At 44.1% G+C, this 57,671-nt stretch carries 53 protein-coding genes, 1 tRNA gene and 3 pseudogenes; 39 read left to right on the top strand and 18 right to left on the bottom strand.

Annotated features, from left to right (window positions below):
- Window positions 1–16 precede the first annotated feature (16 nt).
- From mlaF to R7040_RS19805, 8 genes are all read left to right on the top strand, one after another.
- Window positions 17–820: a phospholipid ABC transporter ATP-binding protein MlaF gene (gene mlaF, locus R7040_RS19840; RefSeq protein WP_005388422.1), complete on the top strand. Its 804-nt coding sequence runs from the start codon at window positions 17–19 to the stop codon at window positions 818–820.
- Entirely contained in the window at window positions 810–1,601 is a 792-nt protein-coding gene (mlaE, locus tag R7040_RS19835; protein WP_025767616.1) for a lipid asymmetry maintenance ABC transporter permease subunit MlaE, read from the top strand. Before mlaF ends, mlaE begins: the two co-directional genes overlap by 11 nt.
- 2 nt (window positions 1,602–1,603) lie before the next feature.
- Window positions 1,604–2,092: an outer membrane lipid asymmetry maintenance protein MlaD gene (gene mlaD, locus R7040_RS19830; protein ID WP_005381099.1), complete on the top strand. Its 489-nt coding sequence runs from the start codon at window positions 1,604–1,606 to the stop codon at window positions 2,090–2,092.
- A 2-nt stretch (window positions 2,093–2,094) separates the two neighbouring features.
- Complete coding sequence (mlaC, locus tag R7040_RS19825) at window positions 2,095–2,733, top strand: phospholipid-binding protein MlaC (protein ID WP_318081488.1); 639 nt, start codon at window positions 2,095–2,097, stop codon at window positions 2,731–2,733.
- A complete protein-coding gene (locus tag R7040_RS19820; RefSeq protein WP_005381093.1) occupies window positions 2,733–3,053 on the top strand; it encodes a lipid asymmetry maintenance protein MlaB in 321 nt (106 codons plus the stop codon). Before mlaC ends, R7040_RS19820 begins: the two co-directional genes overlap by 1 nt.
- 3 nt (window positions 3,054–3,056) lie before the next feature.
- Complete coding sequence (gene ibaG / locus R7040_RS19815; protein WP_005381092.1) at window positions 3,057–3,311, top strand: BolA family iron metabolism protein IbaG; 255 nt, start codon at window positions 3,057–3,059, stop codon at window positions 3,309–3,311.
- 9 nt (window positions 3,312–3,320) lie between these two features.
- Window positions 3,321–4,577 carry a UDP-N-acetylglucosamine 1-carboxyvinyltransferase gene (murA, locus tag R7040_RS19810; protein WP_005388419.1) on the top strand — a complete coding sequence of 419 codons (1,257 nt, stop codon included), beginning with the start codon at window positions 3,321–3,323 and terminating at the stop codon, window positions 4,575–4,577.
- A 155-nt stretch (window positions 4,578–4,732) separates the two neighbouring features.
- Window positions 4,733–5,458, top strand: coding sequence for a 1-acylglycerol-3-phosphate O-acyltransferase (locus R7040_RS19805; protein ID WP_005381088.1), 726 nt, complete (start codon window positions 4,733–4,735; stop codon window positions 5,456–5,458).
- Window positions 5,459–5,543: 85 nt separating this feature from the next.
- Here the strand turns inward: R7040_RS19805 and R7040_RS19800 are convergent, their stop codons facing one another.
- The 6 genes from R7040_RS19800 to arcA all read right to left on the bottom strand — a co-directional run bounded on the left by R7040_RS19800 (window position 5,544) and on the right by arcA (window position 10,133).
- Complete coding sequence (locus tag R7040_RS19800) at window positions 5,544–5,933, bottom strand: RidA family protein (protein WP_005381087.1); 390 nt, start codon at window positions 5,931–5,933, stop codon at window positions 5,544–5,546.
- Between the two features lie 130 nt (window positions 5,934–6,063).
- Complete coding sequence (gene pyrI, locus R7040_RS19795) at window positions 6,064–6,525, bottom strand: aspartate carbamoyltransferase regulatory subunit (RefSeq protein WP_005381086.1); 462 nt, start codon at window positions 6,523–6,525, stop codon at window positions 6,064–6,066.
- A 15-nt stretch (window positions 6,526–6,540) separates the two neighbouring features.
- The gene (pyrB, locus tag R7040_RS19790) at window positions 6,541–7,470 is read right to left on the bottom strand and encodes an aspartate carbamoyltransferase (RefSeq protein ID WP_005381085.1); all 930 of its coding nucleotides are present in this window, start codon (window positions 7,468–7,470) and stop codon (window positions 6,541–6,543) included.
- A gap of 86 nt (window positions 7,471–7,556) precedes the next feature.
- On the bottom strand, window positions 7,557–7,652 hold the full coding sequence (locus R7040_RS19785) for a hypothetical protein (protein ID WP_005381084.1): 96 nt from the start codon (window positions 7,650–7,652) through the stop codon (window positions 7,557–7,559).
- Window positions 7,653–7,751: 99 nt separating this feature from the next.
- Window positions 7,752–8,756, bottom strand: coding sequence for an ornithine carbamoyltransferase (locus R7040_RS19780; RefSeq protein ID WP_136976376.1), 1,005 nt, complete (start codon window positions 8,754–8,756; stop codon window positions 7,752–7,754).
- A gap of 156 nt (window positions 8,757–8,912) precedes the next feature.
- On the bottom strand, window positions 8,913–10,133 hold the full coding sequence (arcA, locus tag R7040_RS19775; RefSeq protein WP_005381082.1) for an arginine deiminase: 1,221 nt from the start codon (window positions 10,131–10,133) through the stop codon (window positions 8,913–8,915).
- Window positions 10,134–10,716: 583 nt separating this feature from the next.
- Between arcA and rraB the strand changes: the two genes are divergently transcribed.
- Together rraB and R7040_RS19765 are read left to right on the top strand one after the other, a co-directional pair.
- Window positions 10,717–11,130, top strand: a complete 414-nt coding sequence (rraB, locus tag R7040_RS19770) for a ribonuclease E inhibitor RraB (RefSeq protein ID WP_005381081.1) — start codon at window positions 10,717–10,719, stop codon at window positions 11,128–11,130.
- A 154-nt stretch (window positions 11,131–11,284) separates the two neighbouring features.
- Window positions 11,285–12,085 carry a glycosyl hydrolase 2 galactose-binding domain-containing protein gene (locus R7040_RS19765; protein WP_005381080.1) on the top strand — a complete coding sequence of 267 codons (801 nt, stop codon included), beginning with the start codon at window positions 11,285–11,287 and terminating at the stop codon, window positions 12,083–12,085.
- A 19-nt stretch (window positions 12,086–12,104) separates the two neighbouring features.
- Here R7040_RS19765 and R7040_RS19760 read toward each other — a convergent pair whose 3' ends face one another.
- The 5 genes from R7040_RS19760 to pepA all read right to left on the bottom strand — a co-directional run bounded on the left by R7040_RS19760 (window position 12,105) and on the right by pepA (window position 18,761).
- Window positions 12,105–13,010, bottom strand: coding sequence for a bifunctional helix-turn-helix transcriptional regulator/GNAT family N-acetyltransferase (locus tag R7040_RS19760; RefSeq protein WP_186584636.1), 906 nt, complete (start codon window positions 13,008–13,010; stop codon window positions 12,105–12,107).
- Between the two features lie 115 nt (window positions 13,011–13,125).
- Window positions 13,126–13,530, bottom strand: coding sequence for a DUF2061 domain-containing protein (locus R7040_RS19755; protein ID WP_005381078.1), 405 nt, complete (start codon window positions 13,528–13,530; stop codon window positions 13,126–13,128).
- Window positions 13,531–13,732: 202 nt separating this feature from the next.
- Entirely contained in the window at window positions 13,733–16,591 is a 2,859-nt protein-coding gene (locus R7040_RS19750; RefSeq protein WP_186584637.1) for a valine--tRNA ligase, read from the bottom strand.
- A 96-nt stretch (window positions 16,592–16,687) separates the two neighbouring features.
- A complete protein-coding gene (locus tag R7040_RS19745; RefSeq protein WP_031777270.1) occupies window positions 16,688–17,137 on the bottom strand; it encodes a DNA polymerase III subunit chi in 450 nt (149 codons plus the stop codon).
- Window positions 17,138–17,252: 115 nt separating this feature from the next.
- A complete protein-coding gene (gene pepA, locus R7040_RS19740) occupies window positions 17,253–18,761 on the bottom strand; it encodes a leucyl aminopeptidase (RefSeq protein WP_005381073.1) in 1,509 nt (502 codons plus the stop codon).
- Between the two features lie 200 nt (window positions 18,762–18,961).
- Here pepA and lptF point away from each other — a divergent pair, with 200 nt between their 5' ends.
- On the top strand, window positions 18,962–20,062 hold the full coding sequence (lptF, locus tag R7040_RS19735; protein ID WP_318096935.1) for an LPS export ABC transporter permease LptF: 1,101 nt from the start codon (window positions 18,962–18,964) through the stop codon (window positions 20,060–20,062).
- A 3-nt stretch (window positions 20,063–20,065) separates the two neighbouring features.
- A complete protein-coding gene (lptG, locus tag R7040_RS19730) occupies window positions 20,066–21,136 on the top strand; it encodes an LPS export ABC transporter permease LptG (protein WP_005381071.1) in 1,071 nt (356 codons plus the stop codon).
- 87 nt (window positions 21,137–21,223) lie between these two features.
- Here the strand turns inward: lptG and R7040_RS19725 are convergent, their stop codons facing one another.
- Window positions 21,224–21,703: an RDD family protein gene (locus R7040_RS19725; RefSeq protein WP_005381070.1), complete on the bottom strand. Its 480-nt coding sequence runs from the start codon at window positions 21,701–21,703 to the stop codon at window positions 21,224–21,226.
- A gap of 184 nt (window positions 21,704–21,887) precedes the next feature.
- Window positions 21,888–23,156 (bottom strand): DUF2254 domain-containing protein, encoded by a 1,269-nt coding sequence (locus tag R7040_RS19720; protein ID WP_053303445.1) that lies wholly within the window; start codon window positions 23,154–23,156, stop codon window positions 21,888–21,890.
- 227 nt (window positions 23,157–23,383) lie between these two features.
- Between R7040_RS19720 and R7040_RS19715 the strand changes: the two genes are divergently transcribed.
- The 7 genes from R7040_RS19715 to R7040_RS19685 all read left to right on the top strand — a co-directional run bounded on the left by R7040_RS19715 (window position 23,384) and on the right by R7040_RS19685 (window position 28,905).
- Entirely contained in the window at window positions 23,384–24,049 is a 666-nt protein-coding gene (locus tag R7040_RS19715) for an SDR family NAD(P)-dependent oxidoreductase (RefSeq protein ID WP_136976379.1), read from the top strand.
- A gap of 190 nt (window positions 24,050–24,239) precedes the next feature.
- Window positions 24,240–24,324: transfer RNA gene (locus tag R7040_RS19710), tRNA-Leu, on the top strand.
- 925 nt (window positions 24,325–25,249) lie between these two features.
- Entirely contained in the window at window positions 25,250–25,969 is a 720-nt protein-coding gene (locus R7040_RS19705; protein WP_025628448.1) for a hypothetical protein, read from the top strand.
- Between the two features lie 134 nt (window positions 25,970–26,103).
- Window positions 26,104–27,342, top strand: coding sequence for an integrase family protein (locus tag R7040_RS19700; RefSeq protein ID WP_213913921.1), 1,239 nt, complete (start codon window positions 26,104–26,106; stop codon window positions 27,340–27,342).
- A gap of 101 nt (window positions 27,343–27,443) precedes the next feature.
- The gene (locus tag R7040_RS19695) at window positions 27,444–27,827 is read left to right on the top strand and encodes a hypothetical protein (RefSeq protein WP_262647455.1); all 384 of its coding nucleotides are present in this window, start codon (window positions 27,444–27,446) and stop codon (window positions 27,825–27,827) included.
- 44 nt (window positions 27,828–27,871) lie between these two features.
- On the top strand, window positions 27,872–28,372 hold the full coding sequence (locus tag R7040_RS19690) for a hypothetical protein (protein WP_262647456.1): 501 nt from the start codon (window positions 27,872–27,874) through the stop codon (window positions 28,370–28,372).
- 101 nt (window positions 28,373–28,473) lie between these two features.
- Window positions 28,474–28,905, top strand: a complete 432-nt coding sequence (locus tag R7040_RS19685; RefSeq protein WP_025629828.1) for a DUF2787 domain-containing protein — start codon at window positions 28,474–28,476, stop codon at window positions 28,903–28,905.
- A gap of 581 nt (window positions 28,906–29,486) precedes the next feature.
- Here the strand turns inward: R7040_RS19685 and R7040_RS19680 are convergent.
- A complete protein-coding gene (locus tag R7040_RS19680; protein WP_256900693.1) occupies window positions 29,487–29,612 on the bottom strand; it encodes a hypothetical protein in 126 nt (41 codons plus the stop codon).
- A 295-nt stretch (window positions 29,613–29,907) separates the two neighbouring features.
- Window positions 29,908–30,708 (bottom strand): helix-turn-helix transcriptional regulator, encoded by an 801-nt coding sequence (locus R7040_RS19675; protein ID WP_411978185.1) that lies wholly within the window; start codon window positions 30,706–30,708, stop codon window positions 29,908–29,910.
- Window positions 30,709–30,991: 283 nt separating this feature from the next.
- Here R7040_RS19675 and R7040_RS19670 point away from each other — a divergent pair, with 283 nt between their 5' ends.
- The 3 genes from R7040_RS19670 to R7040_RS19660 all read left to right on the top strand — a co-directional run bounded on the left by R7040_RS19670 (window position 30,992) and on the right by R7040_RS19660 (window position 31,549).
- Window positions 30,992–31,114, top strand: a complete 123-nt coding sequence (locus tag R7040_RS19670; RefSeq protein WP_254901957.1) for a hypothetical protein — start codon at window positions 30,992–30,994, stop codon at window positions 31,112–31,114.
- A 15-nt stretch (window positions 31,115–31,129) separates the two neighbouring features.
- Window positions 31,130–31,267, top strand: a complete 138-nt coding sequence (locus R7040_RS19665) for a hypothetical protein (RefSeq protein ID WP_023585706.1) — start codon at window positions 31,130–31,132, stop codon at window positions 31,265–31,267.
- A gap of 84 nt (window positions 31,268–31,351) precedes the next feature.
- On the top strand, window positions 31,352–31,549 hold the full coding sequence (locus tag R7040_RS19660) for a glycine zipper domain-containing protein (protein WP_023585707.1): 198 nt from the start codon (window positions 31,352–31,354) through the stop codon (window positions 31,547–31,549).
- Window positions 31,550–31,649: 100 nt separating this feature from the next.
- On the opposite strand, the gene R7040_RS19655 is transcribed toward R7040_RS19660, so the two are convergent.
- Window positions 31,650–32,957, bottom strand: coding sequence for a hypothetical protein (locus R7040_RS19655; protein WP_262647458.1), 1,308 nt, complete (start codon window positions 32,955–32,957; stop codon window positions 31,650–31,652).
- Window positions 32,958–33,140: 183 nt separating this feature from the next.
- Here R7040_RS19655 and R7040_RS19650 point away from each other — a divergent pair, with 183 nt between their 5' ends.
- From R7040_RS19650 to tnpA, 10 genes and pseudogenes are all read left to right on the top strand, one after another.
- Window positions 33,141–34,298, top strand: a complete 1,158-nt coding sequence (locus R7040_RS19650; RefSeq protein WP_262647459.1) for a tyrosine-type recombinase/integrase — start codon at window positions 33,141–33,143, stop codon at window positions 34,296–34,298.
- A 10-nt stretch (window positions 34,299–34,308) separates the two neighbouring features.
- Window positions 34,309–34,488, top strand: coding sequence for a helix-turn-helix domain-containing protein (locus tag R7040_RS19645; protein WP_005484891.1), 180 nt, complete (start codon window positions 34,309–34,311; stop codon window positions 34,486–34,488).
- 374 nt (window positions 34,489–34,862) lie between these two features.
- Entirely contained in the window at window positions 34,863–35,291 is a 429-nt protein-coding gene (locus tag R7040_RS19640; protein ID WP_262647460.1) for a hypothetical protein, read from the top strand.
- Window positions 35,292–35,357: 66 nt separating this feature from the next.
- Window positions 35,358–38,048: a hypothetical protein gene (locus tag R7040_RS19635; RefSeq protein WP_270049925.1), complete on the top strand. Its 2,691-nt coding sequence runs from the start codon at window positions 35,358–35,360 to the stop codon at window positions 38,046–38,048.
- A gap of 170 nt (window positions 38,049–38,218) precedes the next feature.
- Window positions 38,219–38,899, top strand: a complete 681-nt coding sequence (locus R7040_RS19630) for a hypothetical protein (protein ID WP_318096932.1) — start codon at window positions 38,219–38,221, stop codon at window positions 38,897–38,899.
- Window positions 38,900–38,995: 96 nt separating this feature from the next.
- Window positions 38,996–39,616, top strand: coding sequence for a hypothetical protein (locus R7040_RS19625; protein WP_262647464.1), 621 nt, complete (start codon window positions 38,996–38,998; stop codon window positions 39,614–39,616).
- Between the two features lie 776 nt (window positions 39,617–40,392).
- Window positions 40,393–41,280 (top strand): annotated as a pseudogene (tnpC, locus tag R7040_RS19620) (IS66 family transposase); the annotation flags it as partial.
- Window positions 41,281–41,540: 260 nt separating this feature from the next.
- Complete coding sequence (locus R7040_RS19615) at window positions 41,541–42,200, top strand: tetratricopeptide repeat protein (protein ID WP_262647466.1); 660 nt, start codon at window positions 41,541–41,543, stop codon at window positions 42,198–42,200.
- An 11-nt stretch (window positions 42,201–42,211) separates the two neighbouring features.
- Window positions 42,212–46,459 (top strand): choice-of-anchor U domain-containing protein, encoded by a 4,248-nt coding sequence (locus R7040_RS19610; protein ID WP_262647467.1) that lies wholly within the window; start codon window positions 42,212–42,214, stop codon window positions 46,457–46,459.
- 331 nt (window positions 46,460–46,790) lie between these two features.
- A pseudogene (tnpA, locus tag R7040_RS19605) lies at window positions 46,791–46,991 on the top strand (IS66 family insertion sequence element accessory protein TnpA); the annotation flags it as partial.
- Window positions 46,992–47,397: 406 nt separating this feature from the next.
- Here tnpA and R7040_RS19600 read toward each other — a convergent pair.
- Together R7040_RS19600 and R7040_RS19595 are read right to left on the bottom strand one after the other, a co-directional pair.
- Window positions 47,398–48,413, bottom strand: a pseudogene (locus tag R7040_RS19600) (IS110 family transposase).
- Between the two features lie 516 nt (window positions 48,414–48,929).
- Window positions 48,930–50,213 carry a carbohydrate-binding protein gene (locus R7040_RS19595; protein WP_154205015.1) on the bottom strand — a complete coding sequence of 428 codons (1,284 nt, stop codon included), beginning with the start codon at window positions 50,211–50,213 and terminating at the stop codon, window positions 48,930–48,932.
- Window positions 50,214–50,460: 247 nt separating this feature from the next.
- Here R7040_RS19595 and R7040_RS19590 point away from each other — a divergent pair, with 247 nt between their 5' ends.
- The 7 genes from R7040_RS19590 to R7040_RS19560 all read left to right on the top strand — a co-directional run bounded on the left by R7040_RS19590 (window position 50,461) and on the right by R7040_RS19560 (window position 57,147).
- Window positions 50,461–50,766, top strand: a complete 306-nt coding sequence (locus tag R7040_RS19590; protein ID WP_025767645.1) for a PTS sugar transporter subunit IIB — start codon at window positions 50,461–50,463, stop codon at window positions 50,764–50,766.
- A gap of 87 nt (window positions 50,767–50,853) precedes the next feature.
- A complete protein-coding gene (locus R7040_RS19585) occupies window positions 50,854–52,188 on the top strand; it encodes a PTS sugar transporter subunit IIC (RefSeq protein ID WP_005381064.1) in 1,335 nt (444 codons plus the stop codon).
- A 51-nt stretch (window positions 52,189–52,239) separates the two neighbouring features.
- On the top strand, window positions 52,240–52,551 hold the full coding sequence (locus tag R7040_RS19580) for a PTS lactose/cellobiose transporter subunit IIA (protein WP_031777269.1): 312 nt from the start codon (window positions 52,240–52,242) through the stop codon (window positions 52,549–52,551).
- A gap of 12 nt (window positions 52,552–52,563) precedes the next feature.
- Window positions 52,564–53,886, top strand: coding sequence for a 6-phospho-beta-glucosidase (locus R7040_RS19575; RefSeq protein WP_005381048.1), 1,323 nt, complete (start codon window positions 52,564–52,566; stop codon window positions 53,884–53,886).
- Window positions 53,887–53,904: 18 nt separating this feature from the next.
- Window positions 53,905–54,660 (top strand): chitin disaccharide deacetylase, encoded by a 756-nt coding sequence (chbG, locus tag R7040_RS19570; RefSeq protein ID WP_213896571.1) that lies wholly within the window; start codon window positions 53,905–53,907, stop codon window positions 54,658–54,660.
- Between the two features lie 104 nt (window positions 54,661–54,764).
- On the top strand, window positions 54,765–55,763 hold the full coding sequence (locus R7040_RS19565) for a LacI family DNA-binding transcriptional regulator (RefSeq protein WP_005381031.1): 999 nt from the start codon (window positions 54,765–54,767) through the stop codon (window positions 55,761–55,763).
- Between the two features lie 130 nt (window positions 55,764–55,893).
- Window positions 55,894–57,147, top strand: a complete 1,254-nt coding sequence (locus tag R7040_RS19560) for an HD-GYP domain-containing protein (RefSeq protein WP_213967888.1) — start codon at window positions 55,894–55,896, stop codon at window positions 57,145–57,147.
- Window positions 57,148–57,671 lie beyond the last annotated feature (524 nt).

Below are 57,671 nucleotides of genomic sequence, written 5' to 3'. Positions count from 1 at the left end.
CAGTAGAAGAGATGATATGTCGAACAACGATTTAGTCACCGTGAACAACCTCACTTTTTCACGGGGAGAACGCATGATCTTTGATGATATTGATCTGCATGTTCCTGAGGGCAAAGTGACGGCCATTATGGGACCATCGGGAATTGGTAAAACAACACTGCTGCGTTTGATTGGTGGTCAGTTGTATCCCGAGCAAGGAGAGATCTGGTTTGATGGCGACAATATTCCCTCTCTCTCGCGTAAAAAACTCTACCATGCTCGAAAGAAAATGAGCATGTTGTTCCAGTCAGGGGCTTTATTCACTGATTTGAATGTTTTTGATAATGTCGCCTTTCCATTGAGAGAGCATACCGATTTATCGGAAGATTTGATTCGCACCATGGTGTTACTCAAGCTCGAAGCTGTCGGTCTACGCGGCGCGGCGCAATTAATGCCGAGTGAGCTTTCAGGTGGTATGGCAAGACGCGCTGCTTTGGCTCGTGCAATCGCACTTGACCCTGACCTGATCATGTACGATGAGCCGTTTGTGGGGCAAGACCCAATCACTATGGGCGTTTTGGTTGAGCTAATTAGCAATCTAAACCAAGCGTTAGGTTTGACCTCTATTGTGGTTTCTCACGACGTACCTGAAGTCATGAGTATTGCTGACTGGGTATACCTGATGGCCGATGGAAAAATCATCGCCTATGGTACGCCAGAAGAGCTGACTCAAAACTCTGATCCTCGTGTCCAGCAGTTCTTACAAGGTGATGCCGACGGTCCTGTACCGTTTCGTTTCCCTTCTCAAAGTATCGAAAAGGACTTATTTGATGGTCGATAACTTCATTCACTTTGTCGCCTCGCTGGGTCGACGCACGCTTTCTATTTGCGGAGCATTTGGTCGTGCGACTTTCATGTTGATTGGGGCGCTATTTTCTAAGCCACAACCGATCAAAAGCTTTCCTCTGCTTGTTAAGCAACTTTATTCTGTAGGTGTTCAGTCGCTAGCGATCATCGTCGTATCTGGTCTGTTTATTGGAATGGTTTTGAGTCTACAAGGCTATGTTGTGTTGGTGGATTACGGCGCAGAAGGCAGTTTGGGGCAAATGGTAGCGCTTTCGTTACTCCGTGAATTAGGACCTGTTGTTACTGCACTTTTGTTTGCTGGTCGTGCCGGTTCTGCGTTAACCGCAGAGATAGGTCTAATGAAAGCAACGGAACAACTGTCTAGCCTTGAAATGATGGCGGTAGACCCATTGAAACGAGTGATTGCACCACGGTTTTGGGCTGGGGTTATCTCAATGCCTTTACTGGCTATGATTTTCATGGCTGTGGGAATTTGGGGCGCTCAGCTTGTTGGTGTTGACTGGAAAGGCGTTGATCACGGCAGTTTTTGGTCAGCGATGCAGTCCTCTGTTGAGCTAGGACAAGACATTGGTAACAGTATGATCAAATGTTTTGCGTTTGCAATTACGGTTACTTGGGTCGCTCTATTTAACGGTTATGATGCTATTCCAACATCGGAAGGGATCAGCCGAGCAACTACGCGCACTGTTGTGCATTCTTCTTTAGCAGTACTAGGATTAGACTTTGTACTGACCGCATTGATGTTTGGGAATTAATCATGCAACAAACACGTAAAACTGAATTATGGGTTGGCAGCTTTGTATTAGCGGGAATTTGCGCGATTCTTGTGATGATTTTTCAAGTTGCTGACGTAAAAAGCATTGGCTCTGGTGATACTTATACCCTCAAAGCCGAGTTCGATAATATTGGCAGTTTAAAAGTTCGTTCGCCCGTAAAAGTGGGGGGCGTTGTGATTGGTCGAGTAAGTAGTATTTCGCTTAACCCAGACAACTTATTGCCAGTTGTAACACTATCTATCAATAGTAAATACAATCAGTTCCCAGAAACGTCGAGCGTACAAATTTTGACATCTGGCCTGATTGGTGAGCAATACATTGGTTTAGTACCTGGCTTCGTTTTTGATGATGAAGTCATGCTGGTGGATGGTGATACCATCGAAGACACCAAATCGGCGCTTGTGCTTGAAGACTTAATTGGTCAAGTACTATACAGCGTAGGTGGTTCAGACGACTCAAGTAAGGAATAACTATGTTAGCGAGATTACTACTTTCAGTTTGTGCTGTGTTTAGCGTCTTTGGAGCAACAGCAGCAGAGGTGGATAAAACTGAACCTTATAAGATGATGAAGCAGGTAGCTGAAGTCACGTTCGAAAGATTGAAAGCCGAACAGCCGAAAATCAAACAAGATCCAAATTTACTTAAAGTGATCGTTGAAGAAGAGCTAATGCCTTACGTCAACTACCGCTATGCAGGGTTAAAACTTCTTGGTCCAAACTTAAAAGGTGCTAAGCGTGAAGATGTACTTGAGTTTATCGATGCATTTCGTGTGTACCTGATTGCGTCTTATGCACAAGTGTTGACGCAATACTCTGACCAAAAAATTGAGTTTGGTCCTGAGCCTAGCATTGATGACTCTAAGCGTATTACAAGCATTAAAGTTGATATCATCGATACTCCGCGTCCAAACATCAAACTTGAGTTTAAACTGCGTAAAGACAACCAGTCTGGTGAGTGGGAAGCATTCGATATGATTGCAGAGGGCATTAGTTTGCTTTCTAGTAAACAATCCGAATGGAACAGTAAAATTCGTCAAGAAGGTATTCTATCTGTTGCTAAAGACCTAGAAAAATTGGCCGCAGAACCGATCCGCTTCGAGGCGAAGAAATAATGGCCCAGACTCCCGCTCAGTGGCAATTGGATCAAAACATTCTTAAGCTAACAGGGGCACTTGATAGAGATACAGTGCCTTCATTGTGGGCGTATGCACAGCAATGGCAACCTGCTCAATCGGAGCTGGAATGCTCGCTAAAAGAGATAGAGCGCGTCGACTCTGCAGGAATGGTGATGTTAATCCACTTATTAGAGCATGCAAAAAAGCAAAACTGTCATATAATGCTCAGTTTCGTGCCGGCGCAACTGCGCACTTTGTTTCAACTGAGCAATGTTGAATCTTTAGTGGCCAAACACATACAGAATTATCAGGGGTAAATTGTGGATAGCGCAAAAGTACAACAGTTATTAGAAGAAGCACTAAACCTTCAAGAAGTGCATGTGAAAGGTGAAGGTAGCCACTATGAAGTGGTTGCTGTTGATGCTTGTTTCGATGGAATGAGCCGCGTTAAGAAGCAGCAGCTAATTTATGCTCCTCTGATGGAATACATCCAGCGTAACGACATTCACGCATTATCAATCAAAGCGTTCACACCAGAAGAGTGGGCTCGTGATAAGAAATTGATGTCGCTTTAAGGTTTATTGATGGAAAAGTTTCGAGTTATTGGGTCAGATAAACCACTAGTTGGTGAAGTGACCATTTCAGGTGCAAAAAACGCAGCACTGCCGATTTTATTTGCGTCTATCTTGGCGGAAGAGCCAGTAGAAGTGGCAAACGTACCACACCTTCGTGATATCGATACAACCATGGAATTGCTTAAGCGTTTAGGCGCGAAAGTAAGCCGCAATGGCTCTGTTCATGTTGATCCAAGCAGTATTACAGAATACTGCGCGCCTTATGATTTGGTGAAAACCATGCGTGCTTCTATTTGGGCTTTGGGTCCTTTGGTGGCGCGCTTTGGTCAAGGTCAGGTTTCTTTACCAGGCGGTTGTGCTATTGGCGCTCGTCCTGTGGATCTGCATATTTCTGGTTTAGAGCAGCTTGGCGCAACCATTACATTAGAAGATGGTTATGTGAAAGCAGAAGTGGATGGTCGTCTAAAAGGCGCGCACATCGTGATGGATAAAGTCAGCGTAGGCGCGACGATCACCATCATGTGTGCCGCAGCGCTGGCGGAAGGCACAACAACACTAGATAACGCTGCGCGTGAGCCTGAAATCGTCGATACCGCTGATTTCCTAAATAAGCTTGGCGCAAAAATCTCTGGCGCTGGCACAGATACCATTACGATTGAAGGTGTTGAGCGCCTAGGCGGTTGTAAACACAACGTGGTTGCTGACCGTATTGAGACGGGAACATTCCTTGTCGCAGCAGCAGTATCTGGCGGTAAAGTGGTATGTCGCAACACTAATGCTCATTTGCTTGAAGCGGTTCTCGCCAAGCTGGAAGAAGCTGGCGCGCTTGTCGAAACGGGTGAAGATTGGATCTCGGTTGATATGACCGACCGCGAGCTAAAAGCGGTAAGTGTACGTACTGCGCCACATCCTGGTTTCCCGACGGATATGCAAGCTCAATTTACGCTTCTGAACATGATGGCGAAAGGTGGCGGCGTGATCACAGAGACTATCTTTGAAAACCGCTTTATGCACGTACCAGAACTCATGCGTATGGGCGCTAAAGCTGAGATCGAAGGCAATACGGTTATCTGTGGTGATGTTGAGTCACTCAGCGGTGCGCAAGTGATGGCAACCGATCTACGAGCTTCGGCTAGTTTGGTTATTGCAGGTTGCATTGCTAAAGGCGAAACCGTCGTTGATCGTATTTACCATATCGACCGTGGTTACGACAAAATCGAAAATAAACTGGCTGCACTTGGCGCAAATATTGAGCGAGTGAGCTAGGCAAGTTAAACTGCACCGCAGGTAACTTGGATATCAAGAGAGCCGAAACCTGAGTTTCGGCTTTTTTATATCACTCTCATGACCATATTTTCCCTTTATGGAAAGAGAGATATTAATAGCTGTATCTGGCAAAAGCCGGTTCCTGGAGAACAAGAATGATTGCACTGTTACGTGTATTTGCTGTCGCTATCTTTGCGATTGTTATGTTTATTGGTGGTTGTGGTTACTGCCTATTAAGCCCTAGAAACCCTAAGCACGTTTTCACTTTTGGCCGTTTGTTTGCCAAGATGTCTCGTGTGTTTGGGATTAAGTTAGAGTTACGTATCCCTGAAGATGCGTATTCACGCGGCCAACATGTTTACATTGCTAACCACCAGAACAACTGGGACATGTTTACTGTTTCTGCGGCTGTGACTCCGAAAGTTGTGACAGTAGGTAAAAAGAGCTTGGCTTGGATGCCACTGTTTGGTCAGCTTTACTGGCTTACGGGTAACATTCTGATTGACCGAGCGAATCGTTCTAAAGCAAAAGGTACTATCGATCAGGTCGTGAGCAGCATGAAAGAAAGTGATGTTTCGGTGTGGATGTTCCCAGAAGGCACGCGTTCTCGTGGGCGTGGTTTGCTGCCATTCAAAACAGGTGCTTTTCATGCGGCAATTGGTGCAGGTGTGCCAATCATTCCTATCGTATGTAGCTCGACGAATAAAATTAAGCTGAACCGTTGGAACAATGGTCATGTGATTGTTGAAATGCTACCTCCAATCAGCACTGAAGGCTATGGTAAAGAGGGCATTCGCGAGTTAGCGAATATCTGTCGTGAACAGATGAAAGAGAAGCTTGAATCGTTAGATGAAGAAGTCAAACAGCGCAACGCTGCTTAAGTTTTACTGCGATATCATCACGAAAAGACAATAAAAAACGGGTAGCCTGAGCTACCCGTTTTTTTATGTTTGTCAGCAAGTGCAATTATTTGCGAACAGCGATTGCTTCAATCTCGATGCCAACATCTTTTGGTAGGCGAGCCACTTCTACACAAGAGCGTGCAGGGTAGTTTGCTACGCCGTGCTCATCAAAGAACTTGCCGTAAACTTCGTTCACTGTGCCAAAGTCATTTAGGTCTTTAACAAAAACCGTTAGCTTTACAATATCAGATACTTTAAGACCTGAAGATTCAACTACAGCCTTTACGTTTTCTAGAGACTGACGAGCTTGTTCTGCGATATCAGCAGACACTTCACCTGTCGCTGGGTTTACTGGGATTTGGCCTGAAGTAAGAACCATGTTACCTAGATCTACGCCTTGAACGTAAGGACCGATTGCTGCTGGTGCAGACTCAGTGTGAAGTACTTTCGTCATTTGATTTTTTCCATCAGTTGTAGGGAATAAAGATTCTCAGTTTGCCTCTAAACCCTCGGTAGGTAAAGAGCAAAATACCCTGACATTGCAGGGTATTTTAAACGTATCACAGCCTAGTCGTGCGGCGTGTTTATCGCTCGGTTACGATCTCGCGTGAGAACACTTTCTCGCAGTATTTACACTTTAGGCGGATTTCTTGTTTCTTCTCGAACACGCTAAAGCTGCTTTCTACTGGTTCATTATGAGAAATACAGTTTGAATTCGGGCATTCAAATACATCATTGATGCGCTCAGGAAGCTCTAACGCGAGCTTTTTCACCACTTCATAATTCTCGATTTGATTCACGGTCGCGTGAGGAGCATACAACGCTAGCTTGCTCGCTTGCTCTTCATTGATAAACACATTTTCGATTTTGAGTAGATCTTTATGACCGAGTGCTGATGATGGCAAGTTCAGTCCAATCGTTACGCGTTGTGATGAATTGTGCATATCGAACAGTCTTAATACTTTGATGCCGATTTGCGCAGGGATGTGGTCGATGACCGTACCATTTTTGATTGCTTCTACCTGCAATTGAGTTTCTTTAGCCATGATTTTTCCCCTCGATTACAGTGTTTCGTTTAGAACAAGCGCCAGCAGTGCTTGGCGAGCATACACGCCATTTTGAGCTTGCTGGAAGAAGTAAGCATGAGGCGTTTTATCAACATCAGTTGTAATTTCATCCACACGTGGTAGTGGGTGCAGCACTTTCAAGTTCTCACGCGCGCCTTCTAGTAGTGCCGCCGTTAGGATGTAAGCCGACTTAATATGTGCGTATTCCGATTCGTCAAAACGTTCTTTCTGTACGCGTGTCATGTACAGAATATCCAGTTCAGGAATCACACTTTCCATGTCTGTGTGTAGGCTATATTGAATGCCAGCTTCATCTAGTTCTTCGCAGATGTAATCTGGCATTGCCAGCGCATCTGGTGCAACAAAGAAGAAGCGGATGTTGTTAAACTTTGCTAAGGCTTGAGTTAGTGAGTGCACTGTGCGGCCATATTTTAGGTCACCTACGAATGCGACGTTCAGGTTGTCTAGACGCCCTTGTGTTTCCGCTATGGTGTATAGGTCGAGTAGCGTTTGAGTTGGGTGTTGGTTTGCACCGTCGCCCGCGTTGATCACTGGCACGCCATTTGAAAATTCAGAGGCCAAGCGAGCGGCGCCTTCTTGTGGATGACGCATCACAAAGGCATCGACGTAAGAAGAGATGACTTGTACTGAATCTGCGAGTGTTTCGCCTTTTTTCGCCAGAGAGGTATTACCATCATTATCAAAGCCAATCACGTCACCACCAATGCGCTGAATCGCTGTTTCAAACGATAAACGTGTACGTGTTGATGGTTCAAAGAAACAACTTGCAACGACTTTGTTTTTAATCAGTTCTGGTCGAGGTGCTTTTTTAAGGCTACCTGCTGTTTCTACGATAAGTTCCAGTTCTTCGCGTGAAAGCTCTGGAATAGAGATGATGTGCTTCTGGTAAAGCGAGTTCGCCATGATCTTCTTCCCTATAACATTGATGACTACATCCAAATAACCGAAAGGAATTTTGGACATAAAAAAACCTCCCCAATGGGGAGGTTTTAAAATTCAATAGAATTAACGAAAATAACACCACGTAAGCGTAGTCGCTTAGCGAGAGCAAATCGCGTTTTTACGTCAGCAATCAGCGTGGTCATTTCTTAATCCTCAGACAAATTGCCGAGCATTATACGCTTAACTTTCGTGAGCGCAAGCGATTACATCATGGTTTTTATCGGCTGTTTTTGCGCACTGGTTTAGCTTCCTAGCGTCGCAACCATCACGGCTTTGATGGTATGCATACGGTTTTCAGCTTCGTCGAATACGATGGAGTATTCCGATTCAAATACCTCTTCTGTTACTTCAAGGCCTTTCATACCGTATTTTTCAGCGACTTCTTTGCCGACGGTGGTTTCATCATTGTGGAAAGCTGGAAGGCAGTGCATGAATTTCACATGTGGATTACCCGTTTGCTCAATCACGTCCATATTGATTTGATAAGGCGTCATTAACGCTACACGCTCATCCCATGCCTCGGCAGACTCACCCATAGACACCCAAACGTCGGTGTATAGGAAGTCACAACCTTTCACACCTTCCTCAACGCTTTCTGTTAACGTGATTTTTGCACCGGTTTGTTGCGCGATAGTTTGACAAGTTGCCACGAGCTCCTCTTCAGGCCAGAACGCTTTTGGCGCGACAAGGCGAATATCCATGCCCATTTTCGCTGCGCCCACCATAAGTGAGTTACCCATATTGTTGCGCGCATCACCTAGGTAAGCGAAGGTTACTTCATGTAGCTGTTTACCACGGCCGTGCTCTTGCATGGTCAGGAAGTCAGCAAGGATCTGGGTCGGGTGGAACTCATCCGTTAAACCATTCCAAACTGGAACACCAGCATAAGTACCAAGCTCTTCAACAATGGATTGGCCAAAGCCTCGGTATTCAATCCCGTCGTACATACGACCAAGAACACGAGCGGTGTCTTTCATCGATTCCTTATGACCGATCTGCGAGCCAGAAGGGCCGATGTAAGAGACTTGAGCACCTTGGTCAAAGGCAGCGACTTCAAACGCACATCGGGTACGAGTCGAAGATTTCTCAAAGATTAGTGCGATGTTTTTACCTTGAAGTTTCTTCTGCTCTGTTCCTGCATATTTAGCTTTTTTCAGCTCTGCAGACAGTTCGAGCAAAAACTGGATTTCTTTGGTTGAGAAGTCCAATAGCTTCAAAAAGTTGCGGTTACGTAAATTGAAAGCCATAGCTCGTCCCTTAGTACATGTGATTAGATTAATAGAATTTATTAAAACATATAAATGCTTTTATTGTGAATAATTATTTTTAATTAAAGCTAAAAAAGGTTGATGTATTCACATCAACCTTAGTTTTGATTCACCTAATGTAAAGGGACGAGTAAGTTATATATCGTCTCGTTCTATTGGACAGCTCATACAGCGAGCGCCACCGCGACCACGACCAAGCTCGTTACCAGGTACTGTCAGTACTTTGATGCCAGCTTTATCGTATTTTTCGTTGGTGTATACGTTGCGTTCGTAACCAATTACTACGCCCGGTTTTACAGTTAGAACGTTATTGGCGTCATTCCATTGTTCGCGTTCCGCTTCATAGCTATCGCCACCAGTGGTGATGATTTTCAGCTGATCTAAGCCAAGAGCGGACTCAATCGCGTGCAGATAGTTATGTGAGGCTTCAACATGCATTTCACCGTTGCCTTTTGGTGTTAAGCGCCATGTGTCGAGATCTTTGCGCATGATCTCTGGGTAGACAGAGAAAGTATCTACATCCATATGGGTCATCACAGTGTCTAAATGCATACATGAGCGGTGTTTAGGCAGATCAATTGCAATCACCTCGGTAGCTTGGCCTGCTTTAAATAGGCTCGCTGCAAGGTTCTCTACACCTTGCGCAGTCGTACGCTCAGACATACCGATAAGAACTGCACCTTTACCAATAACCAACACATCACCGCCTTCGACATTCGCGTTATCATAATGCAGATCATCGTCACCGAAGTATTTGATAAAATCTTGGCCAGCAAAAATTGGGTGCCAACGATAAATCGCACGTAGGTGGTTTGTTTCACGTTGACGTGCAGGCATCATCATCGGGTTAAGAGAAACGCCGCCATAAACCCAACACGAGGTATCACGAGTGAATAGGTGATTAGGCAGTGGCTCAATAACAAAGTCGAGAGGACGCTTCATTTTTGGCAGCATAGAAGATGAGGAGATCGGTAGCTCTGAGTAAGCTAAGCCACCTAAAAAGATGCAGGCAAGATGTTCATCATCCATTTCTGAAAAGTATTGGCGTAGGTCTCGCGCAAATGTTGGCCCGTAGCGAAAGTCAGAAATCTGAGTGTTCAGCAGCCATTGTTTTGCTTCTGGAACGGCGAGGGTTTCGACCAGTAAATCGTGGAGGAGAAGCACTTCAACGTCTTGCTCGCGCAGCGTACGTGCGAATGCATCGTGCTCTTCACCTGCCGCTTCTACAGCAAGAACGTCATCAAATAGCAACTCATGACAGTTTGACGGAGTTAAGTGGGTTAGGGCGCGTTCAGGGCGATTTAATAGAACTCGTCGAAGTTGACCAACTTCTGATCCAACGTACAGCTTGCTCATTTTGTATCCTTACAAATTTTCCAGCCATTAGTTATGACAAGCTTCCTAGAAAGATGCAAGTTATCAAGCTTTGTTTATATTCTGGTGTTTATGAATTTGAGAGTTTTTTATTTTTATTTTTATTTTTATTAAATTTATTATTAGATGTAAATGCTATTTTACTAAAATTAGAGTGCGTGCGTTTTTATTCTAATTTTCCCGTTGAGAAAGAATACATGCACAGTGCATAAAATGTGCATTTTTATTCTAAATTATGCATTATTGAAGTGAATTTATTCGTTATGCTTCTTCGTTTTACACGTGAGTGTATTCAAGAAAGCATCATAAACACGCATAGAAAGAGAAAATAACCACATTAAGTGTCAATTAGGATGTTCTGAATATTAAAAAATGCCATTCTTTGTTAATTTTTTGTTTCTTTGTGTGGTCGGTTTAATATTTAGATTCAAATAACCGATAAGAATCGCAGTGGTATGATGTTTGTTTGTGGCTTTTCATCGCAATCCATGCCATATTTCACCGGATCAGCATACTCAGTATCGGGTATTGTGTTTCCATCAAGTAACTAATCTGGAGCCAAAACATGTCTCACGAAGATGAATATCTATCAGTAGAAGAATTAATTGAGATTCAAAAGGAAGAGACTCGCGATATCATTGCAGCATTGCTAGAAGATGGCAGCGATCCAGATTCGCTATACGAAATTGAGCACCACCTGTTTGCAGAAGATTTTGACACGCTAGAAAAAGCGGTAGTTGAAGCATTCAAGATGGGCTTTGAAGTTCTTGAAGCAGAAGAAACTGAAGATGAAGATGGTAACAAGTTGCTTTGCTGTGATGCGACTATGGAGTCCGCACTTGACGCAGAAGCGATTGATGCGCAAGTTGAAAAATTGATTCACTTGGCAGAAAAATACGACATCATCTATGACGGTTGGGGTACGTACTACGAAGGCGAAGATGCGCTTTACCCTGAAGAAGATGAAGACGACGAGTAATCAAAGCTCACTACTTTTGGAAAAACCAGCGTTTAACGCTGGTTTTTTTATACCTTGAAAAACTGACGAATGTGGAGGCGATAAATAATTCACATTGAGTTTATAGGGGATTTCTCCCTATAATGCGTGAAAATTGATCTAGCTCAAGGTGTATATGCAACTCTCACTCGCCGGTTTATGGCAAGTCTCTCCACTGACGGACCTTTCTATCCCACAGGATGACATTACTTTCCCTGCTCCTTTGAGTCAGGTATTGCCAGCTGAAATGACAGAAGAAGCAATTCGTCAGCAAGAGTGGCACCTGATGCATGACATTGAAGTGGACGAATCCATGATGGCATTCCCAGCGGTAGAAATGGTGTTGGGTGGTGTGGATTACCATGCAGAAGTGCGTTTGAACGGAGTAGCATTGTTCGACTGTGACGGTTCTCAAAATGTCTACAAGAAAGACATTCGTCCGTTCATGCAAATGGGGCGTAACCGCTTTGAAATCTTGTTCTTAGAGGAAGAAGAGGATCTTCTGTTTGATGAAGATAAACCTGAGCTGTGCTCTCTGTCCGATCATGAATATAAAAAAAGTGATGAGCGCTTAGGGGTATGGCAAGAACCGTATCTGCAGTTCATTCGCAATGTGCGTTTAGACCGCGTGGCTACCGAACAGATTTGGCACCACGGTGGTGGTTGTGAGTTTAAAGTAGACTTGTACTATCAAACTTTTTCGCCGGGCCTGGTCTCTGCATCGGTTAAGTTTAATGGTATGACTTACCATATTCCTATTGATGTCCGAGCGGAGCATGCGAGCGCTTTATTCCAGATCGAAGCGCCAAAGTATGCCGATCTTACTGATCCTGATCCAAGTGATCTCTACCAGTTGTCTGTTGAGTTGGATGGGCAGCACCAAAACTTCACTGTTGCCTTGAGCCAGGAGCTTTGTGTTACCCATGTTGTGCTTTAACTCTTAGTAATGCTCTTTATTACAGTGTTTTAAGCATTACGACTTCACATGCATCATGCCCTGTTTGTCCAAGCGGGGCATCGAGATGCTCAAAGCCTAGCTTTTCATACAAGCTTACCGCTTCTCTCAGACATTCAGTTGTCTCTAAATAGCACTGCTGATACCCAAATTGTTTCGCCAATTGTAAGCTCAATGCGACGATGCGTTTGGCTAAACCGTGCCCTCGTGTTTGAGGTAAGAAGTACATCTTTTGTAGTTCACACACATTTGGCTCGCCAGCTAAAGGGGCAAAGCCACCGCCACCAACGATCTCTCCGCGATGTTCAATGACCCAATAGGCGGCCCTGTTTTGATTGTACACCGAATACATATCATCAAGCGTTGGATCGGCCACACCATAACCTTTGTCTGCGGTTAAGCCGTATTCTGCAGAGACTTTACGAATCACATCTGCGACTTGCGGGTTGTCAGCTTTAGTAAGAGGTCGAAGAACGTATTCCTCAGCCTGACACACTTTTGTTAGCCCTTTTAGGTAAGTCTCTAGACCAAGTTTGAGTTGCTCTTGCTCGCTGTCATCGAGTTGGGTAAGCAGTTGTTCAAAGAAGTGGTTTTGCTGTTGGTCCAGTTGTGATAACGCCTGTTGGCCTTGCTCTGTAATCGCGACGAGTTGACTACGTTTGTCTTTTGGGTTTTCGATGCTCTCGACCAAACCTAATTTAATCAAACCAGTAACGGTTCGGCTCGCGTTGGACTTGTCGACATTAAGCTGCTGTGCCAGCTGATTGATGGTCAATGGCTGCAATTGGATTTCACCCAATGCGTGCGCTTGCACTGGAGTGAGAGCGACATCGCCGCATTGTTTATCAAGCATACCAAGCAATCGGACTGCTTGACGGGAGTAGTGTCGAAGTTGACGAGCGTTCATTATCACTTACCTCTAAAAATAAAGTTGCGCACCGCAACTAAAATAATTGCGGTGCGCAACCTTGTCAATGGTAAATGTCATTTTTCTCGTTAGGAGACGTAGTGAGCCTCCATGTTTAAGCGTGGTGATGTAAACAAAACTGCGGTGCTGGAGCTTTTTCTGATGATTTACGCATCCATACTTTCTCGTGGAAGTAGTAAGCCACCGTGTTCAAACTCGGCTCTAGCATCGCCATTACGCCGCCGACAAATGCATCACCTGTTAGTAAGTAAACCACGGTAAAAGCGACGCTGAAGTGCACGGTCGCAAAGCTTGCGGTTTTTAATTTGGTCATCCACTGACGAGCTTTAAGTGCTGGGACTTTTGCCCATGCCTTTTCATGAAAGTAGAAGGCTACGGTGTTCACTGAAGGCTCAATCATGGCAATTAAACTACCAATTAGAATGTCGCCTGTGAGTACGTAAGCGACACTAAATGCGATAGTAAAATGCAGTGCTGCGAAAGTTAGTGTCTTTTTCATGATAATTACTCAATCGTGTTTGTTTCGATGAGTCCATTATCGATAATAATTCTCATTAATGCTAATGGATGATGAGTATTGTTGCGATAGGGGAAAGCTATTGATGATGGTTTTTGGTGAAAGAGATACAAAAAAGGTTGACCATGATGGCCAACCTTTGGATTCAAAGTGAGAAGTGTGAGTTCTTCTCTTTCACTGAGGCTTAAAGTGCAGCGATCGTTGTCTTCTGCTCTTCTAGCTTAGCTAGTGTCTCTTTGTAGCCTTCAAGCTTCTCACGCTCTTTAGCAACAACAGCTTCAGGTGCTTTCGCTACAAAGCCTTCGTTGCCCAGTTTGCCTTCGATACGCTTGATTTCGCCGTGCGTCTTCTTGATTTCGCCATCTAGACGAGCAAGCTCAGCATCTTTGTCGATCAGACCTGCCATTGGGATCATTAGCTCAGACTTAGCAACCAATGCTGTTGCACACGCTGGCGTTTCTTCGTCAGCAGCAAGTACGCGTACAGATTCTAGTTTCGCTAGAGACATTAGTACTTGTTTGTTTGCTTCTAGACGCGCAGCGTCTTCTGCGTTTGCTGCTTTCAGCATAACGTCAAGCGGCTTACCTGGGTTGATGTCGTATTCAGCACGTAGGTTACGGATGCTGGTAATAAACGCTTTCACCCATTCAATGTCGTCTAGCGCTTCTTGGTTGAAGTTTGCTTCGTCGAATTGAGGCAGTGCTTGAAGCATGATTGTCTCGCCTTCAACACCTTCAACTAGTGGCTTGATGCTTTGCCAGATAGTTTCAGTGATGTAAGGAATCACTGGGTGAGCTAGACGAAGAGTCTTCTCAAGAACCGTGATTAGCGTACGGCGAGTACCACGCTGTTGCGCTTCAGTACCTTTCCATAGAACGGGTTTAGTTAGCTCTAGGTACCAGTCACAGAATTGGTTCCAGATGAATTCGTAAAGCGTGTTAGACGCCATATCTAGACGGAAGTTGTCGATATGGTTGTTGAACGCTTTCGCTGCAAGTTCAAACTGAGACTCGATCCACTTGTCTGCTAGTGAGTATTCAATCTCACCACCGTTGAAGCCACAATCTTGCTCTTCTGTGTTCATCATTACGTAACGGCTTGCGTTCCATAGTTTGTTACAGAAGTTACGGTAACCCTCAAGACGCTTCATATCCCAGTTGATATCACGACCTGTTGATGCCATTGCTGCAAGAGTGAAACGCAGTGCGTCTGTACCGTATGCTTCGATACCGTTTTCAAACGTCTTACGAGTGTTCTTCTCGATCTTCTTCGCTAGTTGAGGCTGCATCATGTTGCCACAACGCTTCTCTACGAGAGACTCTAGGTCGATACCATCAATCATGTCGATTGGGTCAAGTACGTTACCTTTCGACTTGGACATCTTGTCACCGTTTTCGTCACGGATTAGACCAGTAACGTAAACCGTCTTAAATGGTACTTGTGGTTTGCCGTTTTCGTCTTTCACGAAGTGCATGGTCATCATGATCATGCGCGCAACCCAGAAGAAGATGATGTCGAAACCAGTTACTAGAACGTCTGAAGGGTGGAATACTTTCAGATCGTCAGTTTGCTCTGGCCAACCTTGAGTACCGAACGTCCATAGTGCAGAAGAGAACCACGTATCCAGTACGTCTTCGTCTTGGTGAAGTTCAATGACTGACTCTAGGTTGTTGTTCTTACGAACTTCTTCTTCAGTGCGACCTACGTAAACATTACCTTGGTTGTCGTACCAAGCTGGGATGCGGTGACCCCACCATAGCTGACGAGAGATACACCAGTCTTGAACGTCACGCATCCAAGAGAAGTACATGTTTTCGTATTGCTTAGGAACGAATTGGATGTCGCCGTTTTCTACTGCTTCAACTGCGGTTTTCGCTAGAGGCGCAGTACGTACGTACCATTGGTCAGTTAGCATTGGTTCGATAACCACGCCACCACGGTCGCCGTAAGGAACTTGTAGATCGTGATCTTTCACTTCTTCAAGTAGGCCTAGCTCGTCGAATTCAGCAACGATAGCTTTACGAGCGGCAAAACGCTCCATACCGTGGTATTTAGCTGGTAGCTCAGTGCTGTAAGCGTCGCTTGCTTCGCCGTTAGTGTTGAATACTTCTGCTGAGTCGCGGATGTTCGCGTCGAAAGTCAGAATGTTGATCATTGGTAGCTGGTGGCGCTTACCTACTTCGTAGTCGTTGAAGTCGTGCGCAGGTGTGATTTTCACACAGCCAGTACCTTTTTCCATATCTGCGTGCTCATCGCCCACGATTGGGATGCGACGATCAACGATAGGAAGGATGATTTCTTTACCGATAAGATCTTTGTAACGTGGATCTTCTGGGTTAACTGCAACACCTGTATCGCCTAGCACGGTCTCTGGACGAGTCGTTGCAACAACGATGTAGTCTTTGCCATCCGCTGTTTTTGCGCCATCTGCTAGTGGGTAGCGGAAGTGCCACATGTTGCCTTTAGTGTCTTTGTTCTCTACTTCTAGATCTGAAATCGCTGTGTGTAGCTTTGGATCCCAGTTAACTAGACGCTTACCGCGGTAGATTAGATCGTCTTCGTATAGACGTACGAACACTTCTTGAACGGCGTTAGATAGACCATCGTCCATCGTGAAGCGTTCACGATCCCAGTCTACAGATGCGCCAAGACGACGAAGCTGCTTAGTGATAGTGCCGCCAGATTCGCCTTTCCATTCCCAGATTTTGTCGATGAAAGCTTCACGACCGTAATCGTGTTTTGTTTTGCCTTCTTCTGCAGCGATCTTACGCTCAACAACCATCTGAGTTGCGATACCAGCGTGGTCAGTACCTACTTGCCAAAGGGTGTTTTTACCCTTCATACGTTCACAACGGATAAGCGTATCCATGATCGTATCTTGGAACGCGTGGCCCATGTGTAGGCTACCAGTGACGTTCGGTGGCGGGATCATGATGCTGTATGATTCTTTAGTAGTGTCACCGTGTGGCTTAAAGTAGCCTTTCTCTTCCCAAGTCTGATACAGAGCTTGTTCGATTGAAGTTGGGTTGTATGTCTTTTCCATAGCGCTCTTTTAATGGATACGTTGATGGTTGAATCTTAGTCAATCTTTATAAGTGAGGGATCTTAACAAGATCGCCTTAACTATAAGGATTGACCGTTAAGGATATTGAATTTCGATCGTTTGCAGCTGGTAACCTGCTTGACGGTAAATTTTATATCTTTCTCTTGCGAGTTGTTTAGCTTTTTCTTCGCAGGGCACGAAGTCTACCACTTGAGCAAACTTGTTCGCAAAGGTTGTCTCATTTTCCGCCAAATTAATTACCAGCTGACGGTTCCAATTAGGTTTTACACCTTCATGGCCGATTTCAATGTTGGTGGCGTATTTCGGTCCCTCGCCTACGAGGTTATGTGCCATGAACTTGTCTGCATCAACTTGCCAAAAGGCTTCAGCGAGCTGCTCGGCGTGTGGTTTGTCTTGGCAGTTTAAATACACTTTAGCGCCTTGGCGAGCAAAGTGCTGAGCCAAAAACACGATGTATTCTTCAAAGCCAGCCACCGTTGCTTGCGGGCTCTCTTCGTTAATGATGTAGAAGGTTGCAGTTTGCATCATTCTCTCACTTGCCTTGGGTCTCTTCCTAAGACCATCTTAAGTCCCACTTTCATTTTAGAAAATTAGGATAATAAAAAAGGGCCTTGCGGCCCTTTTAGATGTTGTTCAGAAATTACTCTTCTGTCTCTTGGCCGCTGCGGTTCAAAAGGAATTGGACAAGCATTGAGACAGGACGGCCCGTTGAGCCTTTCGCTGCGCCTGATTTCCACGCGGTACCTGCGATATCGACGTGTGCCCAGTTGTACTTCTTCGCGAACTTAGATAAGAAGCAACCCGCAGTAATTGTGCCACCAGGGCGACCACCAATGTTTGCCATATCCGCAAACGGGCTTTTCAACTGTTCGTGGTACTCGTCTGCCATTGGTAGACGCCATGCACGGTCACTCGCTTGCTCAGAAGCGTTTACTAGCTCATGAGAAAGAGGGTTGTGGTTAGAGATTACGCCGCTGATATGGTGGCCTAGTGCGATAACACAAGCACCAGTTAGCGTTGCAACGTCAACCACGCAGTCTGGTTCGAAACGCTCTACGTAAGTCAGTGCGTCACAAAGAACAAGACGGCCTTCAGCATCCGTGTTCAGAACTTCTACAGTTTGACCAGACATGGTCGTTAGGATGTCACCTGGACGGTAAGCGTTGCTGCCAGGCATGTTTTCACAACCTGCTAGAACACCAATAACGTTGATTGGTAGGTTTAGCTTCGCCAGCGCTTTCATTGTACCGAATACCGATGCCGCACCACACATGTCGTACTTCATCTCATCCATACCTTCGCCCGGCTTTAGAGAGATACCGCCTGAGTCGAAGGTTAGACCTTTACCTACGAGCACAATCGGTTTTGCATCTGAGTCAGGGTTACCTTTGTACTCGATGATAGACATCATAGATTCGTTTTTAGAACCACGGCCTACTGCTAGGTAAGAGGTCATACCCAGTTTTTCCATCTCTTGCTCACCAATGATTTTGGTGGTTACGGTTTCGTAATCGTCCGCTAGACGACGAGCTTGAGAAGCAAGGTAAGCTGGATTAGCTACGTTTGGCGGCATGTTGCCAAGGTCTTTTGAGGCTTTGACACCTGATGCAATAGCAAGACCATGAGTGATTGCTTTTTCACCCAAGTTCAATTCACGACGCGTTGGTACGTTGAAAACAAGCTTGCGCAGTGGGCGGCGAGTCTCAGGCTTCACGCTCTTGAATTGATTAAATGTGTATAGACCATCTTTAGTCGCTTCTACAGCCTGGCGCACTTTCCAGTATGTATCACGACCCTTAACATGCAGTTCAGTTAGGAAACATACCGCTTCCATTGAGCCTGTCTCGTTAAGTGTGCTGATCGTCTTTTGAATGATTTCCTTGTACTGGCGCTCGCCAAGTTCACGCTCTTTGCCGCAACCGACAAGTAAAACGCGCTCTGACAAAACACCTGGTACTTGATGCAGTAGCAGCATCTGACCAGGTTTACCCTCTAGATCACCACGGCGAAGTAGTGAACTGATGTAACCGTCACTGATTTTATCAAGTTGTTCGGCTACTGGAGAAAGGCGACGTGGTTCAAACACACCAACAACGATACATGCGCTACGTTGTTTCTCTGGACTGCCACTTTTTACACTGAACTCCATGCGTACTCCTACATCCTGAAGACAAATTGCTCTAAATGTTAGATAATGATCGCTTACTTGTTGAATTTTAGCTCCAGGCTTACATGCAGAGCTGATTAAGCGACTAACATCTAGTTTATAATTTTTAAAAAAATAAATGGTTCAACGGGAAACTATAGTGATTCGACCAAAAAAACAAGTTTTGTATAGGTAATTTCAGCGTGATTATTGTTAGATATTTGATCCGCGAAACACTCAAGAGCCAATTTGCGATTTTTTTCGTGCTTTTTTTGGTGTTTGTAAGCCAGAAATTCATAAGTGTTCTTGCTGATGCTTCTGATGGGGATATTCCTGCTGGATTGATTTTCTCGATTGTTGGTTTGAACATGCCAGCAATGGGTCTGTTAATGCTGCCTTTAAGTCTGTATATCGGCATATTGATCACATTTGGTCGTCTGTATGCAGAGAGCGAAATTGTCGTAATGAACGCGACAGGTATTGGTAATAAATTCTTGGTTCAAGCGGCCTTATACCTAGCGTTGATTACTTCAGCGGTGGCGGCTTTCAATGCGTTGTGGCTATCGCCGTGGTCTCAAGACCGCGTTGAGCAGCTTTATGAGCAGGTAGCGTCAGAAAACAGCGTTGACCTACTTAAAAAAGGTCAGTTCCAAGGTACACCAGACGGTTCATCGGTTGTGTTCATCGATGACATTAAAGATAATACCTTGAGCAACGTTTTTGTTGCGCAGATGCGCCCTCGAGATTCAGTGTTACCGAGTGTGATGTTCTCATCTTCTGGTGAAGTAAAAGAGCTTTCGGACGGTCGTCAGATCATCACTATGAAAGAAGGTACGCGTTATGAAGGTGTGCCTACTCGCGTTGAATATATGATCACGAAATTCGATGAATACGAAGGTGTTATCGGCCAACGTGAGGTCAAAAAGAAAGGGCGAGACTGGGAAGCATACCCAACGGTTGACTTGATAGGTCACCCAGATCCAGAGGCGCAAGCGGAGCTACAATGGCGAATTTCGTTATTTGTGTGTATTCCACTCTTAACAATGCTCGTTATTCCTTTGTCTTCGGTGAATCCGCGTCAGGGACGGTTTGCCAAAATGGGGCCTGCGATTCTGATCTATCTAGCGTATTTCTTGGCGATCAGTGCAACCAAATCTTCATTAGAAGATGGTGACATCCCGGCTGCTATTGGTATGTGGCCAATCAATGCGATGTTGCTGATTGTTGCTATCATGGCGAATATGATGGACAGCGTTGCTGCTAGACGAATAAAAGACAAATTCCGCAAGAAGAGGCTCGCGTAAGCTGTGTTCAAAATCTTAGACCTTTACATCGGTAGAACCATCATCTCTACCACTGCCTTGGTTTTAGCGACGTTTGTTGGCTTATCGGGCATCATCAAATATGTAGAACAGCTACGTAAAGTAGGGCGAGGTGTGTACGACCTCACTCATGCGTTGTACTTTGTGTTACTCAGTGTGCCGCGTGATATCGAAATGTTCTTTCCAATGGCGGCATTACTCGGTGCCCTGATCGGCTTAGGTATGTTGGCTTCAAGCTCTGAGCTGGTGGTGATGCAAGCTGCTGGTTTCTCTAAGCTGGATATCGGGTTATCGGTACTAAAAACGGCCGTCCCGCTCATGATTGTCGTTATGGCGTTAGGTCAATGGGGCGCTCCTGAGGCCCAGAAGATGGCCCGTGACTTACGTGCGTTTGCGATATCAGGTGGTAGCATTGTGTCTGTGCGCTCAGGTGTGTGGGCTCGTGACGCAAACGACTTTATCTTTATAGGTAAAGTCGAAGACGACAAGCTTTATGCTTTAAATATGTGGCGTTTTGATGATGATAAGAATCTACAAAAAGTTATTTTCGCCGAAGAAGTCGACTACCAACAAGATAACAACTGGCTGATGCGCTACGTACAAATTACGGACATGGAAAATGAAAACGTAATTTCAAAGCAAGACATCGAACAGATGGAGTGGCACACCTCTTTGGCACCAGATAAGCTAGCTGTGGTGACCGTGAAGCCAGAAGAACTGTCACTGAGCGGTTTGTATGATTATGTGACTTACCTAAAAGCATCGGAACAAGATGCATCTCGCTATGAGTTGGCGTTTTGGCGTAAGTTGACTCAGCCGCTTTCAATTGCTGTGATGATGTTAATGGCGCTATCTTTTGTTTTCGGTCCACTCAGAAGCGTGACCATGGGGGCAAGGGTATTGTCGGGCGTGGTTGCCGGGTTTACTTTTTACATATCCAGTGAGTTCTTTGGCCCATTAAGCTTGGTGTATGGCATATCCCCAGTGTTTGGTGCTTTGGCCCCGAGTTTGGTGTTCTTAGCTATTGCGATTGCACTGCTACGAAGAAAGCTATAACTGAAGCATCATCGAATAAACCAAGTTTTACCGAACCAAATGTAAAAGGAAGGCATTACGCCTTCCTTTTTTGTGTTCCTAGACAAGTTAGTTTGCCTTCGGTAATACAACAACCTCTGTTTTGGCCCAAATGTCGTGGAAACCACGTTTCTTCGGATCAATCGGTACAGTCAGATTTGCCAAGCCAAAGCCAGATGTCGAAATACGAATTAGAGCTTGAGTTACCGTAATTGGTGCACCGTCTTTGGCATTGCGAACTCGAAGCTTCCAAGCGCGCATCCCAAGAGTTTGTCCTGCTCGCGTCCAGAAGAACACAAAGAAATATATCCACACACCCGCAAGATAAAGTGTAAATAGAGGGCTCAATACAGGGTGCTTTCCGAGCATATCTGCGGCATCAGCGTACTCGCCATAGCTCAACAATCCTGCTGCATTTAGTGCAAACACAACGGCCATAACAATACCAGCGGCCATCATTTCAATTGCGATAATAATCAATGTGTCGTAAATCAACGCTGCAAGTCGACGAAAGAGACCAGCAGGTGGAAGAGTTGTAGACGTTGTCATTATTCCATCACTTACCTTAAAAATTGTGCGTCAGAATATAGATTCCCTCACTAAGAGAAAAGAGACCTAACGCACAGAGTCTTTAATTGTGTATAAACGAAGAGACTTTTCTGCCCTACGTTATCAGCACATGTCATGATACACGAGGCCGTGCAGCAATATGTTTCAACTGAATTCGACTCTCTTAACCATTGGCTTTTTGGTCTGTGACCAGATTAGATAGCTGAGAGAGTTGGTGTTTCTCATCTTCGGTATAATGTTGGCTTAATGAAAGCTCTAAAGCTTTTTCTGACAGCTTGATTGCTGGTGACAAAAATAACTTAGGGTGCATACTAGAGAGAGCTAGCAAGGCCTTTTGTAGGCGAATCTGTATTTGGAGTTGCGCTGCACCATCGTGTGCTATCGGCAAAAAGACATCATCAAACAAATCCTGGTAGCTCAATGCGGGCACAAATAGTCTAGGATATCGAGTTTTGGCTGGCGGCTCACTGAGTAGGTCTCCCCATAATGAAAGTGCTCGTACAGAACGCCCAAGAACGTCAATCGCGGTGCCATTATCATTTACAGCCGGAGATAGTGCTCGTGAGGCGATTTCCGCCATAACGACTAAACCAAAGCGAGGGTCCTGATCATATGAACGCTCCGTTCGAATCGTGAAGGCTGCCGTTACTTCGCTTTCGTCTGGCAATTCTCCACAAACCCAAGCCAATGGTTGACCTACGTACACAAAACTTCCCGGTTGTCGCTCAAGATAGATGGTGCATTGGTTTGCTTCAGCAATACTATCGAGATGATGCATATCAACATGCTGTAAGTAGCCAATTTCTTGGCTCAAAATAGGTTTACTTCCTCTGGGTTTATGTTCTGGGTGGCTCCACGGGTGAGCACCTAGCCAACGCTCTTTGCCCCGTTTTCTAATAGCATCTAACAAGGCTTGCTCCACGTATGAAGTGGTTTCACTGACCCTTCCTAGTACGGAAAGGTGCTGAATCCAACGTAGCAGAGTGAGTATGATCATCACGATTACGGCGATAGTCACGATGAATAGATAAATTTGTGCTTGTTGATGATAGGCCCCAATACCTAGCGCGATAATTCCTACCAAACTAAATAGAAAAGAGCCAAGAAAGGTTGCTAAGGCATTTTGTGTTGTGCTGTCTTCCATCAACAGTTTTGTCGCTCGCGGCGTTACCCCTGCACTAGCGGCACTGTACGCTGAGACCATAATATTGAGAGAGAATGTAGTCACTGCAAGCATGGAGGTTGCGAGGATATTTAATATGTTGTTCAACAAATCCTTGCTGACGTTGATGGCAGGGGGCAGAGTAATGAACTGGTTTAAAACAATCGACATTAAGGCGGTAGCAACAGCTAGTAATGCGTAGAGTGACGTCCGGACCCACAGTTTTCGTGTCATCTGTTTCAGTAACCACTGCCATTTTGACCCAGTCATTCTTTGCTCCTATTCAGTTCTCACTAGAAAGTCGATAGAAAATTCAGAAAGTTATTCTTGCTTAAGCATAGGTTAAATGCCCGTCGTTCTGCTTGATATTTCATGCATCACGAAAGTAAGAAAGCTGCTTGCTTCAAAGAATGGTGCTCTTGAGGTGTGAATTACCACGATTCTGTTACCTTAATTGATAGATGAATTAAAAGTATGTGATTGAAAAGAGGTAGCGCATGATTGTAATTACAGGTGCAAGTAGCGGCTTAGGGGCGGAACTAGCAAAGCGTTATGATGCGGAAGGCAAAGAGACGTATGTAATAGGAAGAAATACAGAAAAACTATCCGCACTAGCAAAACAACTCTCTCATAACGTTGCTTATCAAGCTTGCAACCTCTCATCGCACCAAAATGTGAAACAGCTCTTTGATGGGGTGAAACAGTCCCCTGAAATGGTCATTCATAGTGCGGGAAGTGGTTATTTTGGCTTACTGGAAGAGCAGGAGCCGGAAGAGATTCAAAAGTTGATTGATAACAACCTGAATTCTGCGATTCATGTGTTAAGAGAGTTAGTAAAGCGTTACAAAGATCATCCAATAAAAGTGGTCATGATCATGTCCACAGCCGCGCAACAACCTAAAGCGCAAGAGTCTACGTATTGTGCAGTGAAATGGGCCATCAAAGGATTAATTGAGTCGGTTCGTTTGGAGCTAAAAGGAAAACCTATGAAAATTATCGCGGTTTATCCTGGTGGAATGGATACGGAATTCTGGAAAACAAGCGGCAATAAGATGGACACGAGTCACTTCATGCAAGCAGAAGATACCGCAGAGATGCTCCATAATGCGTTGTCGAGCATTGGGAATGGTTATGTTTCTGATATTACAGTGAATAGAACTTAAAAAGAGTTTCGTATACTCATTTTCATCTGGAAGAGTAGTAGAAAATGGAGCGTACGTTTCTTATGAGTACAGCTTTGTCACACTTTGTGGCGAAATTATCAGCAAACGATAGTTATTTAAGGTATTTCTGCTTGCGCAGGTCAAAAGCTTACGTATAATGCCAACCATCAAAGGGCAATAGCCCAAAGATGCCGGTGTGGTGAAATTGGTATACACGACGGATTCAAAATCCGTTGCCTTCGGGCGTGGCGGTTCAAGTCCGCCCACCGGTACCATACATAAAAAGGTCGCTTTTATAGCGGCCTTTCGTCGTTTTAGGTGGTTGAAAATGTTCGACTTTTCAGGTGCTTATCTCAGTTTTCCTTTCTTGTTATCAACGCTTTTCTCGCTCCAATAGACTCCCTTTATCCACCTTAAAATTTCTCCCATGGTCCATATATGGTTCATCGCTTGACGATTCTGTGCGCAAGGGAATCCTAGTAAATCCAACAAATGCAAAAAGCAGCCGTCGCACAAGCCAGTATTACCAAGGGCTTCGAGCGAGAAGAACCATGGTACGACCATGGTGACTTTACGGTGCTATGAGGTTATTCTCCAGTGACTCGATTTCTACAGTCACCACAATAGCTATCGTTGTTTCGTTCCTCTTTTTTAAGGATACGGTCTCCACAGCGCTCACAGTTTCTATTGCTGTAAAACTCTTGCTTATTCATCTCATCTCTTTTGCTTTGCATTTCACTTGTCCTTCTTTTGTAAGTTCAAGAACATGATTGCACATAGATGGGGTAGAAGACCTAATACATTTTTAATGTATTTGCCCCTCCCCCCTCCCGACACATGATAAACAGATTTAAATTTCAGAATCTGTTTATGGTAGTAGTGATACGTCGCTACCGCCTGAGATTATCCAGATTGATACTGGTGACAGGTTCTTTGATGAAATCCTACCCCCGATGGTTTACATCAAGAGAAATTAAATCGTAGCAATATATCCATTGCTAATTACAGATTGTGAAATTTACCACCTAGCCCGTTGATACATGACGCCAACTAGAACTGACTGGACTAATGATCAGCGAGAATGTGTCTTTTATGTTAGCTGAGTGATCGTTACACATCTCCTCATTAGTGTTTATGGATATAACAGCTACCCATCTAATGGAGCTTTATGCTAAACTTGTGTCATATCTAGGAGGCTGTATGAAAAAGAAACTGGTTATACTATGTTTAGTGGGGTTAGCTGGGTGTGCTTCATATAATAGCGGGTATGACGCCTTAGGCGCTGCGTTAGGTATGGATATTAAATCGAACGAAGAGCTTTATGCACAGGAATGTTATAGATCAGGCTACGCAGGTAGTAATCATGGTAATTATGGTTATTTAAACGATGATGAGTACTTCAAATCAGTTACTAATGACTCAACCAATGATAGATTCTTAGATAAATATAAAAAGTATAAAGATACTGGTAAATTACCAATTTCTCATTACTCTAAACTAATTCCAGAAGAAGAGTGTCGTGCTGCTCAGGTTAGAGGTTTAGAAGATCGATATGAATCACTAGAAGCATATGTCTTAGAGAAAGAAATTCGAAATGAAAAGGTTAGGCAGGAAGCGACGGCTGAACAGAGATTAGTTACAAAACAAAAGAAAAAAGAAAGACAACTTTATGCTGATACGGATGCAAGTAAAATATCTACAGCATCAACGCTGCTTGCTGATATGACTTCATGTATCGTGATTTTTGATAACTTAGGGCAAAAAAATAAAGCAAGTGCAATGTTTAAAACAGTTCAACTAACACATGATCGTGCTGTGGCTAAATATGGACGTGAGGTTGAAATACTGTTTGAACAAAAAATAAAAGACTCGAATCCAAATATTTCTCGTTGTGAGAGTTTATTTTATCTAACGAATTGACGATATGGATAAGTGTGCGGGTAGGAATTATTTACAGGATCTTCTGTATATCTTTCGGTTTTTGTTTTCTCCCGTACCAAACGCTCATTCAAACACATATTAACTAATGGAATATCTAGTTAATGGAGGTTTGAATGAGCAAATCACAACGACTCACTACCACTTTCCTCAACAACCTTAAACCCAACCCTAGAACCGCAAAATCCGCTGATTACGAAGTCAATTTATCCGCTATGAAAGACTCTGGTTTACCTACTGGCGTACGTTGCTTAGTGGGTAAATCTGGCGGGAAACGCTTCTTGCTTAGGTATATTAGCCCTCAGGTTCCGGGTAAAAAATCTGCGATTGGTCTTGGCCGTCACCCTGAGACAGATCTTGTAACCTTGAGAAAGATCGCTAAGGAATACCGCCAGAAGATCCTTGAAGGCATTGATCCCAAGCTTGAGCGTGACAATCAGGCTACCGAGAAGGAGATGACTCTGGAACGGTTCTTTGATGAAGTGTACCTGCCACTGGCTAAACAGAAACGCAGTTGGAAGGATGATGTCGCTCGGTTTCGTTTAGCAAAGTCGATACATCATATCTCGATTCACGACCTAACTGCCGCCGATATCATCAAAGTCCAAATGGAGATGCAAAACGCCGTTACGATTAAGGGGAAACCATATGCTCCTGCTTCGATTAATCGCGTTCTGGCTCTATTGAAAACTATTAACCGTCAGGCATACAAGTTGATGGACGCGCCGTTGGTTGCTGATAAGGTCAGCTTGTTGAAAGAAGACAACGTCCGTACTGGTTACTTTACCGAAGTACAGCTGAAAGAGTTCATCGGTCATGCCCTCAATCATGAAGATAAAAGTATTGGGGCATATCTAATTATTCTGTTTTTGACTGGGTTACGCGATAAGGAACTACGACTTCGCTTGCGAAGTGACATCTCATGGGAGGAAAAAACTCTCACTATTCCGCATACGAAAAACGGTAGTAGTCACGTTATTTATCTAAGTGATTACATGCTTGATATTTTGAGGTCGGTGCCTCATGTGGCGAATAATCCGTATCTCTTTCCTGGACGCAAAAAGGGTAAACCAGTAGGGCAACCTAGGCATGCTTTCAAGGCTATCAAAGCCAAGATGGGACTGCCCGACATACCCGGAGATAAAGCGAATCTAACCCTACATTCGGCACGCCATACGGTTGGGAGTTTGTTAGCTAGTCAAGGAGTCTCGTTACACGACATAGCCAAGCAGTTAAATCACGCTGACCTTTCATCAACAAGGCGCTACTCAAAATTGACTGTAGGGCGTCGGAGGGAGATTGGCTCTCGTTTATCGGATATGGTGACTGCGAAGCCAGAGATACGCTGGGAATGAAGAAGTTAGGTTTAACCAGTTAATTTAGAAATACATTAGAAAAGCCCCTGTTTAGCGATGAGCTAAACAGGGGCTTTTTCATTATTAGAAGGAAATTCACGATGAAAACAGTAAACAAGTTTGAAGACATTCAATCACTGCCAATGCCTGATGGTGTGAAAGCAAAACTACTCGAACACCTGATTGAGCCATTCGGTGATGAAGAAAATACGAAAGCATTCTGGGATGAAGTCGGTACGACCTTGTACTTGATTGAGGAGTCCGATACCGACGAAGCCTTGAGTGAACAATCTGAGGAAGATCTGCACTTCCTTCGCTTTGTTACTAATTACCCAGAATGGGTGCTGTTGTTAAACGACGATGACTGTCCTTGGTTATTGGCGGTCGCCATAGTGACCATGGAAGGATCAGGTGTGTACTGCTGCGCTCCAATGAACAGTCCAACGTTCCCTGTCCCCAAGTTAGCTGATCAAGCTGAATCTTAATACCCAATTAAACCTAAACAATTCCAACTTAAAGGAGGTGCCCAATGGCACGTAAATCAAACCAACAACAAGAAACAGTTCAACCTGAAATTGTAGAGGGTAATGAACAAGTCACAGTCACTAACGATCAACCAGTAGACCATTTCACTAATATCGTGTGCGAGGGTAAAGCGAAGAAGTTAAGTCCGAAAACGGAGAACCATGTGTTCTATGAAATCGCCTTACATGACGAGGAAAACGAACTCTATATCCGTATGACTGGAAATCAGGGCTCTGGACTGCATAGTAAAGAGATGATCCCGCTTAAAGATATCACCGCTGTTCTAGACGTGCAGGGCGATAAGCCGTTCAAGAGTTCTGTGTTGAAGTGTGTCTTTTCCGGACAGTCAGCGAACAACGCGGGTTTTATGGCTGCTTGTTGCAGGGGGCTTGGTCTTATCATCCAGTCGGAGAAATCGGTGTTTCTTCACGTTCTCGCGAAAGACTACGTAATGCGTCGAGACGAAATCCTGTCTCTAGTGGGTGACGAGACTAAGCCTGAATAACCCCCAAAACCACATTACCCATTACCATCCAAGCCAACTCTGGCTTTGATACTGAGCACTTAGCAAGAGTGCTTCCCTAACAAACTAAAAGAGATTTTATTATGAACTTAACTTTTGACGTTGAGCGATTACTGCTGCCTGTCAGTGTCGATCTTCAAGATGCTTTAAACCGAGTGATCAGCGAATCAGGCAAATGGACACCCATGATCCAATCGGTTGTGATCAACTTCCGAGATTCATCCTACAGTTCGGAAAACGGCGGTTGGCACCCTGTTGAAATCAGGCTTGTTCGCCTCTACGACCAGTGGATCTTTGATTACATCACTGACTTTGCGTATTGCGGTGGTCCTTATCCCGAACTGGTTAAAGAGGTGGATTTTAACTTCTCATCTGGAACAGCGAGTTTTTCCTATGTTCCGGAGCTGCCGATAACAAGTAGTGAGGTAATGGAGTTCTACTCGATGTGGGAATCCAACTTTCTTAGCTACGTCGAAATGGGCGTGTTCGATGAGATAAAAGTCACTGTGGATTAGTCCATCGGCAACAAACCAAGTAGAAAGCACCATGTATGTACCATAAAATACTCGACTCACTTCCTAGTGAAACTAAGGCTTCCCATTGTTCCATTTTAATCATGGTGTGATGGGAAGCCTTTTTCATTGGGGTAAGTTTTAGCAACGTTTACCCAATCCGTTGCCTTCGGGATTCAGAGGGGATGAAGTTGCTGGATTGCAATGAACGGTGAAAACACCATGGAAGGGAGCGTTAATTTTAACGAGTTTGGTTGGTTTACACTGGTGTTTTGTTATTAAAAGCTCCCATTGCTATGTCTAAGCAATGGGAGCAGTAAGGGGCGGGAAGCCTATATAAAATACCGAGAGAATGATTTGTCTGATGCTATCTCTGCAACTAGGGGTAAAGGCTAGCCTATTATGCGACGAGAGGCGCCCTTAGTAATTTGTTAGTGGCTTGGCGCTAAAACTTGGTCATTTTCAACGTTGCCATGCACTGTAAGCGGTAATCCACGATTCTCACACATTAGTCTCAAACCCGTTGAGTTAAAAAGGAACTTGTCACCGGAATCTATAGTGACAAGTTCAATTCATGGCTCTGTTTATCCAGTCATCATACCCAGTAGATAGCCAACGACGGTGAAGCTTAACAAGTTAGCGATATCAACTAGGTAAAAATACGGACTGGACTGAGTGATTTGGAGCAGAGTTCGTGCATCAGACATCATGGTTATACCCCTATTAAATTACTTCTCCTACCGGAGTTATTTTAGTGTTTGCTAATTAACGACCAAGAACGGCATCATTTTGAGTTTTCCCTTGCGCGGTATCGGTTTGAGGTTTCGCTAAATCACCTCTTTCCCTTATCCAGCATAGGTAAGCTCAAAATCGGTACATAGTGGCAAGTTCATGGGTAGGGCGGTCGGTCGCGGTGTAGTGAAACGACATTATGTCGGGGTTCTTTGTTGTTTTGGAGCTGTGCTTCTAGAGGGAACACTAGGGCGTCATTAATTAACGTGGCAACTACTTGTAACGATCCAACGTGGCGTGGAGGTCGCGTATAAGCTCAAGCTTGAGACTGACAGGGGAAAGCACCTCGACTTGAGGTATCCAAGACTTCAACAAAGGCAAGATATCGCTCAATCTTGATACTCGACTGCTAACCAACAAACTACCGTCGCTCAGTTCTTTCAATAGCTGCTGGTGGGGAAGAATCATACCTTCAAGAAAGCGTGGAGCTACTTCCCTATCAACCTGTACAAGCACCTCAGCATCATCCGGAGTTAGCCACTCCATCCCTTGTTTATGTATCTCCTCGTGGACCTTTTGATTCGGTTTGTATTTATCTTCCCGGCAGTGAATCCGTGAAATATTCGGTAATCGGTACGAATGTAACTGGTCACAGTAGCTCGCAGCGAGGAACCAGATACCACGGTCATTCACCAAGCGATAGGGATGGACAGATTCGAACGTTTTGCCATTGTACGTAAGGTCAATCACAGAGTGAGTGGTAATAACTTCGGTCAACTGTCTAAACAGCGCATCGAACTTCCCGATGGGTTCGGAGCGTGGATTCTTAAACAGAATGGGAGTGTGACCGTTGAACTTGTAGTGATTAGGTAGTAGCGCGGACAAACCCGTATCGTGCAGTACCTTGTTGGTATTCGCATTACCATTATTTCGAGTTACCGGATCTAACCGATAACCCTCATTGGTGCGGATAATCGGAGCGTTGACTAGCCTTTCATTGAAATCGCGTCTCAGGGTTTTCTCGCTTACCTGATAATCCGCTACCAACTGCTCAGGGGGGAGCACTTCTCCCATAAACAATCTCGTCAATATGTCACCTAGCCTTAAAGCTAGCTTTTCACTCTTATCGCTCATGCTACTAGCGTACGGTTTCCGCCGGACAGGTTGAGGGCAAAACATTTTTAAATGTTTCAAACCGTCGCGCACTGAGATTTGACATAGCTTTCATTGGATAAGGCAGGGCAATGACGATGACTATTTTCACACTCATTCTGCGGTCTTGGACATATCCTGTCCGAGCGCAGTGGGATACTACACAACGTAGATTTACTACAACGTCAATTAAAGGAAACAAGTAATGCAAGTGACATTCATTAAGCCGCTTATGGCATCAGGTTACTCATGCCGCTCTTTAGGTTGTCCCGGTTGGGTCACCAAGGGTGGGTCATGCGATACATGTGGCGCAATGGATTACAGTTAAGAAGGAGTATTCGTTATGGGCGGTTGGACAGAAGACCAAGGTGACTATGATGATGGTACAGAAGACTCTGGCTTCAGTCAGGACTTCGACATGGAACCGGGCGACGATGGTTGGCTTGGCGGTGACTTCATGGCTGATGATGACGATGATTAAGTCCCATCACTAAATTAGGCTTATCAACAAGGGCGATATCGAAAGGTATCGCCCTTTTCTGTATTTATAGAAAAGGAAAACATTATGACGAAAACACATTTTCACTCTAACCCTCAACAGCGCTGGTTTAAGCCTAGCTCGTCAACAGGTGTTCGATTCGCGAAGTACGGTGCCACACTCGGTACCCGCTATGGTCCCCAGGGCGTCGTGATTGGCGGAGCGATCGGGTTTGTCGCAGGTGCATTAATCGGAGGGGCGTTAGATGAGCTAGATGTTATCTAGTGAAAAAAGTAGAGGCGGTTGCGCCTCTACTTTTTTCTTTGTCGTAACTGATGAGAAGTGGTTTCCCTTTGTCTCGTTGGACTTTTTCCTCTGTGTTCATTTAGTCCGTTGGGGAATTAATACCATTCTTAATTTCACACGGCCACGTGAGCAAGATAGGTTTCGTTTTATATGCTTGAGGTCTTTCAATGAACATTTTGGGTGTAACGATATCGTGAAACTCTGTCAGTGAGAGCGATTGGTGCATACGTTGTAAGATATACCTTATGCTGCGTTTGCCGATATGTCCCTCCGATGTTGAGAGCTTTACGTTACATGTGTGAATTTTTCTTTGTCTAACAATTGTGTGTTTTTTGTCAGGTAACGATGGATCCCAAAAGTTGAACTTATTGAATAACATCTGACCTGTAAACGGGTTAGGTACGTTTTGCTGAAAGTCTTGCTCGATGGTGGCTTTATATTTTATTCGACTTTTGTCACTAATAACGAGTTCGAGCGTTAATTGATTACGGTTTTTAATTGCATACACTGAGTAAGTGCTGTCTCTACTACCAAGATATTTGTAGAGCGGATTTAGGTTGGTAATTTTGAACGGGATGTATTTGATACTTTTGCTTGGTTTAACCAAGAGATAGATAAGGTACGTGCTCTGTTCGTCGTCTTTCTCGTCAGTTTCGCCACGCGTATCGTCATAATAATCTAAGTAATTATGAGTGGTTGTCTCAATCTCTTTGCTTTCTTTGGGATCAGCTTTACGATCTTTGTTATCAACCTCGTCGTTAATGGTGTTAAAGATAACGAGTTTGGCATCTAAGAGCTGTTTGTTAGCTACTTTATTGGTACTTGGTTGACCAATATGTTTTTTGTAGAACTTGAGATTCGTTTCTATTAGGTGCTTTTCTGCTGGTGGTGATGCTCTGCGTACGGCTTCAAGAAGCAGCTGATGGCTTTCTGCTTCGTACTTTCGCTCTGTTGAAATGAAGTTTCCCAAGAGCCGGATAAATTCTCGGTTTTGTTTATACCAGGGTGGGAAGTCTAGAATATCTACCGTGATTGGCATCTCTATACCTTGGTATGTCTCGTCTTTACTGCTGTCCAATTCTACAATGCTGCTCTCGATTAAAGTGAGCGCAATTCTTTTCTTGTTTGACAATTCTTTCAATGGCTTGAGCGTTTTAATGTGCTTAGTTTTATAAGTGGAATGTGCGGAACGCTTTGGGAACGACTGGTGTAACCCTGCTTTTTTAAAGGCACTTTCCAATGCTGCGGTAGCTTTATCAGGACTGAAGCCAAATAGCCGCTGTAGGGTAATGATGAGCAAGTGCTTGTTATGAATTGATAAGGGTTTAGCTTTTGGCGTGAAAAGGTAAACCGTTTTTTCATAGAGTACGGGTTTTCTTCTAGGCATATTAAATCAAACAAAATGGTTCCTTAATCTGTGCATGCTAACGAGTTAATCTCTTTGTATGAACTCTTTTTTCTTACGGTGCATCATATTTTATGGTCTGTAGAGGGAGTCGTGTGGTCGGCACTCTTCAGTCAGTGTCACCTTAATCTTTGCTCACGATTTACTTATACGGAGTGAGATATTGTGAGCACTGCACCGATAGAAATGAACCAGAAGGTACTCAATGCGTTGCCTCGTCCTGCTAAGGGCGAGCAAGGTGTTGAGTATCCTTGGAAGAAAAACCCCCGATTGCGCGTACTTGTGACCGCGAAGAGTATGCGCTGGATAGTTCGCCTTGGCTGGAAAGGAAAGCGTTACTACGAGTCGTTTGGGACTTACCCCGAAATGAAGTTTGCTGAATTCAATCAGTTGGCTTACCAATTTATCGCTGATGTTCAGTCTGGGGCATACCAGAAGGGGTCGCGTTTGACTGTACAACAGTTCTTTGATGACGTTGTACTTCCATACAGTCGTAATCATCACCGCGATTCTAAGACCTTTTTATCCCGCTCTAAGCGCGTAATGGCTGCGTTTGGTAAAGAGCGTGTTACGGACGTGACTCGCCGTGATGTTGAACGGTTTCTCAATTCACTTACTGACTTAAGCAATTCCTCTATTAACCGTTATCAAGCCTTCTTATCGAAATTTTTCTCGATGGCGGTTGACCATGAAATTATCGACAAAAGTCCAGTAAAGGGTGTGAAAAAGCGGGTGGAGAACAATGCGAAAGACCGAGTGTTGTCCTCTAAAGAGATGGAAAGCTTTTGTCGTCATGCTTGTGCTGAACCCAACTTCATTCATGCCTATGCGTTGATGCTTAGCCTGCTTACAGGTATGCGTATTGGTAACGTGATTAGTCTTTCTCGTTCCATGTTAGCTGACGATTTATCGTCTGCTTTATTGCCTATGACTAAGTCGGGTAAATCGCAGCGCATTTATTTCTCCGAGCCTGCAAAACGCCTGATCCGTAAATGTCTCAAAGTGTCGTTCAACGATTGGGTGTTCCCCTCGTTAAAGAACCAAGGCGAGCACATTGCCTACCCACGCGCTTGTATGGAGCGCATTCAACAAGCTATGAAAGCGGAAGGTTCGCTAGAAGCGCCTTTCACCATCCACGACCTTCGTAGAACGCAAGCGACACAAATGCTGATTGCAACTAACGATATTCGACTAGTTCAGCAAAGCCTTGGTCATTCCAATGTGAATGTCACCGAGCGTTACGCCTACTATCAAAATACCCATTTAGCGCAAGCCTCTCAGCAGACCGTTGACGCTATGCTACCTAACTTACAAATCGATTAAGGAGTTCGATATGTCCAGAGTACTAACTATTGAAGAATTTGCTGAAATGTACGGCTTAAACCCGGCAACCGTGCGAACCAATGTGACTCGTAACCCTAAAAGTTTACCGCCAGTGATGCGCATAGGTCGCAGTGTGCGCTTCTTGCGTAGTGAGGTTGAGCGTTGGGAAAAAGAGATGACAATGCATTAACACAGTAATATCTCTTAATGCAGTTAAAAGCCCAAAGGCGTCCGTTAGGACGTCTTTGGGCTTTTTAGTATCTGCCTATAAAAATCAAACAAAAGTGTACCTAACCTTGATCTTTTCACTATCACAGCCTTGACGCTTGATATTTCTTCTAGCGCCTTTCGTGACTTAGGTTCTGCGCTAAATCTTCGCTGGACTTTGAGCGACAAGTTAATTGTTTTGTGGCTTATCGACTCGATTCCCTTCTTAGTTGAGTGCTTTCTTTCATCCCTAATATGAACCTCAGCAACGCAGCGACTCTCTCGCTTGGTTGTTTTCGAGGGGGCAGCGAGCTTCTTCGCTGCTCTTTAACAATTTAAATGATTTGAGGTATCAAAATGAGTAACTCTATTTTTGTTCGTAGTAAGTTAGGTGTAGCTAATGTATTTGGTGGCAAAACGGTTCTTCCATCTGAAGATCTGCTGCTTATTCTGGGTGCAAGAGGCAATCTAATCGTTGCGGAAACAGGTGAAGAGGCTGATGCATTGTTTAAACAGGTATCGAAGAAGATGAAGCCTGAGAAAAACAAATGTTTCATGCTAGAAAGCGGTGGCTGGATCCATGCAGATACGGTTGGTGGTGCTTTCATCTCTCCTAAGTCGGGTGCATTGTTGATGACGGTGGTAAACAGTGACAACTTGCTTGCTATGTTTACGCCTGAAGAATTCAGTGACCTCGAAGGTCTGCGTGACGCGATTACAGAAGCCTTACTGACGTACAGTGAGGGCAATGACCTACCTATGATTACTTGGTCAGATTTTAAGTAATTATCATTGTAAACCTTGCAAAAAGACGCCTTAGGGCGTCTTTTTGCGTTTCTGGAGAGTAGTTATATGAACGAAAATTTTGATTGGTTAGAGCAGGCTTCTGACTTAAGCATGGACAATCTAGCAACATCCGGTTGGACTGAAGAAGCGGTAAGTTCTTGGGGTGAAGCTCAACCGAGTGAGCCCACTTCTTTTGATGGCGTAAAGCGCAAAGCTAAATCCATAGTGCTCCGCAAACCCAAAAAGAAGAAGCAAACCAAGCGTAAAAAGCGAAAGGCAACACCGTTCTTTGAACGTCCCGTGATAGCCATGGATACTGAGTATGTCGTATCTAAATGCGGAGGCTACAACCGTATCTTGAGCTACCAATTCGCGGTTCTGTTCCAGGGCAAGTTATCAACGATTATCTTGCTCCCTGAATCGACAAAAAAATCGGGACGACTAGCACTGGACAGATGCTTGGTTCAGGCTATCGAAAAAGCGATGGCTGATGAAGTGCTTGATAAGTGGCCGACAGACATCATTTTGTGCGCTCATTGGTTATCGGCGGATTTGTTTAACTTCAGCCAAGCCTTTGATCAGTTAAAGACCCATGTGAAAGGTCTGCGTAAGACGGTAGCAAGCCTTGATGATGTTTATGGTCTTGATCTAGACAAAGTCATGTCTCGCCGTATCGATAAAGAGCCTCTCAATGTTCACGACAAATCCCGCAACCGACACACCTTGTATATCACGTTCTACGACACCATGCTGCTTTCACCCAATGGATCGTCACTAGCCTCTGTCGGAGAGCTATTGAAGATTCCAAAGGTAGAAATTCCAGAGCCGTACTCTATCTCTCGAATGGATGAGTTTCTGGAAGCAGAGCCTGAGAAATTCGCTGAGTATGCAATTACTGATTCAATTATCAGTGCTCGTCATTTCGAGCGTGTTTCTTCCTTCTGTCAAAATACACTCGGTCTAAATTCGGTTCCTTTTACTATCGGTGGTATTGCCGTTAAAGCCTTTGTGAATAGCTTAGAGGATAAGCGCGGTTACCGTGGTTTGTTTGGTTTTGAGAAGGTGACTAAAGAAGTGTGGCCATCTGACCGAAGTAAACCGCTAACGATAACTTGTGATGTGCCTGTAACAGCTCGCATGACATTAGAGCATTTTTCGACCATGGCCTACCATGGAGGACGCAACGAGTCATTTATCGCTGGTCCTACTCCTATTGATACTTGGCGAGATTATGACGTTCCAAGCTGCTATTCGGCGATTACGCTAGGTCTGCGCGAGTTAGATTACGATCAGATGTACATGACTCGAGATCTGAAAGAGCTGTTTGGAGACAAATGTGCTTTGGCTTGGGTTGAGTTTAAGTTCCCTGAACATACTCGCTTCCCAAGCTTAGCCGTTCGATCTGAGTATGGATTGATATTTCCGCTATCGGGTGAGACGCACTGCACTGGTCATGAACTTGAAGTTGCTTATAACCAAGGTGCGGAAATTACCATCAAGCAAGCGTTTGTAGTGCCATGGAAAAATGATAAACGAATCTTCGGAGACTTCATGCGTTGGGGTCGAGAACGCCGTAAGTCATTCGTTAAAAATAGCTTTGATGAAAAGTTGACCAAGGAGATGTTAAATAGTTGTTATGGAAAGCTAGCTCAATCGTTGCGCCCAAAGAGGTCGTTCGATATCCAAGCTGGTTACTCTACGCAACTACCACCATCGACTTTGACCAACCCATTTTTCGCCGCTTACACGACTGGCTTAGCTAGAGCCTTGTTGGGGGAAATGCTTCATAGCATCCCCGATGACAAGGTTGTTGTTTCAGTGACGACAGACGGCTTCCTGACTAATGCTGATCTGAATGAGATAGACTTAAAAGGTCCTATTTGTCAGCGGTTCCGAGAGCTCTACCACCGTATAGACCCAACTGGCGGTGAAGTACTAGAACTCAAGCATCAAGCGAAGCAACTGATCGGTGCTAAGACTCGTGCTCAGTACACCGTTATAGAGAGTGAAGGCTATGAGCCGATACTGGCTAAAGGTGGTGTTAAGGTTGATCCGGTGGTCACTGATCAAAGCGCTTACATGGTGAACAAGTATCTCACCCGTAAGCCCGGCGACAAAGTTGATGGTAGCTACCTGACACCGAACCGAATGCGCTTTTTAGAGCATAAGGATTTGATGCTAGAGAAGCGGTCTATCTTCCTGAATATGGAATACGATCAAAAGCGACAGCTTCTAAATCCGGTAATGGTTGACGTGAAAGGACGGAAGCATATTGCGCTTGAAACCAAGCCACACAAGTCGCTGGATGAGATGCTGTTTACAAGATTGCGCTTTGATCGATGGCGGAAGACGCATTGTCTTAAAACGTTTGAGGATTGGTATGACTGGCAAGACCGTTTGGTTATGGCAGAAAGCACGAGTCACAAGGACCTGCGTTTAAAGGCTGATGAGACTTCGGATAGCTTAATGGCACGCTTATTCTTGCGTTTCTACGCGCATGAAAAAAGCGGTATGAGTAAGAAACAGATTACCGCCAAAGCATTAGCTGAGTGGATGACCGATATTGGCTATCCAACCAAAGCGACCGCTGTTCGTAGTGCTAAGAACGCCAAATTGATTGAAGGCGCTGTACCGATGACTGAGCTAACCATCAGTTTAGCTCGCTTAATAGTCTCGAAGTTTCCTGACTTCGAAGTTGAAATCCTCTTCAACCCTGAGTCTCGTTCCTCACTGCGAGAAGCTCTCAGCCCGAACTGAGATCGTAAATATTAACCTATCGAAAGCCCTTATCTCAAAGGGCTTTTTTACCAATCAACAATTGCACCGTTGGGGATATAAGAAACCCAACCTCACACGCAATGACATTTATTCAAATTCACAGCCGTCATTCCGGCGGCTAACTCAATAAAATTTTAAGGAGCATTATTATGGCTAAGTCACATTGTAATTATTATTTGGCGATTACTGATGAAGCGATCGTACCTGTTAAAACCTTCGATGAGGCTCGCGCTTTATCTCACGATAAACCGGGCGGCAATGTTAAAGGTTTTAATAGCTATCAGGAGGCGGTTGATGCAATTCCCAAAATCCGCAAAGCAAACAATAAACGCTTGAAGAGAAAAGCACCGAAGCGACCACGTAATAACGGTATGCCGAAAGTTCAGGAGGACTTGAGTTATCTGAGTAAGTATCTGCCCTCATCGGGAGATAAAAAAGTCACTGTTAACTGCCATCTTGGTACAGGTGGTAAGGCGTCAACAATATCGGTGGTGAATGGAGAAACTTATGTAATCGATGCTTTGAAGGGTTCTGTTGCGGCGATGCACTTACAACTCGGTCGACATGGTCTGAAGCGCGCTAAAGCTGAACTGGATAATGGTGCTGGTTCCGTTGAAGTGTTGGGTCTGAACATCACTGTGGTGAACACTCTTACTGAATGGGCACCGAAGTGGAAGCAACAGAACTGGGTGAAACCTAATGGACAGCCACGACCGAACGCTAAACTGGTGCGCGAAATGCTGGCGTTGTATGAGCAGATTAAATCTAAGGTCAGCTTCGACGAGGGTGTAGCTCAAAAAGCGCCTGTAGACGATGATGCGCCATTTTAAGGTCTATTTAGAGTAGTGACCATGCAGAGGTCGTCTGGCTTGTCCAGGCGGCCTCTGTGTGGTTTTATGCTTAGCAAATTGAAAAGTGATAACTATATGAAAAATATCTATGAAATTGAGGGTGTTGAGTTCCCTTCTCGCACTGCTGCTGCGCGTCACTATGGTTTGAATCCTAAACTGGTGAATGAGCGCATTACCAAGTTCGGCTGGACGTTGGAGCAAGCCCTTGAGCTGGAAGCACGCCCTAAAGGTGACTACCGCAAGAAAGTTGTTATAGACGGCACTGAATATTCAAGTATGCGCCACGCGGCTAGAGAGCTAGGTGTGGCGCAAAGTACGCTAATGAATCGCATAAAGGCTGGCATATCTGTAGAGGAAGCGCTGTCTGCTTCCCGTGCCAACCGAGAGAAGCTAAAAGGTCAGTCCAAGCCGATATTCTACCAAGGTAAGCTGTATCCATCAGCTCGCCATTTGTTGCTCGCCAATCCTGAACTGCTTGCTGGTGGTGATTTGGGTAAAGCCGTTACCTCGCTAAATGACAAGGCTCGTCGAGCTAAGAATAAGGGTGAAGTTCGCAACCTATCACTGGATCAAGTTGCTGCTGAATTTGAGTTGGCGAAAATTGGGTTTGCTGATGAGTTTGATGGCTTTGTTGCGCAGTTAGTTGATCTGGTTGGTGAAGCGGCTTTGACCGAATTGTTCTATGAGCTGAAGTAGTGCACATTTGTGTTTGAAAGGGAGTAGTTGCGTTGAGTGGCTGCTCCCTTTTTTTGTTGTCTTCGTTTTATACTGGTGGATTTGTAGCCGAAGTTGCAGCCTGAATTGTCGATGTTGATGATTATAGCCGTGGGGTCAATACCGTTGAATATTCTGCTCTGAGTGTCTGCTGGAAGGTTCTGAGGGGGGATTTGCTGTCGGATTTTAGCTGGAATGGCTAGGGGGTGGCACGAGACTGTCTGGGATGTTGAGTCGTAATATAACCAGTACAACAGCCGCTACCGCGTTGCTGTTGTACTGGTTATTATTAATTAGTTTCTAACTCTGGACCTGAAAACTGCCATTCAGTACGCTCGCTCAAGAACCTGATAGATGGTGATAAATTCGGGGTTGGTGATCACATCGGGGGGGGGGCTTGTGCTAAGTCGGTTTTGCCCCATTGCGGCTTAGTTCGATTACTCAGTGGCAGATGGTGCCACTGAAATCACCGTACTTTTGCTCACGGTTACCAGTTGAGAGGCCGTGACAGAAAACTCCCAAAAGTGAGCTTTGCGCAACAAATCGAGTTAGTTCCACAATCGCATATTCATTCACAGCTCCGAAGTAACTACACTACAACTAAGCAGTGGCAATATCAGTCATCAGATATCGTCCTCACTAGAAAATATGCCTCACAAATATTTTGAAGGTCCCCATAAGCTTTCTGCCAAGCCTCAAATGCCTTTCTATGTTCAACCTCATCAACTTCATTTAGTCGAAAAATTCGGTTGATTTCATTAAGTATCCGCAAGATCCGTTCTCTGCTAAAAGAGCAACTGGGTACAACATTCTCTGTTGGTGTCATCAGCGAAGCACAGACCAAAGTAGCTTCAATGCTGACCCCTTTGCATCACGCAATCCGAGATAGTATCCAATCAGCACCGCTAGTTCATGTTGACGAAACTTCTCACCCTCGCAATGGTGAAGAAAGCCTACTTTGGTGCTGGCTGGTAGCCAGTGAGGACCTTGTCTACGAAAAGATCTTGTTCTCTCGTTCAGCACATTCAGCCAAAGCTATGTTAGGTAATAACTATACTGGTCTGGTTGTCACCGACCAATGCCCAAGTTATAACTGGCTGAAGCCAGAAAAACATCAACTGTGCTGGTCGCATGTAAAGCGAAATCTACAGCATATAGCCGATTATAGTGGTGCTGGTTACACGGCTTATGTTGGTCAACGCCTGACGCTTATCTCCAATATGGTTTTTAGAACACACCACCGCCTTGAAAATGAAGAACTCCGGTATGATCAATATATCCGGGGCATGAACCGACTGCGAAAATCGTTTGTTCACTGGCTCCAAAAAGGCAGTGGGATAGTCGTACAGCGTTACAAAGGGCGATGTGAAAAACTACAATCCCACCGGCAAAGCTTATGGCTGTTCTTGACCGATACCTCCATTCCACTCACCAACAACGAAGCGGAGCGGCGAATACGAGGCTGCGTCATCCAACGAAAGATCAGCTTCGGAACGACATCTGATGCCGGAGACAAGTTCAGGGGTCGTATGCATTCGCTAGTCGAGACCTGTAATAAGCGAGGTATGTCGACCTTGTTAGCTCTAACGAAAATCGTACAGGCAGTGACTGCTCGCCAACCTTACCCAAACGTATTTGGCTTGTAATCCTCAGGGTCAAGTACCTACTGGTGAACGCTTACGCCTACTCTACCTTTATCTCAAGTATGCAACAAAGCGTGAACAAGTTTGATTTGCGTGCATTTGCTTGAATATTGTGTAATTATTCATCAAGGATAAAGTGAATAGTCTACTTAACGGCTGGCTACTCATCAAGAATTACAAAGGCATGGATAGATGTTTATACCATAGCCAAAGTGTCTGTTCCAAAAACTATGGCTCTATGCTTGTTTCAAAGGATTGAGAAGGTGATTAAGTACCTGAGCTTTTTTATTGTTCTTCCTTTGTTCTGGCAGATTGAGGAAATTAAGATAATTACTAAGAACACGAGGTTGGAAAAAATGTACTTATTGAAACGCTGCGTTCCTGTGCTGCTCTGTGCGCAAATGATGTCTCCAGGCCAGGCATTATCTTCAGAGACAAATTGGTATGCCAAAGGACTAAAAGCTGAACTGTTAGGAAACTATCAATCGGCTATTCAAAGTTATACTGAGTCTGCAAATTCTGGAGTTAACCAGGCAGGATTTGCATTAGGCCGAATATATAAAAAGCTAGGTGACGATGAATCCAGCTTTAATTGGTTTTTGGATTCAGCCACTTCTGGAAACAAGCTAGCCCAGTACGAACTAGGTTTAATCTATTCTAAGGGCAACTATGCGGTGGAAGGAGACAAGGCTGAAGCTATCAAGTGGTTTATTTATTCTGCGGATGCAGGTGTAGGTGAGGCTGCTTTTGAGTTGTTTAAATTGGAGGGGGATACTCAATACTTGATAATCGCTGCCAAGCAAGGGGTTTCAGAAGCAATTTTAGAGTTATCTGACGCATACAAAGATGGTTTATATGGCCTCAATGTTGACGCTGAAGAAAGTGAGCGTTGGTATCAGGCTTATACCGAATCTCAGGAATAAGGAGCGTTCTGATGAAAAAAATTTATGGTTTCTTTTTATTGTTTATAGCAACTTTTTACGCTTCGACCGCTGCTGCGGAGCCAAGTGTTTCGGTAGTATTTGTGCTGGATGAATCGGGGAGTGTCTCTTATTCAAACTTTAATCTTGAGACTCAGGGTTTTCAGCAGGCTCTCAATTCTTTATCTCTGGACGGGTCGATTGAAGTATCTGTTGTAGGCTTTTCTTCATCTGTAAGTACAATTGTTGATAAGTCGGTGTTGAATGCCTCTAGTTTGTCGACGATTGATTCTGCGTTGGCGAACAACCCTAAAAACAGTGGCGGCACCAATATGAGTTCTGCCATATCAACGAGTACTAGTATTCTAATGGGCAGTTCGGCTCCAACCAAAGTTATTTGTCTGGCAACCGATGGTTCACCAAATAGTCAGTATAGTACAACTACTGCAGCTGAGACTGCTAAGGCAAGCGGCATTACGCTGACTCCTGTTGGTATTGGCTTATACTCTTCAGGGGAAACATTCCTTAATACCATTGCGTCAAACCCTCCAATACCGAATCCAGATGATTTCGAAGAATTTGCGACGGTTGTAACTAATGTATGTGTTGGTGTTACCACCAGTGCGCTGAACATAGACATTTCTCCTGATACTGTGAACTTTGGTGTTTCATCCGGCGCAGACACATGCAGCTTTGAAGAGACAGTGACAGTTCAGAACCTGAGTACTCAATCTGCCAAAATCACAAGTATTTCAATCGAAGGTGAAGATGCAACTTCATTTAGCATTAGCTCTGCATTTGGTCAGGATTTCCAATCTCTTAGTTTTCCGATTACTTTATCCGGTCAATATGTCGATTCAATAGATATTCAGCTTAACCCTACTTCCGTTCCTGACGATGATAATTATGATGCATCTGTAGTGATAACAGCGGAAGATAGTGATGGTGCTAGTGGAAGTTTCTCTGCCTTTTTGAGTGCGCCAAGTGGAGATGAGTGCCTTACTACCTCGGTGATCGATGGAGGTTCCGTGATAGGCTATATCGATAGTGCGGGAGCAACATACGATATGGAAATGGACTCAGTGGTTACTGAATCGGACATCTCAAGTGTGATTCAATCCGGAGCTGCGCAAAGAACAGGTCTGGTTGCGGATGGCAATGCCCGGCTACTGATCTCCGCCAATACCTCTGTTACCAATGGCACAATGCGATTTGAACTGGATTCTTCAGCGAATACTGAATCAGTGCTGGGTACTTTAGATCATACTACCAATGATGCAGGCAGCACTTTTGTTGACGTTACCCTAGAAAACGGCCAGGCGACTGCGGTTTTGCGTGCGGGTGAACGATTCCTGGGGCTTAGTGGTGAAAAAAGTGTTAGCTATAACGTTAATATCTGTTTGTTAGATGACAGCAATAATTGTACGTCTGTTTCAACATCAGAGGTTATTCAGGAAAGGCGTGCGCCAGTGGTACTTATACATGGGTTGTGGGCAGATAATGGTTCATGGGTAAATAAAAATATATTCTCTGAAGACACGGGCATGAAGCCTGAACTTGAGGCTGCGAATTTCAGGGTTGAGATGTTTGAATATACTAACAATCAGGGGCCAAGTATCACTATGCAGTCCAATGAATTTGGATTGTTCTATAAGATTTATCAACAGTGTCGGAGTCAGAATGAAGAGGGTTTTGCCTGTACTCGCAATGATATTATTGGTCACAGCATGGGCGGCTTGGTTGCAAGAAAGTACATTAAGGATAATCAGTATCATCAGCACAGGTCTAATTATAAGCAGGGCTCAGTAAGGCGTTTGGTTACATTGGGTACGCCACATTATGGCAGTGGGTTTGCTAACTTGTTAACTAAGCAGGATAGTCAGATTAGTAATTGTATAGAAGACGAAGATGCAGTTGATAACCTTGTCGGGATACTTGGGGCTGTAGGAAATGCATATGGTCCAGCACTAAATGATTTGTCCATAAGTAGCACTTTCCTAACTAACCTTAACGCTACTACTCAAGAGGTAAGCACATTTGGAGTGATTGGAGATACCGGTACTAACCTTGCGTCGTTTGATTATGCTACAACACGTACAGGGTGTGAGCATTCCGAACTATTCTCAAATAATAACTCAGATAGTGTAGTTTCTGTTGCTAGCGCACAGGGAAATATGAATGTGGATAATACGTCAACAATAGATGGTGCTCCGCATGTTGGGATGGGAACAAATAGTGACATTATCGAGAGAGCTATAGAGTTACTAAGTGGTCCCTTGAATGAATTCTCACCTTCCGCAAAAGTTACCCATGAAAGTGTGGATGATGTTTTAACCGCTAATATTGGGGGTACAACTAATACTCCACACAAAAAAGAAATGTCATTTGGTGCTAAGTTCGGTTCCATACTGCTAAGTTTGATTGGAATTAATACTGCTTACGCAGATGAAATGCCATCAGTCGATTTGACTGTAAGCAGTAATGAGGTTTCACCTTCGGACAGAATCACCTTTACGGCAACAGTAACCGGATCGGATGTTAACACTATTATTCTTACTGATGGTGGCCAGTATTCAGAAAATGATGATAGTGCCCCCTATCAATGGGAAATAGACGTTGCAGCAGAAGCTAGCGGTACCAGTACTTTTAAAGTTGTAGCTATTATCGATGACCAGGTTGTTGAGTCAGCACTCCAAACAGTAACCGTCAAGCCCGATCTGACTTCATTGCAGTCAATTACCTTTGAACCAGGTAATACTCTATACCTATTCCCAGGTTCCGACTATCAATTAAGTGTTGTCGGTCTGTTCAGTGATGGGTTAAAACGTAACCTGACTCAGAGCGCTATGGATACAGTGTATAGTGAGAATATTGTCGACGGGGTCAATATTACCGAGGGGGACTCACCAGTAATTGAGGTGTCAGTTGACGGGTTAGTTAAAGCAACAGGTATAGGCAGCGCAGAAGTTAAAGCCAGTAATAATGGTGTAACGGCTGTTCAGCGTGTATCTGTTATCGCTTTTGCTGCTGATGATGCCGATGGTGACGGACTGACCGATGCCCAGGAAGAGGCTCTAAATACAAACCCATTAAGTATTGACTCTGATGGGAATGGTGTGAGTGATAAAATAGAGGTAGGTGACGTTGATGACCCTATGGATAGTGATGGTGATGGAACTATTGATGCATTGGAGAGCGACACCCGGGTTGTAGAAGATAAAAATGGTAATCATGTTTCAATTCAAACCTCTGCGGGAACATTAGTCAGCAGTTATTCACTACCTCTGTCAGATGTGCCAGGGCGAGGGGATGATCTTAGCACGATCGACATGGAACGAGGCTTAATAGGGTTTACGGTTGAGGACCTAAATGAAGGGGACTCTATTACAGTTACCCTGACATTTGATAGTTTGCCTGCTGGTACAGACAGTTATCTGAAGTATGGGCCAAAGCTACCTGATAGTAATACTCTGGAATGGTATAAGTTTTCGGATTTCGAGATAAGTGGAAATGTCATTACTCTTCAATTGACTGATAATGAACTAGGGGACTCGAATACTTTACCTGGAGTAATCAGTGATCCGGGAGGCCCAGGCAATGACCCTGCGATTGTTTTGGTTCATTCCAATGACGACAATGCTACTACTAATGAAGATACACCAGTTACTATAGATGTTTTGGCTAACGATACAGGTGAAGATCAGCCGTTAACGGTGTCAAGCTATACTCAGCCTGAGCATGGGGCAGTCTCTGTGATTGGCGGAGCGCTGATGTATACCCCAGAAGATAATTATTTTGGTGCTGATAGCTTCACATATGTTGCTTCGGTTGGTGCAAATGTATCTGAGAGCGCGACTGTTAATATTGATGTTCTATCAGTAAATGATGCTCCTCAGGTTACGGTAAGTGGTCCAGTTAAAGGTACAGGTAGAGAAACGCTTACATTGACTGCTCAAGTATCAGATGTTGATTCTTCTAACTTTACCTATCAGTGGGTTGAAATTGGTAGTAGTCTTCTTGATTTATCGGGGGCAGTGTCTGGGGTGTTGAATCTCACTCTCCCAGATGTTTCTGAAACTACACAAATTCAAATAAAAGTAGTGGTCAATGATGGGGCGGGGATTACGGAGGAAGCTATGGCTCTTACTCTTGAGCCTGCAAGTTCATCTGATGTAAGTAATGATGACAGTAGTAGTGGTGGTGGTGTAGGATGGCTTGGCCTACTCTTATTACCTCTTGCTATTATTAGAAGACGTAAGTGAGTTATTTATGACTTAACTTTGAGAAATAATTCTTGCGCTCTTATCGTGATATTAACCAAAGGTCTGCTTATATAGCAGGCCTTTTCTTCTTAGTGTTTTCAATCATCGTACCGTAAACGGTCATCCTAGACCGTCATTTACCCTACCTATCCAGATCAGATACCATCGGGTTGGCCCCGAACTCCCCCTCTGGCAGGATAGTTGTCACTGTTAAAATTTAACCAGTTTAGGGCGGTAAGAGTGAATTGTGTGTAAGCGCATCATAAACCCCGCATTCTAATCGTCTAGCCCGAATAATAAGATCAAACCTCCGACCCAAAGGAGATTTGAAATGGCCAAACGACGCACTAACCAAGAATGGCGAACCCTGTTCGAACGCTATGAATCCAGCCAGCTATCACAACGATTATTCTGTGAGCGTAACGGACTGAGCCTCTCCGCTTTTTACGCTAAGCGCCAACAGTTAAAGCACATCGAAAAACCGAACACGGTTGGCTTTGTTAAAGCAGAAGTCGTTGAAAAGACCACAAAAACTCTTCGCCTCCCATTCTGAAAGCGAAATCACCAGAACGTCGACTAAACACATGTTTTAACACACAATGTCAGGAACCTAAGCTATGCACTAACACTGCAGACCATTTGGCATACCTGAGCTAATCTATGAATCGCTAAGTTAGTAAAATAGCTAAAACACTTTTGTCCAAAATGTATGGTACGCCCCGCTTTGCAAGTAAAAATTCAAAATAACGGAGTTGGTTTGCGCTAATGTATTCGGAGTCTAATTGAGACTTTTTGCTTTAGCCCCAGCTCCACGATGAGATCCGCGCCAGATTGTCCTCAAAAATGTGAAAGCACTCTAGTTGCTGTTCTGGACAACAGGTTTTCAATCTGGTGGTCTAACCGTTTTGTCATCTTTCATTTTCATATGCAAACTTGATTTATGTTCTGATCTCGAAAGTTTTATGAGTTGCCATGACTGACCAAGCGATTCTGGCTAGCTTATTCGCAAAGCAACCAAAGCTACATTGAAAGGCTTCCGACGCTTCAAGTCTAGTAACCATGTACCAAAATATTTCTCCGCAGTTGCATCTCGCCACAGCACTGATCTAGCTGCGTGAACAAACAGTTCGCGAAGCTCTTTGTTACCCCGCTTCGATATACCAAGAAGCCTCGATTTTCCACCTGTTGAGTATTGGAATGGAACCAATCCTATCCAAGCAGCAAAGTTACGACCGTTAGAAAAATCTTTTGGATTGGATACTGCTGACAGACAACAGGCAGCAGTCATTGGCCCGATACCAGGAATAGATTGCAGCAAAGTAAACAGCTCATTGTCATCATTAAGCGTTTCAATCTTCTTATCTTGTTCTTTAATCTTCTCATTGAGGAGATTGTAATGATCTAATTGTTCTCGTAACTCAAAAACAAGTAGTGGAGGAACTGATTGCTCAGTGTCAGTAAGCCACTGAAAAAGCCGTTTCATATTTGCATGACCACGAGGGAAACTAAAGCCAAACTCGACAAGAATTGAAGAAATTCGGTTCATCACAGCCGTCCTTTCCCTAATGTAGCCAGTTCGAATTCGACGAATCACACTTCCTAATTGCGCTTGCTCAGATTTAGGCGTTACAAACCTCATTTTAGGTCTTGTCGCAGCTTCGGCTATAGCGTCAGCGTCAATGAAGTCATTCTTGTGGCTTTTAACATACGGCTTAACGTATTGAGGTGGAATGAGCTTAACCTCATGGCCAAATTCCTGGCAGCGTCTAGCTAGCCAGTTTGCACTACAACAAGCTTCCATTGCTATGGTTACAGGTTCATGTACAGAGATAAATTGAATTAGTTTTGCCCTAGAAAACTTATGTCGATATAGCTCTTGACCAGAATGGTCGTGACCTACCAAGTGAAAGGTAGATTTACCAAGATCGATACCGATTGTTTTGATAGCTGACATGATGGCACCTCCCGAAGTTCAGCGACTATGCTGAGTGTAGTTTAGGTGTGGGGCGTACCATCTAATTAACGTGTTACAAAGAGTGGTCTAGTGTGTGCACCATTTTAAATCTGTGCTCGACGCATGCTAAAAAGATCCAATTAAATCCTATTTCGTGGTCCTTGATATCCCAAGAAATCCTCTTAAATACAAGTAATTACAATTACTTAAGAGGAATTCAAAATCCGTTGCCTTCGGGCGTGGCGGTTCAAGTCCGCCCACCGGTACCATACATAGAAAGGTCGCTTTTATAGCGGCCTTTCGTCGTTTTAGGTGTTCGTAAATATCAAAAGAAAGTTAGCGTTGCCTTCGCGGTGGCGGCAGGAATGCCAGTCCAATCAACTCCGTCCACCGGTACCATATTTTAAGACAGAGCCTCGATGAAAGTCGGGGCTTTGTTGTATCTGGATCTTCAAAACAAAAAAGCGCGAGGGGTATGCCTCGCGCAAACTACTACATGGTGATAGTAAGAACAGCCTATAGAGCTGTGAACAAGGTATTCTGAGTGTTCGGAGTCCAGTCTGCTTGGGACACGTGCGGTACATCAACTAGATAACGCAAACCTTGATAAGTCACTACATCGCCTTGTTTATAGGAAACATTCTGAGTCCAGTTAGTGGCTGGGTCCGCATTTGTCCAAAGGCTAGAGGTTGGAGACGGTGCCCAATCTTGTTGCGCAGTATGGTTTGTTACAGCCTGGTATACAGTACCTAGGTGTAAGACGTAATCGCCAGCGTCGTAGTTATGACCAACTTGCCAGTTCGGTGTGTAGTTATCCATTGTGTCGAAGTCATAACCCGCTTGTTTTGCTAACTGTATAAACTTAGCGAGCTTAGGTAGGTTTTGCGTTGCACCCATGCCACGCTTACCATCTTCAAATAGGAACTCGTGAGTTAATACGATAACTTTATCGGCGTGTAAAGGTGTACCACATGGGAACTCTTGAGCTTTGGAGTTGATCGGGTTAATCGTTGTTGGTGCACAAGTGTTTAACGCGGAATCCACATATCCAAGAAATGCTTCTGCTTCTGTAAGGCTGTTTGCTGGCATTTCAATGCCCCAATTTTCGGGTGCCCAGTCCACATCCCAACCGTGAGTTTGATAGCCGTTATTCGCTAGGATATTTTGAACCTCGATAGCTGCTTTTACACTGTTGGATGGGTTGGATGTATCGCATACATATCCTGGTTCCCAAGGTTTAAGGTTATCAGACGTGGCACATAACCCATCTGCTTTGAAGTCTTTCGTCACGCGCCAACCGTTGGTGTAGGGCAGTCTAGCAAACTCTGTTGCCTTGTAGTTCGGGTAGCTTGTAATGTTCGGCAAATACTTTGCTAACACAGATAAGTTTTCCGTAAACATTGAGGCATCGTAAACAGGGTCTTGATACGAGTTAAGCTGGTGGTCCCCGGTCGCATTACACTCCGCAGCACTGTTCGGTCCAAATTCATCCACGCAGTTGTGCACCATGTGATCGTAACTGTGGTTCGCAACAATATGACCAGTGTCTAATGCGAGCTTTAAGGCTTCTAGGGAACGGTCTTCATTCTCATCACCAATTCCATCTAAATGCCAAGCATTAAAGTAAAACGTCGCTTTGATATCTTCCTGGTTAAGTACTTGAATAACGTCAATAGATGCATTGATTGGTCCATCATCAAACGTTAGATAAATGGTGCCTTTAGAGTCGGTTTGAGCAAATGAATGTTGTGATAGTGCGGCACTTACAAGCGTTGCAATAGCCAATTTATTAAATTTCATTCTCTATTCCTTTTAAGAAATTAATAACGACGTTGTCAGTAGTAAAATATTGATAATTTGAAAATTAATGTGATGTCTTAAATTATTTTATGACTTTTATCCTAGACCTAAATAATTACAAAAAAATAGGTGGTATTTTCTAAATTGGGATTGTGTTCACGAATAATGCAACCGGTTGCGCTTTTTTGTCTTGGTTATTTTTGCTACAGTTTTTACAGGTTGAAATTTACACAACGGGAGTAAGGCTATGAAAAAGATCCTTTTATGCTGTAGCGCAGGGATGTCAACCAGTATGCTTGTTAAGAAAATGGAGCAAGCTGCTGAAAATAAAGGAATTGAATGCAAAATTGATGCGATGTCAGTGAATGCATTTGAAGATGCAATTAAAGAGTACGATGTTTGTCTTCTCGGGCCTCAAGTACGTTTTCAGCTAGAAGAGCTAAGAAAAACGGCGCAAGAGCATGGTAAAAACATTGATGCTATTTCTCCTCAGCATTATGGAATGATGAAGGGAGAAGAAGTACTAGAGCAAGCATTAGAATTAATTAACTAAACTATAGTTTTAAATTAAAAAGATAACTGTACATCAAATATAAATATTTGATGCGGGATTCTTTTGCCTAAAATAAGGATGGATTCTATGAAGCTTTATGACGCAATTATAGGCGCAGTCGAAAAGCATATAGCCCCTATAGCAGCTAAAGTGGGGAATCAGCCCCATGTTCGCGCAATGAGAGACGGTTTTATTGTCGCAATGCCGTTTATTATTGTCGGTAGTTTCATTTTGATTTTTGCATTCCCCCCATTTGCCGAAGATACAACCTTTACTTTTGGTCGAATTTGGCTCGATTTCGCCACTACACATTTTGATACCATAATGATGCCCTACAACATGTCGATGGGGATCATGACCATTTTTGTTTCGCTGGGCGTTGCTTATAGTTTAGCGAAGGCTTACAAGATGGATGGGATCACGAGTGCTGTATTGTCACTAATGTCTTTTTTACTCATTGCGGCCCCAGCTAAAGATGGCGCGTTGTCTATGTCTCACATGGGCGGAACCGGGATCTTCACCGCAGTGATGTGTGCATTTTTCTCGGTGGAGCTCTACCGTTTTATGAAAAAGCACAATATTACGATTCGCATGCCAGAGCAGGTGCCACCGGCGATTGCGCGATCATTTGAAGTATTGCTACCAGTCTTAGCGATATTCATTACCTTATATCCACTTAGCCTTTTCGTACAAACCCAGTACGACATGCTGATTCCAGATGCTGTTATGGCTATCTTTAAACCGCTAATCAGTGCGTCTAACTCATTGCCTGCCATTATTGGCGCTTTATTGCTTTGCCAGCTACTTTGGTTTGCGGGTATTCATGGTGCTGCAATTGTTGTTGGACTGCTTTCTCCAATCTTTTTGACCAACATTGGTGCCAACATTGAAGCCTTTGTTGCAGGTGAACCGATTCCAAACGTATTTACTCAACCGTTCTGGGATTTTTACATCTTTATTGGCGGCTCTGGTGCAACACTTGCTCTTGTTATGCTGATGTCGTTTAGCCGTTCTGTTCACCTTAAGAGCATTGGTCGAATGAGTGCGGTGCCTGGCTTTTTCCAAATCAACGAACCTGTGATCTTCGGTAGCCCAGTTGTGATGAACCCGACCTTGTTTATCCCGTTCGTCTTCGCTCCAGTCATCAACGCTACGATTGCGTATTTTGCTGTGCATGTCGGCTTTGTGGGTATGGGTGTCGCTACAACACCTTGGACAACACCGGCACTGATAGGTGCTTCGTGGGGTAGCGGTTGGACCTTTGCGCCAGTATTGCTCGTCATTGGTTTATTGATTCTTGATCTAATCATCTACTTCCCATTCTTCAAAATGTTTGAGAAGCAAATGTTGGAGCAAGAACTACCAACGACGAAGGAAACTAAAGGTGACACGCAGCCGTCAGGCGAAGGCGTTACTGCTTAACTGTGCTTAATGGGCCGCAATTACCGCGGCCCGATTTTCGGAGAGAAAATGATGGAACAAGAATTGGTTGTAATGGAGATCATTTGCAATGCTGGTGAAGCCAGAAGTTTAAGCTACGAGGCATTGCGTTTATCTCGAGAACAAGATTTTGAAGCGGCTGATGAGAAGCTCTCTCAAGCAAGAGAGTGCATTAATAAAGCCCACTTAATACAGACTCAGCTTATTGAAGAAGATCAGGGAGAAGGGAAAGTCCCGATGACGTTAGTGATGGTGCATGCTCAAGATCACCTAATGACTACGATTTTGGCTCAAGAGATGGCTGTAGAAATCGTCGCACTGAACAAAAAAATCTCGAACAAATAAAGGGGGATGAAAATGTCTAGAGAGGCGATCAAACTTGCCATTATTGGCGGTGGTAGTAGCTATACCCCGGAATTGGTTGAAGGGGTTATTAAGCGCTTAGAATATTTACCCGTTAAGAAGATTCATTTTGTGGACATTGAGTCAGGAGCTGAGAAGCTTGAGATCATCAAAGGATTGGCTCAGCGAATGGTCGATAAAGCCGGAGCAAAAATTGAGATAAAAGCCGGTTTCGATCGCCGTGCTGCGATAAAAGATGCGGATTTTGTGATGACGCAGTTTCGTGTTGGTGGCCTTGCTGCACGCGCTAACGATGAGCGAATCCCAATCAAGTACGACGTCATCGGCCAAGAAACAACGGGCCCTGGTGGTTTTGCTAAAGCACTGCGAACCATTCCGGTCATTCTTGATATCTGTAAAGACATTGAAGAGTTGGCTCCAAACGCATGGATGCTCAATTTCACCAACCCAGCGGGTTTAGTTTCCGAAGCGGTCAGTAAGTACACCAAAGTAAAGAGTATTGGTTTATGCAATGTGCCCGTTTCAATGGAAATGATGATTGCAGAAATGATGGAGTGCGAGCCAAAAGAGCTGCAACTTGAGTTTGCTGGGTTAAACCATCTCGTGTGGGTACACAAAGCATGGCTCAATGGGGAAGATATTACTCAAACGGTATTAGAGAAAGTCGGTGATGGTGCCAACTTCAGTATGAAGAATATCTGGGAAGAGCCGTGGGATCCGGCATTTCTAAAAGCACTGGGGGCGATACCATGTCCTTATCATCGTTACTTCTACCAAACTGATGCCATGCTTGCTGAAGAGAAACAAAGTGCCGATGAAAAAGGCACTCGTGCTGAGCAGGTAATGGAAACAGAAAATGCGCTATTTAAGCTCTATCAAGATCCTACCCTCGATCATAAGCCGAAAGAGTTAGAGGAGCGGGGTGGTGCTTATTATTCTGATGCATCACTGAACCTAGTTGATTCAATTTATAACAATCGTAATAGTATTCATGTTGTTAACGTTTTAAATAATGGAGCGATCAACGGCCTACCTGACGATGCTGTGATTGAATGTAGTGCCGTGATTGGTAGCTGGGGGGCGAAACCTCTTGCGGTTGGCGAGTTGTCAAACAATATCAAAGGATTACTCCATCAAGTTAAAGCGTATGAGCAGCTAACAATAGAAGCTGCTGTCGAAGGTAATTATGACAAGGCGCTTATGGCATTAACCAATAACCCATTGGTGCCTGACATTGGCCGCGCCAAGTCAATCCTGGATGATATCCTAGCGGTGAACGCTCCGTATTTACCTCAATTTAAACTAACGACGTTGTAAGACTAAGGAAGGGCGCCGATGAAAGTCATTTTTAATGCTGATGATTTTGGTTTAACGAGAGGTGTAAATAGCGGCATCGTTAAAGCTCATCAGCAAGGTGTGGTTCATTCAACCACCATGATGGTGGGTATGGATGCTGAGCAACATGCCTTAGAACTAGCTCGCCATAATCCAGACTTGAAAATTGGCGTTCATCTTAGGTTTACAGCAGGTGTGCCTATAACGAAGCATCCTAACTTGACCAACGGCCGAGCGCACTTTATCAACTATGACGAACTTTGGAGTAAGCAGGACTTCGAAACTCAGGTCATTTATGATGAAGCAAAAGCTCAGGTGGAACATTTTTTATCGCTTGGGTTAGAGCTAAGCCACTTAGATAGCCATCATCACGCGCATACTCACCCTCAAATTTTGCCCGTTATTAAAGAAGTAGCGAATGAATACAGAGTGCCACTGCGGGGCACTAGCTTGTGTCAAGAATCGATGACAATCAGGTATATCTTTACTGATGAGTTTTATGATCAAAAAGTGAGCTTGGATGGCTTAATGGCACATCTATTGAGCTTAAAAGCTGACTATGACTTGGTTGAGGTGATGTGCCACCCGGCAGAGGCCGATCAGGCGCTTATCTTAAAGAGTGGCTATGCGCTTCAGCGAGAGCTAGAGTTACAAGTTCTTACCTCTCCCATTTTAAAAGAACAGTTAGCTCATCATGGCATAACTGTCACGGATTACTCTGAGCTTGTTTCTACCAATCAAATGGTCAGTGTATGATTAAAGGCTGCCAGCTTCGCCCCCTATAGCACCTTACGAATTGCTGGCAGCCGTTCTATACAAACGAATATTTAATAACAATTGCAGTTGGACCCAATAGCATTATGGCAAGGATTAAAGATGTAGCCGAACTCGCCGGTGTAAATCGCTCTACCGTTTCTCGAATCATTAATGGGGAAGGGAAATTTCGTGAGGAAACTCGAAAAAAAGTAGAGCAGGCTATGGCGCAATTGAATTATCGTCCTAGTGCAATTGCTCGTTCACTCGCAACCTCATCCAGTAATATGGTTGGGTTATTGGTGACTTACTATACGGGGGGCTTCTTTGGCGAGATGATGGAGCAGGTTCAGACCGAGCTGGATATTCATAAGAAGTTTTTGATTACAGCTCAAGGCCATCATTCTGCACAAGGTGAAAAAGAGGCAATTCAGCGTTTTAATGATTTACGTTGTGACGGCTATGTACTTCATAGTCGTTATTTGTCAGATGATGACTTACGTGAATTAGCTAAACAGCCAACACCTTTCGTTCTTCTGGATCGCTACGTGGAAGGAATAGAAGAGCGTTGTGTTACCTTTAACCATCATCATGCAAGCCGTATTGCCGTTGAGCACCTTTTAGCTGGTGGTCATCGAAAGATTGCTTGTATTGCCGGTCCATCCCAACGTCATAACAGTGTATTGAGAAAGCTTGGGTATATTGATGCAATGAAGGATGCTGGTATAGATATTGATGAAAGCTGGTGTGAAGAAGGGAATTATGGTCGGCAAAGTGGTTATGATGCAATGGCTGCAATTTTACAACGACACCCTGATGTGACGGCTGTCTTTTCGTGCAGTGAAGAAATGACGGTTGGCGCAATGCAGTACTTACACGAGCACAGTATTTCTGTACCAGAGCAAATCTCATTAACTAGCTTTGACAGTGTTGATCTTTGTGAAAGTCTTTACCCTACAGTATCAGCAGTGCACTTTCCTATCAGTGACATGGCCCGTGTAGCGGTACAAACGTTAATGGGGCTAGTCAAAGATCAAGAAGTAATAGACAAGCCAGTGTTCGAGGCCAAGCTTAAAATACGCAAAGCAGATCGCTCCTTAAAGTAGCTTACTTCTATCTAATTAAGTGAGTCGCTTAGAAATAACGGTTTGATGTTTTGATAGTTACTGATGAATTTATTCACAAAATTTACTAGTATTCTAACTCTCTTAAGAAATATAAATCAGTAGTGAATAAGTGGCAGCCATTAAACTAACGGTCGATCGTATTCAACCCGGATTACATATCCGTCTTCCGCTAAAGTGGAACGATCACCCCTTTCTACTCAATAGCTTTAAGATTAAAGACCAAGAGCAAGTCGAGATGATCCGCCACCTCGGCGTAAAGTTCGTTTACTTTAATCCAGAGCAAAGCGATGCCGTTCCACTCCCTGTTGATCAAAGACAAGCTGACAGAGTAACAAATGAAGCGTCGTTAGATCATGAAACTCAAAAAATGTGGCAAGAAAAACAGAACCGCATAGAAAAGTTAAGTGCATACCGTCGACGCGTGATTCAGTGTGAAAAAGAGTTTGAGCGCTCTCTGGCACGTATGCGTTCAGTCATGACTAAAATCCGTAACCGTCCGACAGCAGCAGTTGATGAAGCAAAGCTTCTTATTGAAGATATCGTCGAGAAGTTAATGTGCGATGATAATGTTACGTTACATCTGATGAACGGAAAAAATGAGTTTGAAGATATTTATTTCCACTCATTGAACGTGGCTGTTATCTCGATGATGATTGGCCGTGCTAAAGGGTACTCAGCAGCACAGTTGAAAGAGCTTTCCTTCTCCGCACTATTCCATGATATCGGGAAAATAAAAATCCCGACTGCAATATTAAGAAAGCAACTACCTCTAACAGAGCCAGAAACCAACTACTTAAAGTTGCACACTAAATATGGCGTCGATCTTGCGAGTCAAATCGAGGCTTTTCCCGAAGTCGCGAGAATTGTGATCGCGCAGCACCATGAGCTAAGAGATGGGTCTGGTTATCCTAAAGGCCTGAAAGGAGATGAGATCAACGAGTTTGCTCAAATTATTGCTGTAGCCAATGCGTTTGATAACTTGTGTCATACACCGATAGTCTCAGATCAAAAGATTCCTTATACCGCACTCTCTCATTTATATAAGAACTGTAAACACCTATATAAAGAAGAGAACCTGAACATCCTAATTAAGTTTATGGGCGTGTTTCCTCCGGGTACCGTAGTTCAGCTTTCTAATAATATGGTCGGCCTGGTTATCTCAGTGAATGCATCGCATTTATTATTCCCGAATGTCTTGGTTTACGATCCAACAGTACCAAGGACGCAAGCGCCAATCATTGATCTTGCCTCAAAAGATATAAAGATAGTTAACGCGATTCATCCGTCAAAATTACCGGATAAAGTAAAAGAGTATCTAAATCCGCGTTCGCGTATTTCTTATTTCTTTGATAGTGATGAGTAGTTATCCACAGCTTTTTGTGGGTAAATTGTATAAATCCTGAGTGTTATTTCTGGGTAATTTTAGGGTTGGATGGAAAGTATCCATTTGGCATGTTTTTTTAGAAAAAATGCATTTTTAGTATTGCCAAAGAAAATCTTCTCCCTATAATGCGCATCCATCGACACGGCAGACGCCACAAGGCTTTAGCAGGGTCGAAGAGGTAAAAAGCTTCTACAAAAAATTAGTTTAAAAAAGTGTTTGACACTAACGACTAAATCGCTAGAATGCACCTCCGCTTTGAGAGAAAAACTTCTCGCAAAGCAAGCTCTTTAACAATATAGACCTATCAATCTGTGTGGGCGCTCGTTGATGATGATCCAATTCGATACTTCGGTATCAAATTAGGTTTCAATGAAACGAAGTGACCATTGAATCGAAAGATTCAGCACAGTCAATTCAAACATTACTTTATGTAATGTTCAGTATTCATTGAGCCGAACAAAATCTTAAATTGAAGAGTTTGATCATGGCTCAGATTGAACGCT

The organism is Vibrio sp. 1069, from assembly GCF_033340555.1.
Note: the sequence above shows the minus strand (reverse complement) of the source record. Positions and strands in the feature narration are given on the sequence as shown.

What these genes read in the sequence shown, in the direction of transcription:
- R7040_RS19680 (WP_256900693.1), bottom strand. Translation starts at nt 29,612, where the DNA reads ATGATGTCTGATGCACGAACTCTGCTCCAAATCACTCAGTCCAGTCCG.
- R7040_RS19565 (WP_005381031.1), top strand. Translation starts at nt 54,765, where the DNA reads ATGGCAAGGATTAAAGATGTAGCCGAACTCGCCGGTGTAAATCGCTCT.
- mlaC (WP_318081488.1), top strand. Translation starts at nt 2,095, where the DNA reads ATGTTAGCGAGATTACTACTTTCAGTTTGTGCTGTGTTTAGCGTCTTT.
- pepA (WP_005381073.1), bottom strand. Translation starts at nt 18,761, where the DNA reads ATGGAGTTCAGTGTAAAAAGTGGCAGTCCAGAGAAACAACGTAGCGCA.
- R7040_RS19655 (WP_262647458.1), bottom strand. Translation starts at nt 32,957, where the DNA reads ATGCCTAGAAGAAAACCCGTACTCTATGAAAAAACGGTTTACCTTTTC.
- murA (WP_005388419.1), top strand. Translation starts at nt 3,321, where the DNA reads ATGGAAAAGTTTCGAGTTATTGGGTCAGATAAACCACTAGTTGGTGAA.
- R7040_RS19805 (WP_005381088.1), top strand. Translation starts at nt 4,733, where the DNA reads ATGATTGCACTGTTACGTGTATTTGCTGTCGCTATCTTTGCGATTGTT.
- R7040_RS19760 (WP_186584636.1), bottom strand. Translation starts at nt 13,010, where the DNA reads ATGAACGCTCGTCAACTTCGACACTACTCCCGTCAAGCAGTCCGATTG.
- pyrI (WP_005381086.1), bottom strand. Translation starts at nt 6,525, where the DNA reads ATGGCTAAAGAAACTCAATTGCAGGTAGAAGCAATCAAAAATGGTACG.
- R7040_RS19630 (WP_318096932.1), top strand. Translation starts at nt 38,219, where the DNA reads ATGGCTAAGTCACATTGTAATTATTATTTGGCGATTACTGATGAAGCG.
- R7040_RS19575 (WP_005381048.1), top strand. Translation starts at nt 52,564, where the DNA reads ATGTCTAGAGAGGCGATCAAACTTGCCATTATTGGCGGTGGTAGTAGC.
- arcA (WP_005381082.1), bottom strand. Translation starts at nt 10,133, where the DNA reads ATGAGCAAGCTGTACGTTGGATCAGAAGTTGGTCAACTTCGACGAGTT.
- mlaE (WP_025767616.1), top strand. Translation starts at nt 810, where the DNA reads ATGGTCGATAACTTCATTCACTTTGTCGCCTCGCTGGGTCGACGCACG.
- R7040_RS19820 (WP_005381093.1), top strand. Translation starts at nt 2,733, where the DNA reads ATGGCCCAGACTCCCGCTCAGTGGCAATTGGATCAAAACATTCTTAAG.
- R7040_RS19780 (WP_136976376.1), bottom strand. Translation starts at nt 8,756, where the DNA reads ATGGCTTTCAATTTACGTAACCGCAACTTTTTGAAGCTATTGGACTTC.
- R7040_RS19675 (WP_411978185.1), bottom strand. Translation starts at nt 30,708, where the DNA reads ATGGGAGAAGTGCTCCCCCCTGAGCAGTTGGTAGCGGATTATCAGGTA.
- rraB (WP_005381081.1), top strand. Translation starts at nt 10,717, where the DNA reads ATGTCTCACGAAGATGAATATCTATCAGTAGAAGAATTAATTGAGATT.
- R7040_RS19585 (WP_005381064.1), top strand. Translation starts at nt 50,854, where the DNA reads ATGAAGCTTTATGACGCAATTATAGGCGCAGTCGAAAAGCATATAGCC.
- R7040_RS19590 (WP_025767645.1), top strand. Translation starts at nt 50,461, where the DNA reads ATGAAAAAGATCCTTTTATGCTGTAGCGCAGGGATGTCAACCAGTATG.
- R7040_RS19750 (WP_186584637.1), bottom strand. Translation starts at nt 16,591, where the DNA reads ATGGAAAAGACATACAACCCAACTTCAATCGAACAAGCTCTGTATCAG.
- chbG (WP_213896571.1), top strand. Translation starts at nt 53,905, where the DNA reads ATGAAAGTCATTTTTAATGCTGATGATTTTGGTTTAACGAGAGGTGTA.
- R7040_RS19685 (WP_025629828.1), top strand. Translation starts at nt 28,474, where the DNA reads ATGAACTTAACTTTTGACGTTGAGCGATTACTGCTGCCTGTCAGTGTC.
- R7040_RS19800 (WP_005381087.1), bottom strand. Translation starts at nt 5,933, where the DNA reads ATGACGAAAGTACTTCACACTGAGTCTGCACCAGCAGCAATCGGTCCT.
- R7040_RS19610 (WP_262647467.1), top strand. Translation starts at nt 42,212, where the DNA reads ATGAAAAAAATTTATGGTTTCTTTTTATTGTTTATAGCAACTTTTTAC.
- R7040_RS19700 (WP_213913921.1), top strand. Translation starts at nt 26,104, where the DNA reads ATGAGCAAATCACAACGACTCACTACCACTTTCCTCAACAACCTTAAA.
- R7040_RS19645 (WP_005484891.1), top strand. Translation starts at nt 34,309, where the DNA reads ATGTCCAGAGTACTAACTATTGAAGAATTTGCTGAAATGTACGGCTTA.
- R7040_RS19665 (WP_023585706.1), top strand. Translation starts at nt 31,130, where the DNA reads ATGGGCGGTTGGACAGAAGACCAAGGTGACTATGATGATGGTACAGAA.
- R7040_RS19625 (WP_262647464.1), top strand. Translation starts at nt 38,996, where the DNA reads ATGAAAAATATCTATGAAATTGAGGGTGTTGAGTTCCCTTCTCGCACT.
- mlaF (WP_005388422.1), top strand. Translation starts at nt 17, where the DNA reads ATGTCGAACAACGATTTAGTCACCGTGAACAACCTCACTTTTTCACGG.
- R7040_RS19785 (WP_005381084.1), bottom strand. Translation starts at nt 7,652, where the DNA reads ATGACCACGCTGATTGCTGACGTAAAAACGCGATTTGCTCTCGCTAAG.
- R7040_RS19725 (WP_005381070.1), bottom strand. Translation starts at nt 21,703, where the DNA reads ATGACAACGTCTACAACTCTTCCACCTGCTGGTCTCTTTCGTCGACTT.
- R7040_RS19580 (WP_031777269.1), top strand. Translation starts at nt 52,240, where the DNA reads ATGGAACAAGAATTGGTTGTAATGGAGATCATTTGCAATGCTGGTGAA.
- R7040_RS19695 (WP_262647455.1), top strand. Translation starts at nt 27,444, where the DNA reads ATGAAAACAGTAAACAAGTTTGAAGACATTCAATCACTGCCAATGCCT.
- mlaD (WP_005381099.1), top strand. Translation starts at nt 1,604, where the DNA reads ATGCAACAAACACGTAAAACTGAATTATGGGTTGGCAGCTTTGTATTA.
- R7040_RS19690 (WP_262647456.1), top strand. Translation starts at nt 27,872, where the DNA reads ATGGCACGTAAATCAAACCAACAACAAGAAACAGTTCAACCTGAAATT.
- R7040_RS19595 (WP_154205015.1), bottom strand. Translation starts at nt 50,213, where the DNA reads ATGAAATTTAATAAATTGGCTATTGCAACGCTTGTAAGTGCCGCACTA.
- R7040_RS19715 (WP_136976379.1), top strand. Translation starts at nt 23,384, where the DNA reads ATGATTGTAATTACAGGTGCAAGTAGCGGCTTAGGGGCGGAACTAGCA.
- R7040_RS19765 (WP_005381080.1), top strand. Translation starts at nt 11,285, where the DNA reads ATGCAACTCTCACTCGCCGGTTTATGGCAAGTCTCTCCACTGACGGAC.
- R7040_RS19670 (WP_254901957.1), top strand. Translation starts at nt 30,992, where the DNA reads ATGCAAGTGACATTCATTAAGCCGCTTATGGCATCAGGTTACTCATGC.
- R7040_RS19635 (WP_270049925.1), top strand. Translation starts at nt 35,358, where the DNA reads ATGAACGAAAATTTTGATTGGTTAGAGCAGGCTTCTGACTTAAGCATG.
- R7040_RS19755 (WP_005381078.1), bottom strand. Translation starts at nt 13,530, where the DNA reads ATGAAAAAGACACTAACTTTCGCAGCACTGCATTTTACTATCGCATTT.
- R7040_RS19745 (WP_031777270.1), bottom strand. Translation starts at nt 17,137, where the DNA reads ATGCAAACTGCAACCTTCTACATCATTAACGAAGAGAGCCCGCAAGCA.
- R7040_RS19705 (WP_025628448.1), top strand. Translation starts at nt 25,250, where the DNA reads ATGAAAAAGAAACTGGTTATACTATGTTTAGTGGGGTTAGCTGGGTGT.
- pyrB (WP_005381085.1), bottom strand. Translation starts at nt 7,470, where the DNA reads ATGGCGAACTCGCTTTACCAGAAGCACATCATCTCTATTCCAGAGCTT.
- R7040_RS19660 (WP_023585707.1), top strand. Translation starts at nt 31,352, where the DNA reads ATGACGAAAACACATTTTCACTCTAACCCTCAACAGCGCTGGTTTAAG.
- R7040_RS19640 (WP_262647460.1), top strand. Translation starts at nt 34,863, where the DNA reads ATGAGTAACTCTATTTTTGTTCGTAGTAAGTTAGGTGTAGCTAATGTA.
- R7040_RS19720 (WP_053303445.1), bottom strand. Translation starts at nt 23,156, where the DNA reads ATGACTGGGTCAAAATGGCAGTGGTTACTGAAACAGATGACACGAAAA.